Source organism: Bacillus sp. mrc49, assembly GCF_002803435.1.
The window spans coordinates 57,672-115,342 of record NZ_PHNG01000709.1 but is presented as its reverse complement, the minus strand read 5'-3'; the positions used below and the strand labels follow the sequence as shown (position 1 = coordinate 115,342).

The window sequence follows — 57,671 nt, the reverse complement described above, 5'->3', positions numbered from 1 at the left end:
TTCGAAAAAGGAAAGGAAAATGGCGGAGGATGCTACGACCCTATTGAAAAATGAAGAAAGAACCCTCCCCTTCAAACCAAGGAAAAATGATAAGGTTTTAGTTCTTGCCCCCTTTGATGATCAAGTTGAATCCTTGACAAGAAGCATCCGAGAATTGGCTGATAAAAAGAAGATGAAGAGAGTTCAGGTGACAAGCATGAGCTATTCGGGAAAGACATTTACGGATGAAGCGGTCCGACTCATCAATGAAGCGGATTATGTCATAATTGGTTCCTATATTGTCAAAAACGATCCGGTTGTCAAGGATGGAGCGATCGATGACAGCATTCAAGATGCAAAAAGGTGGGCAACGGCTTTCCCAAGAGCAGTGATGAATGATGCAAACAAAAAAGGTAAGGAATTGGTTGTGATGAGTTTGAGGAACCCTTACGATGTCGCTAACTTCGAAGAAGCGAAAGCGGTGCTTGCCGTCTACGGTTATAAAGGGTACTCCAACGGGCGATATAGGCAGCCTAATATTCCGGCAGGCATATCGGCAATTTTTGGAGCCTCAAAGCCTCGGGGCACATTGCCGGTCGATATACCATCAGTGATCAATCCATCTGAAAAGCTTTATGAATTTGGATATGGATTAGACGTGAATTCTGGCAAACCACTAAAAATGAAGGGGGTTGCAAATTGAAAAAGACGATGATCGTATTGGCCGTTTTCTTGTTGGCATTTTGCCTCTCTTCCTCAAAAAGTGTTACCGCTGTAAAGGAGGAGAAAAAACAAAAGGTCAGTCCTGGGATAGAAGTTCTTTTAAAAGAAGAAAAGAAGCTTTTAAAAGGAAAGAAGGTGGGATTGATAACGAATCCAACGGGCATTGATTCTCATTTAACCAGTGTCGTCGATTTGCTTCATGACGATCCGGATATACAATTGACTACCTTATTTGGTCCCGAGCATGGAGTGCGCGGAGATGCGCAAGCAGGTGCAAGTGTGGACTTTTATGTAGATGAAAAAACGGGATTGCCCGTTTATAGCTTATATGGAAAAACGAAAAAGCCAACTTCTGAAATGTTAAAAGATGTTGAGGTGTTAGTATTTGATATCCAGGATGTAGGAACGCGCTATTACACCTATATTTATACGATGGCTTATGCGATGGAAGCGGCGAAAGAGAACGATATCCCTTTTATCGTGCTGGATCGTCCAAACCCGCTAGGCGGTGAGGCTGTTGATGGACCCGTGCTCGAGCAGGAATTTTCATCGTTCGTGGGAATGTATCCGATTCCACTCAAGCATGGCATGACATTAGGCGAACTTGCCACGTTATTCAATAAGGAATTCAAAATTGGTGCCAATCTCCAGGTCATCAAGATGAAAGGCTGGAAGCGGGACATGGATTATGACGCGACAGGGCTCCCATTTGTCCTGCCATCGCCAAACATGCCCACAGTATCGACTGCATTCGTATATCCAGCTACAGGATTGATCGAGGGAACGAATGTCTCGGAAGGCAGGGGAACGACCAAACCATTCGAATTGATTGGTGCTCCTTATATAAACGGAGATGTACTTGCCGGGAAATTGAATGCTTTGCGCTTACCTGGCGTTCAATTCAGAGGAGCTTCATTTACACCGATGTTTTCCAAGCATGCAGGTCAGCTTAGCCATGGAGTGGAAATCTATGTTACCGATCGAAAGAAATTCAAGGCAGTACCAACAGGACTTCATCTCATCAAGACCATTCATGATCTATATCCGGATGACTTTGAGTTCCTGCAAGCCAACAATTTTAATTTATTGATCGGAAATGGCTGGGTAAAGGGGAAAATTGACGAAGGCTCGTCTGTAAATGAAATCATGCAAGAGTATCAGGATGATTTAGATGCATTTAAAAAGGTTCGTAAAAATTACTTGCTTTATAGATAACAGAAAATCTCGTATAAACTTATCTCAAGCTGCAGGCAAACCCTTTAGTATTAAGGAGTTTACCTGCAGTTTTTTTTATGGTGTTATACCTTGACCGTTACATTCGAATTAAGATATAACCCTGATTGCCCGCAGCTCGAAGGATGTGCTTGTGATATTTCAATCTCCAGCAAGGGGTTTCTTTCGGCGGCGGTCCCGGAGCCACGCACTTTTACCATGCGTGAACCCATCATTCTGAAGGCTTTATTCATTTCATGCGTGAAGTATAAATGGCTATTGCATTAGTCTGGAGTAACATTAATTCATTAAATCAAGTTCTAAAATGGAAGGAACGGTTGTCTAATAGAATATGGGTTTTACCCTAAATCGATAATTGTCAGGAGGAGAGTCGATGAAACAATACCTTCAGAAAATTGGTCGGTCCTTGATGCTTCCGGTAGCCGTCTTGCCAGCAGCAGCGATTTTGATGGGAATAGGCTATTGGATTGACCCGACAGGATGGGGGGCGGGAAGTCCGTTAGCGGCTTTTTTGATCAAGGCCGGTTCCTCGGTCATAACTAATATGTCGATCTTATTTGCTGTCGGGATTGCCTTGGGGATGTCGAAGGAAAAGGATGGTTCAGCCGCTTTGAGCGGGCTTGTAGCCTTTCTGGTCGTAACGACATTGCTTTCACCGGAGTCGGTAGCGATGCTGCAGGGTCTCGATGCAAATGAAGTGAATCCCGCTTTTGGGAACATTAATAATCAATTCATCGGAATTCTCTCTGGGCTTGTGGCTGCATCCATGTTCAACCGTTTTAGTAAGGTCGAGCTCCCAGATGCGTTCGCTTTCTTCAGTGGCAAAAGACTGGTGCCCATCGTCACGGCGGTTGCGATGCTGCTCGTTTCGCTTATCTTATTTTTCGTATGGCCGCTTATCTACTCCTGGTTAGTTGCTTTCGGGGAGGGGATCAGTGAATTAGGTGCGGCTGGTGCAGGGCTCTACGGCTTCTTCAACCGGCTGTTGATTCCAACTGGACTGCATCATGCGTTAAACTCCGTATTTTGGTTTGATGTGATCGGACTTAACGATATCGGAAATTTCTGGGCGGGGACAGGGACAAAGGGGACGACAGGCATGTACCAAGCCGGCTTCTTTCCCGTCATGATGTTCGGCTTGCCCGCAGCGGCGCTTGCGATGTACCATTCGGCTAAATCAAAGAAAAAGAAACAAGTGGCTTCATTAATGCTTGCCGCAGGATTCGCATCGTTTTTTACTGGAGTTACAGAACCATTGGAATTTGCCTTCATGTTCGTTGCTCCTGCGCTATTTGTGGTGCACGCCTTATTAACCGGAATTTCATTGGCGATTGCCGCAACGTTCCACTGGACAGCAGGATTTGGATTTAGCGCAGGATTTATTGATTTCGTTTTAAGCTCAAGATTGCCACTGGCAAATGAACCTTATATGCTGCTCCTTCAAGGCCTTGCTTTTGCTGTCATCTACTATTTCTTATTTCGCTTTTTAATCGCCAAGTTCAATTTAATGACCCCTGGCAGAGAAGATGACCGAGATGAACGGGATGGAGAAGAAGAGGCCCAAGCGGACAGTGGGGCGATCGAGCACAACGAGAATGAAAGGAAATTTTTCAGGATCGCTTCAGCTATTTACGAGGGACTGGGTGGGGACGTCAATGTAGTTTCTGTCGATAACTGCGTTACCCGGCTACGAGTTGAAGTGGAGGATATGGAAGCGGTCGATCAAAGCAAAATCAAATCGACTGGAATTGCGGGAATCAATGTTGTCGGTCCCCAAAGCATACAAGTCATTGTCGGGCCTCAGGTGCAATTCATAGCTGAAGAAATCGAAAAGATCCGAAAGAGATAGCCCTTGGAGTTGCCTGATGAAATTGCATGGATGAAGCTGGTGGTTTTTGGATGGCGCTAGGGTGGTTATTCTACGATCAGAATGAAGTGTACACAGATTTTCTGATCGTAGAGGTTTTATGAGGAATATATGGGGAAGAGGCAATTTTCAATCGTGAGGAAACCTGATTTGGGCTTTTTAGAGATTAGAATAAAAATAATAAATGTTCTATAATAGAGTAAGGGTCTGAAAAAAAGGAATTGCATGTAAGGGAGGAGAATTAGTAAGGAAGGGGTTTTATCATTATCATAACTTGATGTATAGAACCGTTTCCATTCATTTGCCTTGCATAGCATTCTGTCTTAACTTTAGCAGCATACATAAAATGTAAACTCGATCCCGCCATAGTTTTGGATTTTAAGATTGTCAGTATAAGGGAGGTACCGATCTTGTATCAACCGAAAACAAAAGAAACGGATTCCAGTGTCATTGAGTTCATCGAGAATGTCGATAATCCGAAAAAGCGTGAAGACGCATACGAACTATTAAATGTTTTTACGGAAACGACAGGTCTTGAAGCCAAGATGTGGGGACCGAGCATCATAGGATTCGGAAGCTATCATTACAAATATGAATCCGGTCACGAAGGAGATGCCCCCCTTGTCGGCTTTTCACCTCGAAAAGCAAAGATCAGTTTATACTTTTCCCTGGAAGAGAACCAAAGGGAGGAACTGTTGCGTTCATTTGGAAAGCACACTGCTGGAAAAGGCTGTGTGTACATCAATAAAGTAGCAGATATCGAGCTTGATGTATTGAAAGAATTCATAAATCAGTCTGTAAAGTTTTTGAGAGAAACATATCCGAATGAAGAAGTGAAATAATTCCGGGTCTGGTTTAACTCTTTTTAAGGATAAAGAAAGTGAGTGGATAGGTAATGGGAAAAATTAAAGTGGGAATCGTTGGGTATGGATTGTCAGGTGCAACATTTCACGCACCTTTATTAAGTGTTTTAGAGCAATTTCATATAGCGAAAGTGGTCAGCTCCCAAAAGGAAAAGGTCCGACAAGACTTGAAGGACGTGGAAGTGGTCGGCAGCTTGGAGGACATTCTCGAAGATGAATCGATCGATTTGGTGGTTATCACGACACCGAGCGGATTGCATTATGAAATGGCCAAACAAAGTTTATTAGCTGGAAAGCATGTCATCTTGGAAAAACCGATGGTAGTGAAAACTTGGGAGGCAGCGGACCTCATCAAGATTGCCGAGGAAGAACATCTGCTTTTAAGTGTCTACCATAACCGGAGATGGGATAATGATTTTTTGACGGTCAAAAAATTATTGGATGATGGCGTGCTTGGTGATATCAATACATACCAGGTTCATTATGATCGATTCAGGCCGGCTGTCAGGGATAGATGGAGGGAGAAGCCAGGCCCCGGATCAGGAACGCTTTATGATTTAGGCTCACATCTCATAGATCAAGCCCTGCATTTGTTCGGATTGCCACAATTCGTTTCTGCAGATGTATTTGCCCAAAAGGAGAATGCGGAAACGGATGATTATTTTCATGTCCTATTGGGATATGAAAAGCTGAGGGTCATCCTGCATTCTGGTTCGATCGTTCCGGTTAATGGACCGAGGTTTCAGGTACATGGCAATAAAGGGTCATTCATCAAATATGGTATTGATGGCCAGGAGCAGGCCTTAAGCGAGGGTAAAAAACCGCTGGATAGCTCCTGGGGGGCCGATGTTCCTGAAAACTATGGCCAGCTGGTTACGATCGAAGGCGAAAACGTGAAACATGAAACGATCCAAACCATACATGGCTCTTATTTAAACTTTTACAAGGAAATTGCCGACAGTATCCTGATTGGGAAAAAAGCTCCCGTCACGGCTCAAGAGGGACTGGCGGTTATTCGAATCATTGATGCGGCCTTTGAAAGCAGTAAAAGCAAGAAAGTCGTATATATTAATTGAGACATTTCGTCCACAACCGAGGCAAAAGAAGCGGATGATGGCTGTTCGTGTTTCCTTTCAATTTAGGAGATGCGGCCACTTTTTCCGGCTTCACGTTCAAAAAAACCCCGAATGCAAATTCGGGGTTTTAGGCATGAATCTTCAAATCTACGATAATGCTTTCGCATGATGAGAGCGTTTGTTCCAAGACATGGTGATCAATAATGTAATGATCAAGAGGAAAAGTCCCAACATGAACGGATAGGTAATATGGATATCATACATTAATCCGGCAAGAGTGGGTCCAAGGACATTACCAATGCTCATATACGCATTATTCATTCCCATCGCAAAGCCCTGTTCGTTTCCAGCCATTTTCGAAATCAATGTATTGAGTACAGGACGCAAGATGGATGTGGATAGGAAGATGATAAGTGAGATTAAAAAGAAAGTCAGGTAACTTGAAGCGAAAAGGGATAGAAGGAAACCGATGGCCGCTACACTGATAAAAATATTCAGCACATTGACTTCCCCGAAACGGCGAACAATCCGGTCGACGACAAATAGCTGGACGATTACACTGACGATACCGGTCGCTGTAACCATGACGGCGATATCCTTTGGACTGGAATCGAATTGATTGTCAAGATAAAGACCAATTACGGATTCGTATGCCATTAAACCAAAACTCATTACAAGTGTAATGATAAGAGGAATGAAATAGGGCATTTTTACAGATAAGGCAATCTTGCGAACCATTGAGTCATTGCTCTCCGGAGCAGAGGCAATCTGTGCCGTTTCACTTTCTTTTAAAACGAAAATCGAAAATACCACGGCTGAAAGTGATACAAGAGCAGAAATTAAAAAGGGAAACTTCAAGCCAAAGTCCGCTAAAAACCCTCCGATTCCTGGACCGATGACAATGCCCAGGGACATGGCTGCAGAAACTAAGCTATTGCCCTTTGCGCGTTGATCGAATGTGGTGATGTCCGCCACATAAGCGAAAATTGCGGGAATAAGCAAGGCTGCTCCGATCCCGCCGATGACACGGGAAGCATATAATAACCAAATCGAATTGACGGCGAAAAAAATGAACATCGATAATGTCAATCCAACCAGTCCGTATATGATCATTTTCCTGCGGCCGTATAGGTCGGTCCATTTTCCTGCAATTGGGGAAAAAATAAGCTGTGCCCCCGCGAAAATGGCAATCATAAGACCAGCGGCGGTTCCCCCTTGATCAATGGAAGCAAGGTACGCTGGTAAAATAGGAATGATGATGCCGAAACTTCCTATTGCTATAAACATATTGATCATAAGGATTATGATCTTTTTTCTTTGTTCTGCTGACATGGACAGCCTCTCTCTCTCTCTTTAAAATCAGTAACCATTTTAATTCGCATGGTTAATTTTTCGATACGTTAATTATGTTATAGTTTAAGATAGATAGTTGTCAATAAGAAAGGATTGTCAAACATGAATCCAAGTGAATTGTATGATTTGCATATAGAAATCAAGGAGTTAAGCAGACTCTCCCAGGAATTGATCGAACCGTCATTGGTGAAATACGATTTAACATCCGTCCAGTATCGCGCATTGCAGCTAATTGTCTTAAATGAATCCTTGGCTGTAAAATACATATCGAATCATTTAAACATCAAGCCTGCAGCCGGGACGGCGCTGATTGACAGGCTTGAACGGAAGAATTTGATTGAAAGATGCCACAGTGAGGATGATCGGCGAGTCGTTTACATCCAAGCCACCGAAATCGGGAAAGAAACCTATCATTCCATAAACCGGTGTTTCACCAAAATTTTTAACGACTTTTATGGCGTTTTGAATGAAGAGGAAACGGTGAGGCTAAAACAAATTGTCGGAAAGCTGACCGACCATGTGTCATCTTGTATAGAGGAACAGTAAAGGTCTTCCAATAAAGACAGCAGTGCTATGAAAAGTGGGTGCTGCTTTACAATGTTAATAATCTGAATATTGAATGTATTTAAATTGAAATTCCTTACAGTTTTCGTGAATTCTCCCTCGATCTAAGGAGGATATGCCAATCCGAAATAGAATATGAATCAGAAGATTCCATGTTTTTTACGTGACTCATGATGCGGCGAATCGGTCAGTGATACTATCGGATGAAGGAGCTGGTTTTAATGATTTCACCATTGACCCCAATGGATTGGAAGCGCAGGGCCGTGAAATATTATCCTCATAAAGTGGCTGTCATAGATGGAAAGAAAGAGTTTACCTACATGGAATTCGGGCAGCGTGTCGATCGGCTTTCCCTGGCACTTCACGTTTCAGGAATTGAAAAAGGAGATCATATTGCCGTGATGCTGCCGAATACGCATCATATGCTGGAATGTTTTTATGGGATCTGTCAATTGGGTGCGGTAATGGTGCCCCTGAATTACAGGCTTTCTGCTGACGATTTGGAGTATATCATCAAGCATAGTGATGCAAAAATGTTAATAGTCGATGCAGAATTTGCAGCACCGATCGAGACAATCGTTACGAACCTATCAATGGAGACGATCATTATTGTTCCTGTAGATGGCCATGAAACAGATTTGGCCGGAATAGACTATGAGGATTTCTTAAAGCATGTAAATGACGGAAATCGCCTGCCCGTGGCAGATATTGATGAAAATCAGCTATTGACGATAAATTACACGAGTGGCACGACCTCAAAACCAAAGGGAGTCATGTTGACCCATCGCGGCAATTACCTGAATGCGGCCAATTTCATTTATCACCTAACATTGAAGCATGATGATGTGTACCTCCATACCCTACCGATGTTTCATGCCAACGGCTGGGGAGGCGTATGGGCGATTACGGCCACTGGGGGGACCCATGTATGTTTAAGAAAAGTGGATCCCCCAAAAATTCTTGAATTATTCTCAGAATGCAAAATTACATTATTATGCGGCGCACCGACAGTCGTCAATATGCTGGTGAATGAACCTGGGGCAAAGGAAACCGATATCAAGGTGCGTCCGCGCATGGCAACGGCGGGAGCCCCGCCATCAGCCGCCCTCATACATAAAGCAGAGGAGATCCTTGGCTTGAATATGATCCACGTATATGGACTGACAGAAACATCCCCTTTCATCCTATATAATGAATGGAAGGGTGAATATGACGCCAAATCAGCGGACGAACAAGCGATGATAAAAGCAAGACAAGGCATTGAATTGGTTTTTAATGGGGAGACGATGGTCGTCAATCAAGAAGGGGCAGAAGTTGCCTGGGATGGAACGGAGTTAGGGGAAATCATTACACGTGGCAATGTCGTGATGGAAGGATATTATAAAGATTCGGAGAAGACGGCAGAAGCGATCAGGGACGGCTGGTTTTATACAGGTGATCTGGCCGTGACCCATCCTGACGGATATATTGAAATTCAGGACAGGGCTAAGGATTTGATCATATCCGGTGGTGAAAATATTTCCTCAACTGAAATTGAAGGGATTTTATATAAGCATCCTGATGTATTGGAGGCAGCGGTCATTGCCGTTCCTCATGATAAATGGGGTGAAACGCCAAAGGCAGTGATAGTCCTGAAAGATAACGCCCTTGTGACGGAAAGCGAGATCATTACCTTTTGCCGCTCGCGAATGGCTCATTTTAAAGCGCCTACAACCGTTGAATTCGTTGAAGACCTTCCGAAAACCGCAACAGGCAAACTGCAAAAGTACCGTCTGAGGGAAATCCATTGGAAAGGAACAAAAAAGGTGAATTAATGTCTAAAGTAAAACCAAGCATGCTATGGAAGCAGCATGTTTGGTTTTTTTCTTGCATTCTATTTGGGAGGAATGCTTGTATCAGTTTCCACGACAAATTGGGGCTTCTAAAGGAAAGGTTGGGTTCAGTGTAATAAATAAAAGGTTTTTTGATAAATCTGGCTTTTTACCACTCGCATAGACCGTAAGCGCGTTTTCTGGAATGATATGCTGCTATTTAACTATTAGGACTGGCGGTTAGTGCCGATGTAAGTGCTACAGTTGGGCCATCTGCAAACACAAGAGTACTTACAATGCTTGACCAGGTTGTTCCCTTTTGGTGTGTCGCTATCATTTTTCCTGAATGGGCATTAGTAGCCATGATTGCTAATACTTACTTCTTTATGTCCATATTTTATCACCAGGATGTAAAGATAGCTGATCGAAACGTATTTTCCATCTACAACATAGACCATTTCATTTTATTTATAGCAATGATTGGAATGATTATAGTGTCGTAAATAAAGAAGAAAGGATAAAAAAAGATGGATTGTTAATGTTCAAAGAGCCATGAAAAATCACTTAATAAAAGCAAAACTTAAGAAAGGGCGATTAAACATTATAACGTTATATTGATTAGTTCGGGGAAATATGTTAATCTATTTTTGTAAGAGAATATCATGAATTCTCATATTCCATTGTAACCGTTTACGAATTTTACTTACAATCAATAGGACGTTCTTAAAAAGGATGAGGGAAATGACAAGTAGGTTAATACTGAAAAATGTAAGGATGTTAGATGGTAACGGAGCAGATATCATCTTGGAAAATGGGGTGATTAAGGAAATCATTCTGCCAGGGACTGCAAGAGCAACTGGAGCTGAAATGATTGATTACGAGAATAAGGTTTTTGTTTCCAGCGGTTGGATTGATATGCATGTACATGCCTTTCCTGAATTAGACCCTTATGGTGATAATGTTGATGAGATTGGTTGTAAAACAGGTGTAACAACGATCGTTGATGCAGGAAGTACTGGGGCAGATAGGATATCTGATTTGGTTAACAGTTGTGAAAAATCCAAAACGAATGTTTTCGCCTTTCTGAATATTTCGCGGATTGGCTTGAAAAGGATCGATGAGTTATCGAATACTTCATGGCTTGATGAAACGGAATTAAAAAAGGCCATTTCACAGTATGGTAATTTTATCGTCGGACTTAAAGCGAGAATAAGTAAAAGCGTGGTCGGTCCCAATGGTATCGAACCATTAAAAATCGCTCGGAAATTCTCTGCTGATACTGGATTGCCTTTAATGGTCCATATCGGTTCAGGGCCGCCTGATATTAGAGAGGTCCTTAATTTACTAGAGCAAGAAGATATTATTACGCACTATTTAAATGGTAAAGCCAATAATTTATTTGATGAAAAAGGAGAGCCCCTACCTGAATTTAATAAAGCGATTGAACGGGGGGTTCATCTGGATGTTGGTCATGGAACAGCAAGTTTTTCTTTTCCAACTGCAGAAATGGCGAAAAAGAGCGATATTCGCTTCAATACGATCAGTACAGATATATATCGGGGAAATCGTTTAAATGGACCTGTGTATAGTATGGCAAATGTGCTTACTAAATTCTTGTATCTTGGATACCCCTTAAAAGAGGTAATAGATGCAGTTACGGTCAATGCAGCAGTGTGGCTGCATAAGCCAGAGCTAGGAAGGATTTCAGTTGGGGATATAGGGAATCTGACTCTATTTTCAATTGAGGATGAGTCTACCCTACTGCAGGATTCCGAAGGCGAAAAAAGGATGGCGCAAAAAAGAGTGGTCGTAAAAGGAGTGGTTATTAATGGAGAGTTCAATGAATGCTAAATATGGTTTGAAAAGAGTCATTAATGCTAGCGGAAGAATGAGTATACTTGGTGTATCTGCTCCAACTGACACAGTGATGGATGCGATGAAAACAGGTGGACAAAATTATGTTGAAATCTCTGAATTAGTCGATAAGTCAGGACAGCATATAGCGAATTTACTTCAATCTGAAGCAGCGGTCGTCGTAAACTCAGCTTCCAGCGGAATCGCCCTTTCAGTGGCGGCAATCGTCACTGAAGGAGACAGAAGGAAAAGTGAAAGACTTCATCAAGACCACATTCAAAAGAATGAAGTCATCATGCTGAAAGGACATAATGTTCAGTATGGAGCGCCGGTCGAAACGATGATATACCTTGGTGGCGGAAAATTGGTTGAAGTGGGATATGCAAACGAAGGCAAGGCAGAGCATATTGCCGACGCCATTAATGAAAATACGTCCGCGATCTTATACGTGAAATCCCATCATGCCGTTCAGAAGAATATGATTTCGATAGAAGAAGCATGGGAAGTGGCGAAAACTTACAATATTCCTTTGATTGTCGATGCTGCGGCGGAGGAAGACTTGAAGAAATATGTACAAGTCTCCGATTTAGCCATTTACAGTGGTTCAAAGGCGATTGAAGGGCCAACATCGGGTATTGTTGCTGGGAAACAAAAATATATCGAGTGGCTGAAGGTACAATTGCACTGTAGCGGCCGGAGTATGAAAGTTGGTAAAGAAACAACCTTTGGGTTGCTTCAGGCATTGGATGAGTATTTTCTCAAAGCGGACAATAGCGGACAAGAAAAAGCTAGTTTACAAGTTCTTGCATCACTAGAATCCATTGATGGCGTAAAAGTAACGATTGTTCAAGATGAGGCAGGTAGAGCCATCTTTAGAGCTCGTATCTCCATAGATCCTTTGATTACGGAAACAACGGCAAAGGAAGTGAACGAGCAGCTGAAAAATGGAAATATTGCCATTTACACGCGTGATTATGGTGTACGTCAAGGCTTTTTCGATATCGATCCGCGTCCATTGCAAGGTGATGACATTCATGTCATTGAAGCGCAGTTAAGAACCATTTTAGGAGGGAATCAAGGATGACTAACATAAACGCACGCTTTTTGAATGATCGAGTGGCGCTTAATGTACTTGCCGATAGTGTAGAAAATGCAGTGGAGGTATTCAACGCAGCGGAAGGCCATGTCTTGGTGGGGGTGCTTTCCAAGGATTATCCAACCGTTGAAGCGGGAGTGGCTGCAATGCAGGAGTATGGCGATGCCATAGATGGGGCCGTTTCAATCGGCCTTGGCGCTGGTGATAATAGGCAGGCGGCAGTTGTTGCAGAAATTGCAAAATTTTATCCTGGCAGCCATATTAATCAGGTTTTCCCGAGTGTAGGAGCGACAAGGGCGAATTTGGGCGAAAAGGATAGTTGGATAAATTCGTTGGTTTCTCCAACTGGCAAAGTAGGCTATGTGAATATTTCCACCGGCCCTGTTAGTGCAGGTGCAAGTGAAACTGCCATTGTACCGATCAAAGCGGCCATTGCCTTGGTCCGGGATATGGGAGGTAATGCATTGAAATACTTCCCGATGAAGGGCCTGAAGCATGAAGAGGAGTACCGTGCAGTTGCCAAAGCTTGCGGTGAAGAGGGCTTTGCTTTAGAACCGACTGGTGGAATCGACTTGGAGAATTTCGAAACCATTCTGGAAATAGCTTTGGAAGCGAAAGTGCCTAAAATCATTCCCCATGTTTATTCTTCCATCATTGATCAAGAAACCGGCAAAACGAATGAGGAGGATGTAAGGAAATTATTGGCCATGACAAAAAAATTGGTTGAAAAACATGCGTAAACGGATCGTGGCATTCGGGGAAGTGATGATGCGCTTGCAGGTACCGGGACATGCCCTATTATCACAAGCCAACACGCTGCAATACTCCTTTTCAGGCACTGGGGTAAACGTTGCTTCTGCGATGACCAAACTTGGGCATGATGGGTTTCTAGTGACAAAATTACCGGATAATCCCCTTGGGGATTCTGCGGTGGTTTCCTTGCAGCACTTAGGCATTGAACGGGACTTCATTTCCAGAGGCGGTAAGTATTTGGGGATGTACTTTCTGGAAAACGGCTTTGGGCAACGTGCAAGCCGGGTCACCTACTCAAATCGCCTCGAAAGCAGTTTCAATACTGCTTCGCTATCCGATTATGATTTGGGACTGATTGCAGAAAAGGCAGATATCATTCATTTTTGCGGGATCACACTTGCCATGGCGGATAATGTACGGGAAAGCATGAAGGTGCTGGCGAGAAAAGTAAAAGAAAAAGGCGGTACGGTCTGTTTCGATTGCAATTACCGCCCTTCCTTATGGGAGGGAGGGTATGCAGTGGCCAAGCCTCATTATGAAGAAATGCTTTCTTTGGCGGATATTGTCATGATGAATGAAAAAGACGCCATGTATATTTTAGGGATGAAGTCCAAATCCCCACATCGGGATGGACAGCTTAGGGAGTTGGTGCCTGAAGTGGCCAAAAAATACAATATCCAGTCAATAGCGGGGACACATCGTTCAATCAATAGTGATAATACCCATACTTTACGTGGATACCTGTACAAGGAGCAAACATTTCACTTTTCAGATAACCTATCATTTTCGGTTTATGATAGAATAGGTTCAGGCGATGCATATACGAGCGGAATCCTCCATGGAGAATTGACAGGCTTTTCCCCGGAAAAGACAGTTCTGTTTGCAGCTGTTTCAGGAATGCTGGCGTGTACGGTCGTTGGTGATACTCCTTTGGCAACTGAAATGGAGATCCTATCAGCCATGGAAGGTAAAATGGAAGATATAATGAGATAAAAGGCAGGAGATGCGGGATGAGAGTGAACAGGAAAAATGGACCTATGTATTTACAAATTAAAGAAATATTGAAGGATCGTATTTTACATGGTGTTTATGCCATTGACACGAACATCCCCTCCGAGCCTCTGCTGGAAGAAGAATTTAAGGTAAGTAAGGTTACTGTCCGCAATGCGATTAAAGAACTTGTGCAAGAGGGATATGTCGAAAAGAAAAGCGGAAAGGGCACTAGAGTCATAGCGAATGGTTCGATTGTGAAGCTTTCCAAAGGTAAGCGTTTCACGGAATTATTGGTGGAGGAAGGGCATTTCATTTTCAAAAAAATGTTGAACATCAGTCATGTTGAACTTCCTTCTGATTCTAACCTGCATTCTTTATTCGGCGATCATTGCATAAACATTGAACGAATCTATTTGTTGGACAATGAGCCTTATATTTACTTTACGCATTACGTTTCCCTGGATTTGGACCAAGATGAGTTGGACGAGGTCCAAATCAATTCCTTGTACCGTTTTTTAGAGGATCATAACGTCCAACTTGAAACTTTCAGGGACGAATTTGGTGTTACCATCCCACCGGACCATATATGTGAAGCACTGAAAATCGAACCCAATAGTGCTGTTCTAAAAAGGATTCGGATTTCAAGTGACGGGGACGGAAAGGTCATGGAATATAGTGAAGGATTTTACAACACGGCGAAACAGAATTATATCGTTACATATAATGAGCCGGTACAATAATTCGTTTTTTGATTTATTGTATCGCTTTGAATGTAAGCGATTTCTTAAGGGCGGGTAGAGCATATGGAGCTATATTTATTAGGAATTACGCTGATAGCGATCGTCATTGTTATTTTGGGGGTATCATGGTGGAAATGGCATGCATTCATAAGTTTGACTGTAGCCAGTTTATTTTTAGCTGTTTTTTCCGGTCTTCCTATGGACAAGATTGTAGGCGCTTACGAAACGGGCGTCGGTGCAGTCCTGGGACATCTTATAGGCATTTTGGCTTTAGGGACGATTCTAGGGAAGATGATGTCCGACTCAGGAGCTGGCATGCAGGTAGCCGACTTCTTCATACATAAATTTGGTGTGAAGAATTTGCCATGGGCGATGCTGTTGTCAGGCTTCATCATCGGGATACCGGTATTTTTCGAAGTGGGCTTGGTCATATTGCTCCCTTTGGTCATTTCCATACGGAAATCGACTAAAGTGAATATACTATTAATCGGAATTCCAGTCCTTGCTGGTTTATCGATCGTACATGGGCTTGTACCCCCGCATCCGGGTGCCATGACGGCAATCGGGATTTATAATGCTAATATGGGGCACGTACTTCTTTACTCATTGATCATAGCATTCCCGACAGCTGTACTTGCCGGCCCTTTGTTTGCGAAATGGATTCAAAAACGGGTAGTTCCAGTTGGGGAACCGGAATTGATCCGGGTGGAAACGAAGGCAAATGCCTTGCCTGGCACAGGAGTTTCGTTCTTTATCATCCTCTTGCCTGTATTGCTTATGGTCTTGACGGTGTTGGCTCCTTATCTGCCAATACCGGCTTCCATTGAAAAATTCTTGTTGTTTATCGGAAGTCCGGTCATTGCCCTATTAATCTCTTGTTTTGCAGCTTACTATTTCTTGGGCTTTAGGCAGGGAATGGATAAATCGCTCATAAAAAAATTAACGGAAGAATGCCTATTGCCTTTGGCTTCCATTATTTTAATAATTGGAGCGGGGGGCGGCTTCAAGCAGATCTTAATCGATAGTGGCGTGGGAACCGCCATTGCATCCATGTCTGAACAAATATCATTATCACCAATCGTGCTTGCATTTCTAGTGGCTGGATTGATCCGGATTGCCACAGGCTCTGCAACGGTCGCTTTGACCACAGCAGCAGGAATCGTTTCACCAGTCGTTGCCAATATGACGGGTGTCAATTTGGAATTACTCGTCATTGCCACGGGCGCAGGTTCACTTATGTTTTCCCATGTCAATGATGCAGGCTTCTGGTTGGTCAAGGAATATATGGGGTTAACCGTAAAAGAAACGTTCAAAACATGGACAGTCATGGAAACCTTACTTTCCTTTGTGGCTTTCGGTCTTGTATTGATCTTGGATCTATTTGTTTAGGTAACATGAGGGGCAAATGTAGTGGATAGATAACAATTCTTTACCCCCCGTGATGTGTCAAGGGGTGACATATCACCGGGGGTTTTCATTTTGTATTAAGGATCCAAAGGCTAAGTGAAGGAAACGAATGAATATCGCCGGCTAGGATGACATAGGAGATTGGAATAAAATTCTTTCCGAACTTTCTTCGTTTCACCCAGAGGTTGTTGGGTTTGCTCCTCTAAGGTATAAATCCTGACAGAGACTTCGATATTGTAAGATAGACAGCTTACCGTTGACATATTCATTTTGAATATAGTCTAACAATTCATTGGCATGATTGGGCTTCCGGCGTTTTTCCTGAATGTAATGGAGAATTAAAACTTCTATAGTCACACACTCACCTTACTTGACAAGTATTTTTTTCATTAACAATATAACACGGTAATTCAAGTAATTATCATTTTTTGAATATTTTAACTATCGACATTTTTATACAAACATAAGAGCGGTTAAATTCGAACTTTGCCGATAGAAGCCATGGCAGTTGAAAAATAAGCATTTACCAGTAGTTATTAAGGATTTGCACTGAGATTGCTTCTTCCTCCTCTCCAAGTTATTGACCGTTTCATTTCACTGCAGTCACCCGCCGATTAGGGGCAGTCCGCCCTCGGATCCCGGCGCTTCTTTTTGAATCCACTTTGTAATAGGTTGATGGGAAATGATTTTGCATATGTAAGAGTGAGAGGATGAGGGAATTGGAGTCCTTTATCGTTCGTAAGGAAACATTGCCTTGAAGAAGAAATACATAAGGAAGGATATAAAGGTTTCGGAATGAGATCATCCCGAAACCTTTTTGTTTATGAACGGCAATCATTGAGATGTAAGGGGTAATAACTAAATGAACTTCATGCCTGGACTTTTTGAACGGAAAATGGCGCTCCCTGAAGTTCGGCTGCCTCTCTCTTAATGGAGAATATATAAGCGGCCAGGCCTAAGAGGGCTGCAAAAATCAGCATGGCAATCGATGTACTGAAGTCCCCGCCGGAAAGATCGCGCAGCCAGCCCATGATATAACTGGAGAAGCCGCCCATGATATTGGTGAATCCAAGCAAGCCAGCGGCACGCCCGGCCGTTTCTGGCGTTGAATATTTAACCATGAGCATATTGCTCAGATGGAACACTCCGCCTTGGGCACCCATTGCCAGTCCCATGCATAGCCCTGCCAGAATTGGATTTCCAATGAAGACGGCCACTGTCAAAAAGATAGCCGTCATCGCAAATAGAAGCGAGGCCATCAAGCTGGGACGCCGCGTCTTGTCTGCAAGAAATCCGCATGCCAGGACAAAACCAAGCGCAAATAACCAGGAAAGGGAAGTGATGCTCGACATTCCTTCCTTTTCGAAGCCTTTTGCTTCTATAAGATAAGTAGGAAGCCAAATGCTTATTCCGAAAAACAGGAATGAACAGACAAGCATGCCGAACCAGACGATCCAGAAGCGATGATCTTTAGCAAAATTTTTGGCCTCGGATCGTTCGCCGTTCTTGTCTTCCTCATCCGGCTGGCGAATGAAAGCCAATTCTTCCTTACTTAACCGGGGGTGCTCCTCCGGGGTATTTCTCGTCATGAAGATGAACATCGGGATATTGATGAATAAGTTGAATGCTGCGAGCATGAAGAAAGCAGCTTGCCAGTGAAGTAAAGAAATAACAAGCACCAATAAAATTGCCCCTATCGCTGGCCCTAAATAGTTGCCAGTAAGCCAGGAGGACTGGGCCCTTCCTAATTCACGTTTATGGAACCAGTTGGAAATGAATTTCCCCGATACGGGAATCATCATGCCTTCCCCGAATCCGAGTATGATCCTGCTAATCAGGAACACTTCATACGAATTGGCAAGGCCTGACGTGATCATGGTAAGTGTCCATATGAATAAACCGGCAATGGCGGTTTTTCGGGCCCCCAGTTTATCGATGATGAATCCCCAAAAAAGGTTTGAAACTCCATAGGCAATCGTGAATACGAAAGAAAGAAGACCGATTTTTGCATTTTTATCATCACCTGTCATACCGAGTGCATTCAAGAATTCTGGATCTGTTTGAATGATGGAAATGCCAACCTTATCTATTTGTCCGAAAAACCAAAAGAAGAAAATTGGAACGGCAATGTACAACCATCTTTTTTTCCCATTTAACACAACACCATCTCCTTGTCGATTTTAGCATGACTTAAAACACTTACCATCAATAATAAGTGAATGTCGGATCTTGGTTTGGATTGTCCCCCTTATCCGCCGCATCCCGCCTTTCTTTAATGAAACTAAAGGTGACTTTCCTGGGTGATGTTTCGTAAGCAAAACAACGTTTCACTTTCTTAACGATAAAATAAATAGAATTGATTGTCAATTTAATATTTTGATAATTTTATATTTTTAGAAAATTAATTCCAACCTGTCAGTGAGAATGACAGTAAAAAACATCTAATCAAGCCGGGAAAAAGAGGGATAAGCAAAATGATTGGGAAAATGCAATTGGCAATGCTGAAGATTTTGGCTCTCACTTACTTAAGAGGTTTCCGCTTTTAGAAACCCGCTTCTCTAACGAATTATGAAATTTTACGTTTGTTTTTATTTTTAAAGTTAGATATATTTGGAAGGTGATAAATCTTGAGCAAGCAAGGCTTTGGTCATTGCAAAATGCCGAAGGGGCTGAATCACCCAAATAGTTTTATATCCGTAAATATGCTTTAATTAACAAATAAGCAATTAATCTATTCATTCGTGATAATAAAAGGATGGGGAGGTTTAAGGATGTCTATCATGCACTTGGAAAAACACTCGATTCACTATCTGGAATCGGGAGATGGAAAGGCGCTCGTCATTTTGCATGGTTTAGGAAACAATTCACAGTCATGGAAGCAACAGCTCGGTCAGTTGAAGGAAGATTTCAGGGTAATTGCCTGGGATGCGCCAGGTTACGGTGAAAGTTCTGATCCAGAGGAAGAATTTCAGGATTTTTCGCAGTTTGCGGATGTGTTGAAGGAATTTCTTGAGAGTCTTGGTTTGCCATCGGTATACCTGCTCGGCCATTCGATGGGATCGGCCATTGCGCTCGATTTTACAAGCAGGTTTCCGAAGATGGTTGAGGCGCTGATTATAGCGGATGCGACGCGGGGAGCGGCGGGGGTAAGCCCTGAAGAAAATAAACGGAAACTTCAGAATAGATTATATTCGATTAATACGTTAAGGCCGGAAGAACTTGCGAGGAAAAGAGTGAAGGCGCTCTTATCGCCAAATGCTTCTTCCGGGGTAGTGAAGGAAGCGGAACGGATCATGTCGCAAGTACGCCCAGCTGGATACCGGTCCGTATCGTACGCTTTATCGAATGTAAACCAAATGGAATTGCTTTCATCCATATCCGTTCCGACCTTGGTCATTTGTGGTGAATTGGATCTGGTTACGCCTGTTAGTGAATCAAAGGTTTTTCATGAGTTGATTCCCGATTCCGAATTGGCCATCGTCCCGAATACCGGCCATTTATGCTATCAGGAAGATCCGGTAACCTTTAATGCAATTGTTACCGATTTTTTGAAGCGGCACTAGGCAGACCATACATAATAAATGACTTGCAGATTGTGGTTTTATTGGGAAAACGAGAAATGAGATGAATATACAACTGGAGGAATACGCGAATGGTAAGCGAAGAAAAAGAAAAAGAGAAATATAGTGCTAATTCATTGGTTAGAGGGCTGGAGATCATAAAGCTATTCAATGAATCACAGCCGAATTTGTCTCTTTCGGAAATTGCAAAACAACTGGGTGTGAGCAGAACGGTTCCATACCGGTTATTATTTACGTTACAAAATATTGGCTACCTATCACAGGACGAACATACAAAACGGTATAGTTTAACTCCAAAAGTGCTGGAATTGGGATTCAGTTATTTGAATAGCCTTAAATTCCAGGAAATCGTCCAACCATATATGGAGGCACTACGTGATGAAATAGGAGCCTCCTGCCATCTTTCCATTTTGGATGGACAGGAAGTCGTTTATGTTGGCAGTGCTCCGATCAGAGGCGTTTCCGCTGTCAATGTGAACATCGGCTTGCGGCTGCCTGCACATGCGGTGGCGAATGGGAAATTACTTTTGGCTTATCAACCGAAAGAAATGCTTATGCAAATGATCAAAATATCGAACCTCACACCTTATACGGACAAAACACTTACTACTCCTGGGGAATTCATGAAGCAACTGGAGTCGATTCGCCAAAATGGTTACTCGATGACAAGCGGGGAATTCCACCCCGGCATCCGTTCTGTAGCTGCACCTATTTTTGATAGGAATGGTAAGGTACTGGCTGCCTTGAATGTCGTGGCGACAGAATCGGCTTATCAGGCAGACTTCATCGATAAAATCGCCCTGCCGAAACTGCTGGAAATTTCCCGGCAGTTATCCGTGTACATGGGATATAGTGGAGCAAAGCCATTTCAACATGAAGATGTCTGAAGAGATGTATACGATCAAAAATGTATCAACCATTATAAAAATGTGGATTCCTAAAACTTGGGTGTCCACATTTTTTTTGTGTGGAAAAAAGACAGATTATGTCCTAGTAAGCAAAAAAAATGCCAATCGCGCAGGGAATATAAATGTTTTAAATATTCTAAAAATTAATTGACAATGAATGGGATTCGTTTTAGTATTAATTTATAAATGAAACATTGTTTTGCTAATGAAACACAAACGCATAAAAGGAGGATTTTAAAATGACAAAAGAGATTTTTTCAGTGAAGGATTTCGAAAAAAAATATGTTGCAAGGCTGAAGGACCGGACGCTAGATTGGAACGTCCTGAAGTTCCAGGAAGAAATCGATCCAGCATATAAGCGTGCACAGATGAGATATATCGGACGTGGTGCCACTGCGAATAATGACACAAATGTCATTGCAGGTGAACACTTCACTCTCAGTACGATGGTGCTTCCACCGGGTTGCATCGGGCCTTTGCACCTTCACGATGATGTTGAAGAAGTATTCTTCATCCTTGAGGGGGAAGTTACGGCCTTGATCCAGGAAGATAGTTACAGTGAAGTGCATGAGATTAAGTTAAATGCCAGAGATTGCATAAGCAGTCCTCCAGGAGTTTATCGGGGAATCAGGAATGACGGGGATGTTGAGGCTCGGATGCTTGTCATGCTTGGGGCGGTGAAGCCTAACCTGCCGACATACCCTGAGGGAAGCGAGCTTGAGGAACTTCGGAAACAACGCTCGAAAGAAAGAGAGGCCATCATTAAAGACTGATCATTTACACGAAAAGGGCACCTGCATTATGTAAATTAATCGGGCGCCCTTTTCGATTATCTTGTTATGTGTGGTCCATGCATTCTGTTAAAAAAGCAATCTATTTTTATGGGAGGGAGAAAAAGATGCTTGGAATTACTCATTTACGCCATATTGGCATGATCACGCCGAACTTTGATGAACAAGCAGCGTTTTATGAAAAGGTTTGGGGCTTGGACAGGGTGCCGGCCCCTGAAGAGAAAACCGTTTATTTCCGTGGTGCTGGCCCAGAACATCATATTTTAAGTCTTCATAAGGGAGAAAAGCGTGGCCTGCACCACATTTCATTCGGGATGGTTGATAAAAATGCCGTGGATCGGGCAGCGGAAATTTTACAATCGAAGGGTGTTCGAATCATCGATCAACCGGGATATTTGGATGAAGCGGGTGCAGGTTATGGCTTACGCTTCGTTGATCCGGAAAACCGGGTGATCGAGCTTTCAGCTTGGGTCGAGGTTCAAACCTCGATTTGGAACAAGAAGAATGTGGATCCAGTGAAACTGAATCATGTTGTCATGAACACGAGGGATTTGGATATGATTGTAAAGTTTTATACGGAAATCCTAGGTTTTAAAGTTACCGATTGGAGCGAGCATCAAATGTCTTTTCTAAGGTGCAACAGGAAGCATCATTCCATTGCTTTCAATCAAGAAGGCCATGCTTCCGTAAATCATATTGCCTATGAGGTTGATTCCGTGGATGAGCTGATGCGTGGAATTAGCAATGTTCGGAAAGCCGGACTTTCCGAGCTTTGGGGGCCTGGCCGTCACGGACCCGGTGACAATATTTTCTGTTACTTTCAGGACCCGGGCGGTTTTGTCATGGAGTATACATGCTACCTGGAAACGATTGAGGATGAGGCGGAATGGCGAGCTCGAGTTTGGAAACGTGTCCCGCATTTAATGGATCAATGGGGCATTGCAGGTCCGCCGAAACCTGAAGCGCGCAAGGCGATGGGCGGAGAACCTGATTTGGGCTGGGTGGATGCTTCCACAAGTGAATCAATCATGTCGGAAAAATGAGAGGGATTTTTAATATCCTCCCGTATCCTTAAGGCACAAGACGATTAGGGCAGGGCAATATCTAAAGAAGAGGGTTTCGAAAAGGAGTGACAAGATGGATTTGGGCTTGCAAGGAAAAGTGGCTGTCATCATGGGCGGCACATCGGGCGTTGGTTTGAAAACAGCAGAAATGTTTTTAGCTGAAGGCGCGAAGGTGGCTATATGCGGCAGAAGCAAGGAGCGTATGGATGATGCTCAACGTCATTTGTGCTCACTAGCTGATGAAGAAGATATTTTTGCATCAATTTGTGATGTCACCTCAAGAGCGGAAGTGGATTCCTTCATTGATGGAACGGCAAAAAGGTTCGGCGGGATCGATATATTGGTGAATGCCGCCGGTCAAAGCGTGATGGGTCATTTTTTTGACATAACGGATGAACAGTGGGATGAACAGATTCAATTAAAGTTTTTTGCAATCATATATGCCGTTCGCGCCTCGCACCCGCACCTTGTCAAAAGAGGTGGAGGACGGATCATCAATATTAATGCAACGCTAGCCAAAGAACCGGAGCGTCACATGGTGGCGACTGCAGCGGCAAGGGCTGGTCTCTTGAATTTAAGCAAAACGCTGTCCCAGGAACTGGCCTTTGACAATATATTGGTGAATTCTGTAAGCCTCGGATTGATTCGGACCGATCAGTGGGAGCGGAGAAGAATGAAAAATGCACCGCATATGGGTGCGGACGAGTATTACAAAGATCTTGCGAATAAGAGGAATATTCCGCTCGGACGTGTAGGTGAAGCGGAGGAAGTCGCCAGTGTCATCGTTTTCCTTGCTTCGGAAAAAGCAAGTTATGTGGCGGGTTCAACGATTGAAACGGCAGGAGCGATTGGAAAGGCACTTTAAATATGACTGAAAAGGTAGGATAACGAGATGAATATAATAGAAGAACTGGAGTTTACGACATCCGATTCCATCGTAAAGGAGCTGGTTCATGCAGGTGTTGAGGTAGCCTTTGGTATCGTCAGCATTCACAATATGCCGATTTATGATGCGATTCTTAGAGATGGAACGATTAAGCTCATTTGTTCACGCGGAGAGAGCGGAGCGGTCAACATGGCCGATGGATATGCTCGTGCCACGGGGAAATTGGGCGTCGTGATTACCAGTACAGGTACAGGAGCTGGAAATGCCGCGGGTTCATTGGTGGAGGCATGGGCGGCTGGGGTACCGCTTCTTCACCTTACGGGCGAGGTCGCTTCCGCCTATCTTGGAACAGGCAAAGGATACATACATGAGTGCAAGGACCAGCTAGCCATGATGGGCGGTGCCTGCAAAAATGCAGTAAGGCTTAGGAACCCCTCCCAAGCTGCAGCAGTCGTAAGGCAGGCAATAACCGAAGCATTGACGGCTCCAGCCGGACCGGTTACATTGGAAATCCCCATCGATTACCAATCGGCCATCATCGATGATCTTTCAGCCGATAAGCTTCAGGCTTCAGAGTTAGAAACGAAAACGGCAGCCATTATTCCTGAACGGGTTGTGGAACAAATCGCAAAAGCACGGCGGCCGGTGATATGGGCCGGAGGCGGGGTCATAAGCGCCAACGCTTCGCAAGAACTGCAAAAATTAGCCGAGCTTTTGGGCGCAGCAGTCATAACCAGTCAATCGGGAAAAGGTTCGATCCCTGAAAACCATGAACAGTGCATAGGGCATTTTGCTGCCTATGAACAAACGAAAGAGTTTTTGAGGAATGCCGATCTATTGATCAGCGTAGGCGTAAGATTCAGGGGAAATGAAACCTCCAACTGGAAGGTGCCGGTCCCCAAAGCGCATATAGCGATTGATGCAGATTGGCAGGCAATCAACCGAAACTATAAAGCTACGCTAGGTTTGGTTGGTGATGCAAAAGATATGCTGGCAGCAATCATTCCTAGGCTTGAGGAGAAATCAATGCACCCGGCTCCTTCTTATTTACAAGAAGTCCGTTCTCTTCGTGATGAAGTGCGCGCTCAGCTCCGTCTCACCCTTGGCCCTTATGAGCAATTTGTCGTCGGGATGAGGGAAATATTGCCTCAAGACACCATTTTGGTCCGTGATGTAACGGTTCAGGCAAACGTGTGGGGCAGCCGGCTGTTTGAAATCCATGAACCGAGGACATCCATTCATGCATCAGGGGGCGGAATCGGTCAAGGGCTTCCAACGGCGATTGGGGCACAAATGGGCTGTCAAGATAAAACCGTCGTTCTCATGGCAGGAGACGGGGGGATCATGGTCAATATCGGGGAAATGGTTACGGCAGCGGAAGAAAATTTGCCAATCATCATCGTATTGTTTGATGACTCTGGTTATGGAGTACTTCGCAATATTCAATCTGCTGCTTATGGTAGACAGGTAGCTGTGGATTTATTGAGCCCTGATTTTGTGCAACTGGCTGAAGCGATGCATTTTGCTGCGGTTCGAATCGGCTCAGGAGATGAATTCGTATCCGAATTGAAAAAAGCGAAAGAAAGACGCAAGCCGTCCATGATCGTCGTTGATATGGAAGCCGTGGGGCCAATGGCCAAGCCTTTTGGCGGTCCTCCTGGAGCTGCCGAAGCCTTTAAACCAAAAAAATTATGATGGGGGACCTAAGAATGATTTCGACATACCCATTTGTATCAGGTAAATGCCTAATTGCTGGAGAATGGATAGAACAGGGGGAAAAAGTGGGGGTATTCAATCCTGCAAACACTTCTGAAGTTGTAGGGCAAGTGGCAAAATGCTCTGGGGAAACCGTGAATGAAGCAATTGAAGTGGCAGAAAAGGCCTTTGATACATGGTCACGCTCGGATGTGAGCGACCGGGCTGACCGGATGAATGCTGCTGCAATTGAATTGGAAAAAATTATCGAGGAAAATGTTACAATGTTTGTACGGGAAAATGGCAAAACACTTGTTGAAGCTAAAAAAGACTTGGTGCGGTGTGTGGAAGTCATGAGGGGCTGTGCAGCAGAGCTGCTGGATTGGTGGAAGCCAGCAGAGCTTGCAGGTAAACAAAAAGTCCAAATCAGAAGAAGAGCGAGAGGGGTCACGGCCATTATCACGCCGTGGAATTCCCCGATGATATTAACCTTCAAACGGGTGATACCTGCTGTTTTGGCAGGCAATGCCGTTATCGTGAAACCTGCCACGAATTGCCCGCTGACGATCATGTCCTGCTTAAAGGTCGTGGCTGAACATTTTCCCCCGGGAGTCATCAATATAGTGACGGGTTCTGGAAAAGTGATTGGGGATTTGGTTTGTTCCGATTCCCGTGTCCGGACAGTGGCATTCGTAGGGAGTACAGAAACCGGAAAGGAAATCATGAAGAAATCGGCGGGGAAGCTGCAGAACGTATATATGGAACTCGGAGGCAATGATCCGGCTTTAATCATGGAAGATGCCAATTTGGATGAAGCGGCGATCCAACGTTTGAGAATGGGGATTTTACGGGCTTCCGGCCAAGTATGTTCTGCGGTTAAGCGAGTGTATGTCCATTCATCACGACATGATGAGGTTGTTGAAAAGCTAACCAAAGAGTTTAGCAGGATGGTGGTCGGTGATGGCATTCAGCCTGACGTAACGATGGGACCGTTGAATAACAAGGCACAATTCGATTTCGTGCAAGGCTTGATCGAGCGTACGGCCAATGCAGGCGGAAACATCATCACGACTGGCATTCAACTCAACCCGGAAACGTGGGATGCTGGCTACTATATGCTCCCGTCGCTGGTAACAGGCGTCAATCAGCAGAGCGAATTGGTACGGGTCGAGCAATTCGGACCGATCATCCCCATCATCCCCTTCCATGAAGAGGAAGAAGCCATAAGGCTTGCGAATGACAGTGAGTTTGGCCTGCGTGCATCCGTTTGGACTGAGAACGTGGAAGTAGCCATTAAATTGGCAGATCGCCTGGAAGCTGGAGCGGTCTTTCATAACAATCATACCGTTTTCAGTGATTTGGCCCTTGATTTCCCTGGCTTAAAAGAAAGCGGTGTCTCCCGGGAAACAAAACATTGCGGACTTGAATTCTTTGCAGACTCTTACGGGTTTGCTGATTGAGGAAGGATGAAATGACATGAGATTGGGTTTAATTGGATGTGGTAATATCGGGAAATTTCTGCTTCAAGCAATTAATGCAAACGGACTTCTTCCCGGCAGCAAAATCGTGGCAATCTATGCACGCCGTGAAGAAATCGCTGCCCAACTATCTGATGAATTCAAGGCAAAGGCGTGTGGGGATGTCGATGCGATCCTGAAATCGGATGTCGATTTAATCATTGAAGCAGCGACGGTTGAAGCTGCGAAGGAATACGGATTGAATGTGCTGAAAAGCGGCAAGGATCTTTTGCTAAGCAGTATAGGGGCGATGGCTGATCCTGATTTTGCCGAAAACGCGAACAAGCTTTGCCAAATGAATAACGTTCAGCTTTACCTTCCGTCAGGTGCGATCGGAGGTCTTGATATCCTTAAATCGGCAAATGCCATGAATGGACTTGAAACCGTCTCCATCACCACGAGAAAACCGCCAAGCGCGTTGCCGGCATGTTCATCATTGGCAAACGAAACAGTGTTATTTGTTGGGTCTGCAGCAGAGGCCATCAAGCAGTTTCCGAGAAATATCAATGTTGCGATCGTTTTGTCTTTGGCCGGACTTGGATCAGAGCATACGAAAGTGAAAATCATTGCCGATCCCACTGTGGTGAAAAACATTCATTTGATTGAAGCGACCGGCTCGTTCGGGAAACTGAAGCTTGAAGTGGAAAACGAACCGTTGCCCAATAATCCGAAAACGAGTTATCTTGCGGCACTAAGTGTATTGGCAACGCTGCAAAACAACGGAAAATGCGTTCAAATCGGATAATGCAAAATGGACTGAAAGCCTATCGAAGGGAGAGAAAAAGGATGATTAAAACGGATAAACCATTGGAAGAAATGTCCAAGAGGCAAGTAGTAGACCATCTATACGATACGGTCAAACCAGAGGAAGGAGTTATACCTGCCTATCTCCTTGGCGATCCAAAGGTGTATGAAATCGAACACGAAAAAGTGTTTTTGAAAACCTGGGTTTTTGTCGGCCATGAATCTGAAGTTCCTAACAAAGGAGACTTCATGACCCGTGAACTTGCTGGTTACTCACTGATCATCACTCGTGATGGTGAAGGGGAAATACGGGCATTTTATAATATGTGCACGCACCGTGGAATGAAGCTTTGCCGTGCTGATAAAGGGAACAAGTCGATGTTCACATGTCCTTATCATGGATTTAATTTCAAGAACACAGGTGAGCTTGTGGGGGTTCCGCTGCAAAAGGACATTTACGGCGGGACGCTTGACCGCACAACGATGGGTCTGCACAAAGTCAAACTTGAATCCTACAAGGGCCTTTTGTTCGGGACCTGGAATGAGGATGCTGAGCCGCTTGAAGATTTTCTCGGGGATATCAGATGGTATTTGGATATCCTTGTCGGCCGGGCAGAAATGGAAGTGATCGGAGTCCCTCAACGATTTGTCGTGAGTTCCAATTGGAAGGTGGGTTCCGATAATTTCGTTGGTGATTCCTATCATACGATGGTTACACACGGTTCAATAGCAAAACTGGGGATGGTGCCGAGTGCAACTTATTCGAAGCGCGGTTTCCAAATCCATACCGAAAATGGACATGGCCTTAACTTGGGAACGCCCAATCCGGAATTTGCATTCCCTGAAGAATTGAAGGCAGAATTTAAAAGTAATTTGTCTGTAGAACAATACGGAGTATTATCGAACTTGAAAAACATGATTGGAAACGTTTTCCCGAACCTGTCTTTTTTAATTTCCCATACAAAAATCAAAGACCAGTTCATCTCAAACACCTCTGTCCGAATGTGGCGGCCGATCGGTCACAATAAGATGGAAGTGATCGCTTGGATGCTCGTTGAAAAAAACGCCTCACAAGATTGGAAGGACCGTTCAAGGGATTCCTTTATCCTGACGTTCAGCCCCTCCGGTATTTTTGAACAAGATGATACGGAGGTGTTTACGGATATTACGGAAGCCGCCCAAGGCCCGATGCCTTTCCTTAAGAATCTTACTTATAACTATACAATGGGCCTTCACCGGGAACCTGTTGAATTCGTAGGACCCGGGGTTGCTTATGATGATAAATTCACGGAAGCGAGCCAGCGGAATTTCTACAAATACTGGCTGGAATTGATGACGAAATGATAAGAGGGAGGGGGAAGGGAAATGAACATGGAAGAAATGCTGGTTAAGTGCCAATTTGAGCAATGGTTATATGATGAAGCACAATTGCTGGATGATATAGAATTTGATCATTGGTTCGACCTTATGCACCGCAGCCTTCGCTATCAAATGCCTGTACGTATCAACAAGGAAGGAGTGGAACGTCCGGATTATTCCACTGACATGTTCACATTCAATGATGACATCGAGCTGTTGAAACTGCGTGTGGATCGCTTGAAAACGGATTATGCCTGGGCTGAGATACCGCCATCGAGAACACGGCGTTTTGTCTCCAATGTGCGTGTAAAAGACTATGTAGAAGGTGAAAAAGCTGTCGTGAAAAGCTATCTGCTCATCTATCGCAGCCGCAGCACCGATATTAAACATGATTTGATTTCTGGGGAACGCAACGATGAATTCATCTTCGAAGAAGGTAAATGGAAGCTTTCCGAGCGGATTTTCATTGTTGACCAAACAACGATAAATACCAGGAATCTTGCAATTTTCATATAACTGATTGGAGGGGGCTTCATAATGGCAATGACGTTAAAGGATAAAGTGGTGCTGATTACCGGGGGCAATTCGGGCATAGGCGAAGCTGTCACGCGACGATTCATACAAGAAGGGGCAAAGGTCAGCATCATTGGACGCTCCGTGGAAACGCTGAAGAAAATGAAAGAGGAATTTGGGGAAGACATTCTCATCAACCAAGGAGATGTAAGTAAATACGATGACAATGAAAAAGCGGTGCAAGCCACCGTCGAGCAATTTGGCAAGCTTGATGTTTTCATTGCGAATGCAGGTGTCTTCGATGGGTTTGCGAAATTTGCGGATGTCACTCCGGATGCATTGGCGGAAGCTTATGATTTTTTGCTTGATATAAATGTCAAAGGCTCTTTCTTCGGAGCGAAGGCTGCACTTGCGGAACTGCAAAAAACGAATGGCAACATCATCTTCACCGTTTCTGGTGCAAGCTTCTATCCTGATGGCGGCGGTGTTTGGTACACAGCAAGCAAGCACGCCCAAATCGGTTTGATGCGCCAGCTTGCATTCGAACTCGCTCCGAATATCCGGGTAAATGCAGTGGCCCCTGGTGGCACACTGACAGCATTGTCGGTCATTCCGCCACTGCGTCCATTCGTGAAAATCGTTGACAATGATACGAAAGCCAGCAGCATTAAAAAAAGAAACCCGCTTCAGCTGGCCCAGATGCCCGAAGATCATGTAGCAGCTTATGTCCTCCTGGCATCGGACGAAGCGCGAGCGATTACTGGTGAGGTCATTTCCAGTGATGGTGGATTGTCAGTTCGTGGACTAGGCTGAGTTCATGATCGAATAACGTTTAAGAGAAGGGCTATCAAAAGCCTGAAGCACGGCCCTTAATCCAGTTTGAATTGATCGAGTCCGACGAAACGGCCAGCACATGGAGTGAACATCTTGACACATTAGGAGAGGGAGTCCACCATATCGGTTTTGTCGTGGACGACATGGATGGGAAACTGGCGATGCTTGTGGAAATGGGGTATCCGGTAATCCGGTAATACAGAGAGAAAATTTTTTTAATGGAAAAGGCCGATATGCTTAATGTAACATCCACATACAAATGTTTATTGCATTACCGGAACGGTATGAAGGGCGAAGGGAATCCTGTATTCATAAAACCGTTCAGGACCGGGGCGGTTTGTACATACATAATGAAGAATAGCCAAACGTAAGGTGAAAGGTGTCATTCACCATTCACCGTTTACGTAATCAGCCTATAAAAGGCCATGGAAGGAATGCTCCTGCCATGGCCTTTTATAGAGTTAGGGAGAATGAAGGAATGATGCTACTAATCAATCGATCTCGTTTTCAAAGGCCATTTTCGTTTTAATTCCCTTATAAAGGTCTTCACATTCTTTTTATCTTCCATTATGGGAGAATAAACATAGGAAAGCGTCCTGTTAAAGGATTCATTCTTCAAGGGTATAGTGGAAAGGATTTTGGTTTGGACATCGCGCTCTATGACACTTCGGGAGAGGAGGGCAAGACCTCCTCCATGTTTGATTAATGTTTCCTTGATTCCTTGATTGCTGCTGATGGTAAGCATCGATTTAATTTTCAGGCCATTTGAACGTATCACATGGTTAAGGTATTCCCGCGTGCCGGATCCGACTTCCCTTGTTACCCATGCTTGGTCATGCAGGTCGGCAATTTCCACCTCAGTTTTGCATGCGAGTTCATGGTCGTTCGATGAAACGACGAATAACTCATCTTGCATAAAGGGGTGTACGGAGAGCTCTTTTTCATTGGTTTGACCTTCGATCAAACCAATATCGACTTTATATAACCGAACGGCCTTAACGATTTCTTCCGTGTTTCCAATGACAACTTGAAGCTCAAGTTCAGGATAATCCTTTTGAAGGTCAATGAGCAGTGAAGGCAATATGTATTCTCCAATCGTAAAACTTGCGCCAATTTTTAACTCTCCTTTGATCGACCTATCATGTTCCTGAATGTCTTGGATGGTCTGTTCATAGATGGTAATCATTTGTTTAGCACGTTCGTAGAGAATTTCGCCCGTTAAGGTGACTTTCAAAAATTTAGGTGAGCGGAGAAATAATTTCGTTTGGAACTCTTCTTCCAATTTCTTTACATGCAAACTAACACTTGGTTGTGACATAAGGAGAATTTCTGCAGTTTTTGTAAAATTCTTGACTTCCACAAGCGTCACAAAAGTTTTTAAAGCATCATAATACATCGGAATACTCCCTCTATTATTAATATTCTTAATAGTAGCAATAAATTATATATATTTTACTAATGATGAGCACTCAGGTAAAGTATTATGAAGAACTTATTTTAACAATAGTATAGGTAAAGCAAGCTATTTTCCTTTTTTACGTCAATTGTTCATTTGGCAGCAACCTATCGATTCCAGTTCCTCCATGTATGAACTGAACTTTCTAAATTTTTTTGCATTTAAAACCTACTTGATCGATAGGAGTAAGAGAGTTAAATCATTTCATGGAGTGAAAGAAAATAAGAATCTACTAAAATAAGTTTATATTCCTTTGTGAGGTGGAAATCGTGCAACTTCAGGTAAGTAACAGTCCTTTTAATCAGGAACAGGCAGAGCTTCTTAACAATCTCCTGCCTGGCTTGACAGTAAACCAAAAAGTTTGGCTGAGCGGTTATTTGGCTGCGTCTCTGTCAGTTTCCATTCCAGATACAGTCGCTGAAACGGTGATGGCAGCTCAAACCGATGCCCAGAAAATATCAAAAGAAGTTACCATCCTATTTGGTTCACAGACCGGCAATGCACAAGGGGTGGCCGAGAATGCCGCAAGAACGCTCAAGGGTAAAGACTTTCAAGTAACGGTTTCATCCATGAGTGACTATAAGGTGAATAATTTAAAAAAAGTCGAGAATCTTCTAATAATCGTTAGCACACATGGTGAGGGTGATCCGCCAGATAACACGATATCCTTCCACGAGTTCCTTCATGGCAGACGGGCATCAAGGCTTGATGATCTCCGCTTTTCTGTATTGGCGCTTGGTGACAGCTCGTATGAATTTTTTTGTGAAACGGGAAAACAATTCGATAAGCGATTGGAAGAGCTTGGCGGCACAAGGATACTTCCGCGGGTGGACTGCGATCTTGATTATGATGAGCCGGCTGCCGAATGGCTCGAAGGCGTCATTTCCAGTTTAAGCAAGGTTTCAGGCAATACTGTTGCACCCGTAATTGAACCGTTGGCACAAACGGCTGAAACTACATATTCGAGGACGAATCCGTTCAAGGCGGAGGTGCTGGAAAATATCAACTTGAATGGCCGAGGCTCCAATAAGGAGACGCGTCATGTCGAGTTGTCGCTTGAAGGCTCGGGAATTACATTTCAACCTGGCGACAGTCTTGGTATATATCCGCAGAATGATTCAGCTTTAGTGGATATGCTCCTTCATGAACTCGATTGGGATCCAGAAGAAATGGTGAAGGTCAACAAGCAGGGAGACCTCCAGCCGTTCAGGGAAGCTCTCATCTCCAACTTTGAAATAACCGTTTTAACTAAGTCACTGCTTGAGCAGGCGGCTGCGATTTCAGGTAGTGAGGAGTTAAAGGCGCTTGTATCACCTGAAAATGAAGCAAAACTTAAGGAATATCGCAAAGGCAGAGATTTGCTTGATGTTATCCGTGATTTTGGCTCATGGGGCGGGTCGGCGCAAGAATTCGTATCCATACTCAGAAAAATGCCAGCCCGCCTTTATTCCATTGCAAATAGCTTGTCAGCCTATCCGGATGAAGTGCATTTGACAATCGGAGCTGTCCGCTATGAAAGTCATGAGCGGGAAAGAAAGGGCGTTTGCTCCATTTTATGTGCCGAGCGATTACAGCCAGGAGATAAGCTGCCCGTATATATTCAGCATAATCAAAACTTCAAGCAGCCCGTTGATGGGAATACACCAATAATCATGATTGGACCGGGTACGGGCGTTGCCCCCTTCAGATCGTTCATTCAGGAGCGCGAAGAAACGGAAGCAAGCGGGAAAACATGGCTCTTTTTCGGTGATCAGCATTTCGTGACGGATTTCCTTTATCAGACGGAATGGCAAAAATGGTTGGAAACAGGAGCATTGACAAAGATGGATGTGGCTTTTTCGAGGGATACGGATGAAAAAGTGTATGTACAAAACCGGATGCTCGAGCATAGCGATGAATTATTTCGTTGGCTGCAGGAGGGTGCGGCGATATACATATGCGGCGATGAGAAAAACATGGCACATGACGTCCACCATACGTTGATTGAAATCATTGAAAAAGAAGGTCGGATGAGTCATGCCGATGCGCAGGCCTACCTGGATGACATGCAGCAGAATAAACGCTATCAACGTGATGTGTACTGAAACTATTGATGAAAAGGAGATAACAACATGGTGAACCGACTATTGAAAGCACCTGAAGGACTGCCGAGTGATGTTGAGCAAATAAAAGAAAGAAGCAACTATTTGCGCGGTACACTCGAAGAGGTGATGCAAGATCGCATTAGCGCCGGCATTCCGGATGATGATAATCGCCTGATGAAACATCATGGCAGCTATTTGCAGGATGACCGCGATCTGCGGAATGAACGCCAAAAGCAAAAGCTTGAGCCAGCCTATCAGTTCATGTTGCGAGTGCGCATGCCGGGCGGGGTCGCGTTGCCTTCACAATGGCTGGTCATGGATGATCTTGCCCACAAATATGGAAACGGTACCTTGAAATTGACGACAAGACAGACCTTTCAGATGCATGGCATATTGAAGTGGAACATGAAAAAAACGATTCAGGAGATTCATGCGTCCATGCTCGACACCATCGCCGCATGCGGTGATGTCAATCGGAACGTCATGTGCAATTCGATCCCCTTCCAATCTGAAATCCATTCCGAAGTATATGAATGGTCGAAACAATTGAGTGATTATTTATTGCCACGGACAAGGGCGTACCATGAAATATGGCTGGATGAAGAAAAAGTTGTTGGCACCCCTGAAGTGGAAGATATCGAACCGATGTACGGACCGCTTTATTTGCCAAGGAAATTTAAAATAGGCATTGCTGTTCCTCCATCGAATGATATAGATGTATACTCCCAGGATCTGGGCTTCATAGCAATTGTTGAAAACGGAAAACTCGTTGGATTCAATGTGGCGATCGGGGGCGGTATGGGAATGACCCACGGTGACAAATCGACATATCCCCAGCTAGCTAAAGTAATTGGCTTTTGTAAACCTGATCAGATCCTTGATGTGGCGGAAAAAGTCATTACGATTCAGCGTGATTACGGAAACCGTTCCGTAAGGAAAAATGCTCGTTTCAAATATACCGTTGACCGCCTTGGGCTTGAGACGGTAAAGAATGAACTGGAAAATCGCCTGGGATGGCAATTGGACAAGGCGAGGACTTATCATTTTGATAATAATGGCGATCGTTACGGCTGGGTGAAAGGCTTACGAGGTAAGTGGCATTTTACCTTGTTTGTCGAAGGTGGCCGCATCGCGGATCGGAATGAGTACAAACTGATGACAGGTTTACGTGAAATCGCTAAAATTCATACAGGTGACTTTCGGCTGACTTCCAACCAAAACCTGATCATTGCCAATGTATCAAGTCAAGAAAAGAAAAAAATCAATGGTTTGCTTGCCGCATATGGATTGACGGATGGGGCAAACCATTCAGCTCTCCGCCGAAGCGCGATAGCTTGTGTATCACTTCCGACATGCGGACTGGCAATGGCGGAAGCGGAGCGTTATTTGCCGGTTTTGCTTGATAAAGTGGAGTCCATCATTGATGAAAACGGATTGAGGGAAGAGGAAATCACGATACGCATGACCGGCTGCCCGAATGGCTGTGCCCGTCATGCACTTGGAGAAATCGGTTTTATCGGAAAAGCGCCTGGCAAGTACAATATGTATCTCGGTGCCGCATTCGATGGGAGCCGGCTAAGCAAGATGTACCGTGAAAATATCGGGGAAGCAGAAATTTTGAACGAGCTGCAGGTCCTGCTTTCACGATTTGCAAAAGAACGGACCGAAGGAGAGCATTTCGGTGACTTTGTCATCCGTGCCGGAATCGTTAAAGAAGTGACGGATGGTACGAATTTTCATGATTGATCCTTACAACAAAAACGAGACGGGAATGGCTTCCTGTCTCGTTTTTGCGCTTGTCTTCATTCCGAAACCCCGGTTTGGAGGATGTCAGCTTTCGATTCTATATGAATGTCCATATTCGGATAAATGCTTTTCCATCGCTCATACGTCATTTTTTTATTTTTGGCGTGGAATTTTTCCTTTAGGCCAATCGGATCGATGTTGCGTTCCTGAAAATCTTTAATAAGCCTGGTGGCCTGCTTCGTTAAGTCAGCTTCCATATCCTGTTCGATTTTTTTAATCATTTTTCGATTGGTAAGATTGTCACTTCTCATTGACTCTTTAATTTGCCCTTTTATTTTTAGTTTTATCGTCATCGATGGATGGCTCTCTGAGTCTGATATATGATAACTCGTGCCGCTCCTGATGCTTTCCACTACAATATCGCTCTTATTCTTATCATCTAATTTGAATTTGTATATTCCTCTTCGATGGGATTGAACTAAAGTTTTGAAGACGAACATATCTCTTGAATGCACTTTACTGACAATCTTATTTTCATGAAACAGGGCGACACCGGAAACAGACAAGTCATTTCCACGTTTTTTTATGATGGGGAGATAGGCATCACCGCCATTTTCCAAGGAATTCCCCAAGAAAAGGTGGAGATTGGTGTCCGGTCCGTTACCTGTTTCATTTTGCTGATTGATAAGGTTCGATAAAAAAATTCCGATATTCACATTTGAATTCGATGGTTTTGTATGGATGACATCCTTGACCTTGCCTTCGACGATGACGAGAAGTACCCTGTTACCGAGCTGGGGCTCACGGTAAAGATAATCCGTCAGTTCTGTCATCCCGATTTTATGAACGATTTTTTCACTGAATAAAACGATGCGAGTCTGTCCGAGCAGCACCGTTTTATCTGCTTTTTTTGAAACGGCAGCCTGCACATCACTTGTCGTTGTTGAAGTACCGGATAAGATTTGGTATTTACCCATTTTATCTTGTTGAAAGATAGGGATGACGAACATTCCTTCAACCTTATCATTCTTGATCATATCGTACCCGATGGCCTGGGCCATATTCACCTCGTCAACCACTCGTGGCTGGGCGCAGCTGCATAGAATGACAAAAGCCAAAATGACAGGAAGTAATTTTCTCATAAAGAATTCCTCTTTTTCTTAATATAGATGATGACCAAAAGAAGAGGCAGGTAGGAAACAAGGAAGATCACGCCGTAGGGATTGATGATCCGCGCCAATATATTAAGCGAATCAATATCAAAAAAGAAAATGTTGATCATCAGGATAATAAGCGACATCCCCCATAATGGATACTTTTGCTGGACATTGAATAATCGCTTGAACCCCCTGCTGGCAGCCCATAAGGAGATGGTCATATTAGGTATGATGACGATGGCCCACCAAGAAACATCTATATATTCAAAACGTTGAATAAAGGACAATTCAACGATGCTTGTCATGGAGAGGGTCGGCCATATGGTCATGACTAACTGCTTCTGCGAATAAAAAACGAGCGAAACCAGATAAATGAACAGGGTGGTCAACGTTGTCGACAATGCGCCTCCATGAGCGTATTTTTGAGAAGACTTGGCGTCCTTGATGAAAGGGTAGAACATCAGGATCAGTTCAAATCCAATCATGGTTAAGGAAACATTTCTCGTTCCTTTCCATATATCCAAAATCGAGTGATCGAAAATGGGCAGTAAATTGGTGAATTCAGAGTATTTCATGGCATAGAAGAGAAAGAATAAAAGCCCAAAGGTCATGGTGGCACTTAAAAAGGCTATGCCCGTAATCGTTCGGAAGCCTCCAGTATTTATATAGTAAATCAAGACCAGGAAGACCAACGAAAAAGACCAGGCAGGAACCTCTTCAAACATCCATACATGTATGACCTGAATATAGCTGATCATGACCGTCAAGCTGAGAATCAAAAAATAAAGGATGAAAAGCAGGCTGAAGAAGTTTCCCATCCATTTCCCGAATGCCTGATAATTGACAGTCAGGATATCTCCTGGCACAATGCTGAAAATCTTATAAATCACCCATATCAGCAAATGGACAATCAATCCCGCCAGTATTATCGATATCCAGCCATCCGTACCAGTGGATTTTGCTAAAACTCGTTGGAAGCTGAGCACACCAATTCCGGTTTGCATGGCATGCACTAAAAAAAATACATAAAAAGGCTGCACCTTGTCTTTTTCATTAACACCAGCTGGGTTCATATAGGTTCCTCATTACAATCATTCATTAAAATCATTTTTTTTGATGATTTTCTTTTTCGGCTTTGGTTGCCTCGCTGTATTTTCTGTTCGTAAATTGATGGGTCGCGATTTAAAAAGATTAAAGGGGAGCCGCACGAAGCTATCTTTCCAATCCTTTAAGTGGAACGGATAGATAGGCTCAAGGTACGGGTGCCCCATCGATGTCAGCTTAATAAGATGTGTCATTAAGAACACGGCCGAAATGGTAATTCCGAGCAGCCCCCAGATCTGGGCCCCGATCAAAAAGGGAAACCGCAGTAACCGGATGGCGTTGCCCATTTTATAAATGGGGGTGACAAACGATGCCAGAGCGGACAAGGCAACGATGATCAACAAGATATTACTCGTCAGCCCCGCTACAACAGCAGCCTGTCCGATTACGATACCGCCGACGATACCCAATGTCTGACCAACCTTTGTCGGAAGCCTGGCAGCGGCCTCCCGCAGTAACTCAATCGAGACCTCCAAGAATAACGCTTCAATCAAAGGCTGGAAGGGAATCAAATTTCTTGAAGTGACGATCGTTTCCAAAAGATCTTTAGGAATCAGTTCATAATGGTAAGTCAGGACCGCTACATATAGCGGCGTTGCGAATATCGAAAAAATGACCGCGAAAATCCTTAATAAACGAAATGCCGATGCAGGCACCCATGGCATGTTATAATCTTCCATCGTAATGAAGTACTCCAACAAAATGGTTGGGGCAATCAAGGCGGAAGATGACCGATCAACGATCATGGCCACTTTTCCTTCAGCCAAAGCACTGGCGATGCGGTCCGGCCTTTCCGTATATAGAAAAAGGGGGAATAATGTACTTGTATCATCATAAAGCATTTGCGCCAGATGGGAGCCATCCAAGATTTCATCAAAATCTATTTCATTGATGCGCTGGATGACGGTTTCGACATTTTCATTGTCAACGATGCCATCAATCGACAAGACAGCCACTTTTGTTTTAGATAAGCTGCCCACGGTCAATTCAGTCACCTGCAAGCTTGGTACGGGAAGCCTTTTCCTTACAAGATTCAAATTGATATCGATATCCTCGACAAAAGCTTCCTGGGGACTTATGATCCCAAATTCAAGTTCCGGTTTATCAACTTGCCGCCCATGTTGGGCAACCACATTTATTAACAAACACTCATCAAGGTTTGAATCTAGCCTAATCGCGATATGCCCTCTCATGATTCGCTCTTCTACCACAATCTTCGTACTGGTGATGAGCGTGTCCTCGATTGGAATACTATCTCTCAATTTCTCCAAACTGATTTGTTCCAAGGTTGGTATCACTGACAGTACACTTTTGTGAAGCTCCTGTGCATCAATTAATGAACGGTAATACGATACCCAATAACCTACCTCATTATATGAGCCTTGATGGTTTATAAAATCATAGGATGTAGAAAAGGAATTAAATAGTTCGCGTATTTCGGAAATTTTATTGATGCCGTCATCGTTATCCTTTTGTTGTGAGCTGCTTTGTCTGGATTTCCTGCGGTTAAACAATGTTCTCACCTCTTAACTCAAGCTTATGATGGTTAGCATTTGCAATTAAATGACAGATTAACCATTTTAGATTGTCGTTCAATCATTTTCACGAAAGAGAAAACGGGACTGGCAAGGAATAGGAAGCATCTAACCCGCCCCTCACGAAAGTCATTCTCCAGTCGAATAAAAAATTGTAAAAAGAGGAAACTAAAAAAAATATACTCACTTTACAAAGGAGTTCACAATGAAAAGTAAATCCTTGCATATAAAATTGGATCAAACCCAGGAAAAATTGAAATCCATATTGGATATGCAGGATGATGTGGTTTTTAAAGAATTGTACATTCCAGGTTATGATCGCTCCGGAATATTCGTATTTGTCAATGGGACGATGGATTATCCAGCCTTCAATGAAATTGTCCTTGATTTATCATCTGCCCAGATAGAAAAGAGCTATCCCGTTTCAGTCGAGCAATTGGTCATTTCCAAGATCTGTTCGGTAAAGGACGATGAAATTGAAACCTATGAAAAAGCCAAGGAGCATATTTTTGATGGGAAAACGCTCTTATTTATAGATGGAATAGCAAAGGGCTATGTCTTGAACCTCGAAAGAGAAAAAACACGCAATTTCACGGAACCTTCAACAGAGAGGGTTGTACGGGGCCCGAAGATGGGCTTTATCGAAAGCCTAAAGGAAAATATCGGATTGATCAGGCAATATTCAAGCCATCCCAATCTCGTTATCAAGCAACAAAAGGTAGGGACGTTGGAAAAACGTGAATTGGCGCTGATATATTATGAGGGAAAAGCAAGCGATAGATTAATAAAAGAAGTGAATAAACGGATAGATGGCGTGAAGGAAACGGACCTTCAGGATTCAGGGATGCTGGAGGAATTAATCGAAGATACATCGTTTACCCCATTCCCGCAGATCCAAAATACTGAACGCCCAGATAAAGTTTTATCGGCCTTACAAGAGGGGAGAGTGGTGATCATGATCGACGGTTCCCCGTTTGCGCTAATGGCACCAACGACGATTACGATGCTGCTGCAATCTCCCGATGATTATTATGAAAGATGGGTAGCGGGCACTTTCTTGCGGATTCTTCGGTATTTTTCGCTTTTTGTTACCGTTTTTCTATCTGGGATTTATATATCTTTGGTATCGTTCAACCCGGGATTGCTGCCGACAGAACTGGCGATGACCATCGCAGGAACAAGGGAGAATGTCCCATTCCCCCCTTTTGTCGAAGCCATCATCATGGAATTGACGATTGAACTGCTTCGAGAAGCGGGCATCCGTCTCCCCGCTCCGATCGGTCAGACAGTTGGATTGGTTGGAGGAGTCATCATCGGACAGGCAGCCGTGCAAGCGAATATCGTGAGTTCACTCATGGTCATCATCGTTGCAATCACGACAATCACTTCATTTACAGTCCCGCAATACAGCTTTGGGCTTGCGTTCAGGGCATTAAGATTCGGTGCGATGATTTTCTCTGCCGTCCTTGGTCTATATGGAACCACTTTATTCTTTATCCTCGTCATCAACCATTTGTCCAAATTGACAAGCTTTCAAGAACCTTATTTTCAACCGCTGGATTTCATTGGGAAAAAGACTTGGAAGGATGCTTTCATCAGATTACCGAAACGAAAAAAAGGGGGGCGACTCTCTTGAACCAATTGGATGGCAAAATCATTAGTTCAGAATTGGCAGCAATCATTTCATGCAGCATGCTGGGAATTGGGATGCTGACGCTTCCAAGGACAATAACGGAAAAAGTTCACTCGTCCGATGGATGGATCGTCTTGATCCTTAACGGACTGCTAATTGGGTTGTTCATTTGCGTACTTGTTGCCATGCTAAAAAAACATCAGGTTACTAATTATTATACATATATGGAAGAGGCATACGGAAGGCTGCTCTCCAAAGTTATCGGTTTGCTCGTCGTATTGTACTTTGTAGGTGTGGCCAGTTTCGAAGTGCTTGCCATGAGTGAGATGGTCCGATTTTATCTGTTGGAGGATACCCCGGAAGAGATCGTGATTCTTACCTTGATTCTAGCAAGTGTGCACCTCTTGACAGGAAAAATTAAAGCGATTGCCAAAGTGTGTGTCTTCTTTCTGCCGTTGACTATTGTCATCGTCTTGTTCATTTACTTACTAAGTATTAGGATTGTCGATTTAAAAAACATACAGCCTGTCCTTGGCAAAGGCTTCCTGCCCGTGATGAAAGGGATGGGCACCGGTACCTTGTCCTTTTTTGGAATTGAGCTTTTCATCTTCCTGTTTGGTTTAGTGAAAAATCAAAAAAAGGTAAGGAGCGGGGTTTTACTCGGTTTTTTCATTCCCGTAATCTTATATGTGATTACATATGTTCTGGTTGTGGCCGCCTTGACTGTACCGGAAGTGAAGGCCGTCACCTGGCCAACGATTTCATTTATACAATCGTTTGAGGTGAAGGGGATATTCATCGAGCGTTTGGAGCTATTTCTTTTGATCACCTGGATCCTCCAGTTTTTTTGTACACATGCAATTTACTCTTATTTTGCAGCAGAAGGCATGACGAAAATCTTCAACAATTCGTATACAACGAACCTGATCGTTCTCGTTCCCGTCATGTTCATCCTGGCGGAGATTCCGAAAAATACAATCCAGATTTTTAAAATGAGCGATATGCTGGGCTATGTTTTCCCCGTTATTTTGATTGGCTTGCCCATTGTAACATTCGTGATCGTTCAAGTGAAAAGGAGTAGAATAAGCCGATGAAAAGGTTATGGGTGCTCTTGCTTATACCATTGCTTTCAGGCTGCTGGGACAGTGAAAACATCGAGGATTTATCCCTTGTGGTGGGAGTGGGAATCGATTTAAGTAAGAACAAAAACGAAATTAAGTTAACTCAGCAAATTCTCGTACCTCCTGGCTACAGCTTGCAGGAAAATCAAGCTAAATTAAAATATAAAAATGTTACCGTCAGTGCGAAAACGCTTCATGAGGCAATACGGGATTCCTTGCTCCTAACCAATACAGTCTTGACAAATCATCAACGAATTTTGCTCATCAATGAAGAAGTATTAAGGGAAATCCGCATGGAAGCCATCATCAATCAGTCGATACGTGACAACAATACAAGAAGAAGCTGCTTTGTTTTTTTAACGAAAAGACCGACGAGGGAAATATTGGAGAGAGCGGACGACGGAGAGATTCCTTCTAATGTGATCTATGAATTGAAAGATAATGATAAGCGAACGAATAAGATCCTCCCCACTTTAACATTGGGACAGGCATCCTCCAGTTTACAATCAGATGGAAGCTTCGCCATCCAGGCTGTTGATATCAAAGGGGGAAAATTAATTTTGCAGGGAGCTGGGGTGATCAACGATTCAAAGTTGGTCGGGCTCATGAATAATAAGGATATCGAATCATTAAATTGGTTGAATGGATCAGTGAAGGGCGGAATAATCGAAACGGCCCATCATGGTAAACCTTTCAGCGTTGAAGTGGACAAGAGGAGAAGCCGGAAAATCACGACGGATTTGGACGGAGATCATTTGACGATCAATATTTCTGTAGCATACACAGCAAGACTTTCGGAAGATTGGTATGGCAAGGAAAATTCCTTCAAAGAAAGCTATTTAAAAGAAGCCGAGCGTGATGCGGAGGAGAAGGTGACACGAGACGTCGAAAAGGTTGTCTGGAAATTGCAGCATCAATATAAAACGGGGGTAGCGGGGTTGTTCCGTTATGTTGAAAATCAGCATCCAGAGTATTGGGAGAAAAATAAGAAGAACTGGGACAAAATTTTCAGTGATGCCGATATCAATTACCAAATCGACTTAGATATCATCGACTTTGGCTCAAAAGGTGGGATTAAGTGATTGTTCATAAATAAGCCTTCCTAAAAGGGAAGGTTCCAGATTGTAGATAAAAGGGGTTCGGAATGGGAAAATTCCGAACCCCTTTTTGAAATCCCCTTTTGATTTTCGGCTAAGGTCAAGTGATAGGGCTACTAAGAGCCCATGATAATAGTACATTTTTGGACCTTGCCATCTTGGCCATCGCTTTTAAGAGGCACCCATCGTTCTAAAGAAGTCATTTCAAGTCATGCATGGAAAGCATCCTCTTCACCTCAAATTTTAAAACAAAAAAGCCCTAAGGCAAAAGAGTTGTTTTAAAAAATAAAAGCCAATTTGATTGGAGCGTGTGTACGCAGCTGCTGCAGGAAAAGAGCGTCTACTTGAGCCCTAGCGACGCCTGCGGCATCCGCAATCTTCCAAATTCATAGGTTATATGTTCTTGGCAGGTTCGTAACTTCATGTGCAACCCGTATCCCCGATTGGATTCCTCCTTCGATCCAGGCTGGGAACGTTGAGGTATGCTCCCCTGCGAAGTGGACCCTGCCTTCAGGGGTGGGGATGTAGGGGAACAGGTCTGTTTCCTGACCAGGCTTAAACATGGAGAAAGCCCCATATGCATACTGGTTCATAGTCCAGCTATAGGAAGCGCCGGTTAAAAACTGATCGTATACTTGTTTTCCATGCACCTTTTCCAGATTCTTTAACGCATTTTGGATCCGGTCTTGTTCAGGAAGAATATCCCATAATGTTGCGTCATCTTCCCACGTATAACTGGCCAAGAGAAGGCCGGATTCACTTCGATTAAACATGCTGTTAGGGTAATAAGCAAACCTGATGGGAAGGTCGGTCGACAATTTACCGCCGAAGATCCCTTCCCGCTCCCAAAACCGCTGCCTGAATTGAAGGCCGATTTTTGTCGATGCAGCATAATGGAGTTCCCTGATAGCCTTCCACTTATTATGCGAAAAGGAATTCCGGGGCTCAATTTCGATAAAGGACAATAATTGAAGAGGAATCGTCACGATGGCAAGATCTCCGGTGACCGTTAAAGGCCTGTTGCTTTGAGTGTGTTTAGAATCAATGGTGACCTGATTATTTTGTTGGATTATTTTTGTCACCTGATAATTAAAATTCAGATTTTCCTTCAATTCCGGTAGAAATGCATAGGGGAGCCGATCGTTGCCGCCCTCGATTGCATAGAAATTGATATCCGGATTAAAGAGCGGCATTAACTCACGAAGGATGGCAGGAAAAGAAAGCTCGGGGAAGCCCTCCAAGCCTAAAAGAACCTTTATGCTTTCAATCGCCCCTGTGGAAAGGCTGATCCCTACTGGATTGTACTGCAAAAAGAAACTCATGGAGTATTTATCGAAGTCTCTAATGACGATGCTCCAATTATTTACAGGGTCTTGATTGATGAAGTCAGTTACCGGCTTAATCGCCATATTAAGCAATTCTTCAGCTGTTTTCCCTTTTTCACGTGGTGCTACCGGATATTTCAGTATATCTGGGTCTTGTTGGTATATGGCAGCCGTTGTCTTGATGCCATTCACATAAATGGGGTCATTTGGAGTCGAATTGGCAAAAGAGAGGGTTCGTAATTGGTATTTTTTAATATATTCAGCGACTAAATAGTGATAATTCGGGATGCGCATGGCACCAGCCTCAAGATAGGCATCATCTAGAAATGGCGCCCTCATAGTCAATATGCGCCCGCCGAGCCTTCCGCTTGCTTCCAATATTATTACTTCATGTCCTGCTTCCTTTAAAAGGGAAGCGGCAACTAATCCAGAAATGCCGGCTCCAATGATGATGATCTTTTTTGGAGTAAAGGAAGGTCCCAGTCCATTTTTGATGACAGCGAGCATCTGATCGGGTGAAAGCGGGTCATTGGAAAAGGCCAAAAAAAACTCTCCTCTCTGATTAAAGATTCCTAATCGGGGATTTACGCTATCATATTCTAAAAGGTTCACCATTTATGAAGATTATTGATTAATTGGTTCATTAATCAATAAAAATTAGCAAGGATTGCTTATCAAAACGAAAAGGTATTCAAGTAGTCAATAAAAAGGGTCCGTAAAGATATTGTATATATATCAACAGTAACCTCGCCAGAATATTCATTCGTAATTTTCTCAAAAAACCTTTCAGCTAAGCATCTTTATTAATGAATCCCATGAAAACTTAGTTTGTGGGATTTTATTAAATATTTTCCTTTCCTGCGGAGATACTACCAAGAGACAAAGGTTAGAAAGGAAGAAAGTATGGATCATTTACAAATGGCCCGTGCAATGTTCGGGACGAATATGGCAGTACATATCATATTTGCGACGATAGGTGTCGGGTTGCCGATGATGATGTTGGCCGCGGAATTGATGTATCAAAAAACTAAGGACCTACAGTACGTTGTCATGGCCAAACGCTGGACGAAAACATTGGGGGTGCTGCTTGGGGTCGGAATCCCCACAGGTACGATTGCTGGTGTGCAGCTATCCCTTTTATGGCCAGGATTCATGGAAGTGATTGGCCGAGTGATGGCGCTTCCGTTCCAAATCGAGATTTATGCATTCATGGTTGAGGCATTGTTCATGTCCATTTATGTGTATGCAGCTGAAAAAATCAAGCCATGGGCACGAATCGTGAGTTTGTTTTTTGTCGCATTCGGAGCACTGGCATCGGCTGTATTGATTTCAAATGTGCATGCATTTGAGGGGACGCCCGCCGGGTTCCGGTTTGAAAATGGGGAAATAGTCGATGTGGATCCTTGGGCGGCTTTTTTCAATCCAAGCTTCTTGGTGACAGCAGGGCATACTGCGCTTACGGCATATACAACAGGTGCTTTTGTCGTAGCGGCAGTTGCTGCGTATAAAATGTTGAAGAACAAATTCGGAACCACAGAATTTAATTTTCACCAAAAAGCGCTGAAGCTTAGCATCGTCTTGGGTTTGGTTTTTTCTTTTTTGACAGCTCTCAACGGACATGCGACCACACAGCATTTGTACCGCGAGCAGCCAGAGAAATTAGCAGCTGCCGAAGGCTTGTTCGAAACCACGGACCACGCTGGCCTTACCTTATTCGGTTATACCGATCGGGAAGCCCAGGAAGTGAAATATGGGATTGAATTTCCTTGGCTCTTAAGCTTTTTATCAGGCAATAGTTTCGATACGGTCGTAAGGGGCTTGAACGATTTTCCTGAGGAGTATTGGCCGCCTCTTTATGTCCATATTTTATTCAATGCGATGGTGCTCATTGGTTCAGGTTTAATCGCTTTATCTCTGTTTGCTTTGGTATGGAGTAAGTGGTTGAAAAAGGAAACCTATCCAAAGTGGATTCTCTGGTTATTTGTGGCGGCCGGTCCGTTTTCGGTGATTTCTATCGAATGTGGTTGGATTTATGCATGTACAGGCAGGCAGCCCTGGACGATATACAGGATGCTTACCACTGCGGACTCCGTTACAACCTATGAGAATCTTGGATTTTTATTCACGATGTTCATAATCGTATATATCGTGTTGTGCGTGTCAGTCGTGTTTACATTGCTGTACTATTTCAAACGAAATTCAATAAGTGATGATATATATAAAGCCGAACAAAAAGATGTGAGGCTCTTTGATTCCAATTCATGAAAGGAGGAAGGCAAATGAGCGATGCTCTTCTTGCAATTACGTTGGTTTGGGGCTTTATTTTTCTTTATGCCATCATGGCCTCGATGGATTTTGGTGCTGGTTTCTGGGCGATGACTTACATTAAAAAGGAAGAAACGAACGCTACGAAGATAGCGAACAGCTATTTATCGCCAACTTGGGAAGTGACCAATACATTTGTGGTCGGACTTGTCATTGCAATTTACAGCTTATTCCCAGGTGCGGTTTTCCCAATTGGAGTGGCCTTAATCGTTCCAGCAAGCCTGATATTGGTTTTGCTTTGTATCAGGAGTGCTTTCTTGGTTTTCTCCCATAGCGTAGACAAATATGAAAAAGTTCTGACGTATATTTCAGGGATTACGGGCTTGATCATCCCAGGCCTTTTGATCAGTGTCTTGCCTATCACACATCTAGGCTTTGTCGAAGGGGTGAAGGGGAATGAAGAGCTGAATTTAACGAAACTTTTCACGAGCCCCAATGAATATGCCTTCTTGTTGTTCGGGGTATTCAGTACACTTTTTTTATCTTCCTTACTCCTATCCGACTACTCAAAGCAAGCGGATGAAATGAAAGCTTACAAAATCTATCGCAGGGATGCGATGATAACCGGACCGCTAATGCTAGTCATGGCCTTGCTGGTAATGTTTACATTAAAAAACGAAGCGAACTGGATTTATGTAGAAATGATGAAAAAATCATCATTATTACTCGTTTCGTTAGTCTTTTTTGTCTTAGCGGGGGTAGCGCTTTATCTTCCCTATTTTTCTAAACGTGAGGTCAAAGGGATGCCGCGCCTCGCCGTCATTGCGATCATCATTCAATATTTGATCGGCAGCTATGTTTATGGCCTTGCCCATTTACCTTACATCATATATCCAAATGTCACGATCCATTCAGGCTTTACCGACCCTGCATCCTTCAGGGCGGTGTTTGCCACATACATCGTAGGCTTTGCGATATTGGTTCCAGGTTTCTACTATTTCTGGTCGATCTTCATGAAGGACCAGCGCCGTAAGTTCAAACGACGACAAATGACCAATTAGTCCATCCTTTGAAAAGAGAGGTTATCACGATGAAAAAGTTAGATTTGCTAAAATATGCGGTTTTAGTTCTTTCACTCTTTGTGAGCTATCAGGCGGTCGAAGCACATGATAAGAATTTTCAGGTTGATGGCACTTACATATCCACAAAAAGGGATGTAACAGGGGACCAGAAAATAGACATCATCCAGGTTCAAGGGCTGCCTTATAAATCGGGAAGCAAGTTCCTGAAGAGAATCGAGTTGATTGTCGAAAGCGATCGCCGTACGATCAGCGTTCCGTTAGAAGCTGGGTATGATCCTGAACTAAAGGTAGCGGACTTGAATAATGATGGACTGCAGGACATATTGGTCACGGTATTGATGGAAGGCAAGGATCGTTTGATAACAAGCCATGCCTATACATTCAAGGATGGAAAAGTACATGAACTGGACATGCCTCCATCGGTGCCTGTAACGGCACAATTTTTGGACGGATATAAGGCGAAAATCAGTATTGAAGGACAAAATCCTGTAGTGATGGATATCCGTTCAAGAAAAAAAGAATACGATGATTTGGGCATTTATCAGGACGGAAAGCTGAATGAACCGACAGAGCTTTTGGTGAATCCATACACGACGCTTGACATCAAATCAGTCTTTGGAAAAAGGAAGCGACTTATCGGAATCCAAAAAGTGAACGGGGCCGATGAACGTGATCCGTTATTGGAAATCCAGTCGGTATGGACGTACGAAAATGACTGGAAGCTTGTAAAAGCCAAGGTAAAAGAAATCAAGGCAAACAAGCAAACAAGGAGATAGAAAACATTTGAAATAGAATGAGGGAAGATGACAGCTCTTAATCTTGAGGGCTGTTTTTCAATTATATTTAAAAATTGACAATTTTTAAATATTTGGTAAAATCTAAATGAATCCAGTTTTATACATAACGGGTTATTGTCCACTGGATTAAATGTAAGCGGATACAAAGGTGGAGGTGCAGACCTACGGAGTTAAGGGAAAAAATAATAGAAACATCGTTGACTCTCTTCGAACAGCATGGCTACCATGGTGTCTCCGTTAACGAAATCGTTAAAGCATGCGGAACAAGCAAGGGTGGTTTTTATCACCATTTCTCTTCCAAAGATGAGCTTTTATTTGTCATTCATGATTATTTTATTTCATATGTATTAACAAATGCACAGGAAGCCATATCAGCAAGTACACATCCAGCCGAAAAAATGAAAAAGATCATTCAATCATTCGTAAAAGTGTTTGACCTGTATCAACCGCACATTTCAGTATTCTATCAAGAAAGCATTTACTTAAAACCGCCATATGTGGAAGCCATTATGAAAAAGCGAAAGATGTATAAAGAAATTATATTTTCCGTCATCGAGGAAGGAATTGAAAAAGGCGTGTTCCGCAGCGAATTGCCGGTAGAAATCACCGGTATGTCGATCCTGGGGATGGTTAACTGGTCCTACAAGTGGTACAAAAGGGACGGCGGAAAAACGATCGATGAAATCGGAGAGATATATATCGATTTAATCCTTCATGCATTATTGACGGATAAGTAAATGGAAAAGGAAAGCTCCCAGCCATCTTTACCCCATATCTCATAGCTTATGGAATAAAGCGGAAAAGTGATTTGCACAGACCAACTAGTCGGTCTTAAATAGGAAGGGGAAGTGACAAATGGATTTCTCACTTACGAAAGAACAGCAAATGATTAAGGAAATGGTTCGGGAATTTGCCGAAAAGGAAATCAAGCCAATTGCCATTGAATTGGACGCCAAGTCAATGTTCGCAGAGGATGTTTTCAAAAAAATGGGTAAACTCGGGTTACTTGGCATTCCTTTTCCTGAAGAATATGGCGGTTCGGGCGGCGATACGATTTCCTATGCCATCGCAGTTGAAGAAATCGGCAAGGCTTGCGGTGGAACCGGATTAAGCTATGCAGCTGCCGTTTCACTCGGAGCAAGTCCGCTTTATTATTTCGGTACCGAGGAACAGAAGCAAAAATATCTCGTTCCAATCACGACCGGCGAGACTCTGGCAGCCTTTGGATTGACAGAGCCGAATGCAGGCTCCGATGCAGGCGGTACGAGAACGACTGCCAAATTGGATGGTGATGAATATGTAATAAATGGTGAGAAAACGTGGATCACAAATGCTAGCTATTCAAGAACCATCACCGTTACTGCAGTATCGGGCAAGGATGCAAGGGGCAAGAACATCATCTCGGCATTCATCGTGCCAACCGATACGAAAGGGCTTACGATCAATAGCAATTATGAAAAAATGGGTGTTCGTGCTTCCAATACATGTGAAATCATCCTTGATAATGTCCGCGTTCCGAAGAAGAACTTATTGGGTGATCCAGAGAAAGGGTTCAAACAGTTTTTATTCACGCTGGATGGCGGGAGGATATCGATTGCAGCTTTGGCAGTTGGCATTGCCCAGGCAGCCTTCGATAAGGCTTTGGCTTTTTCGAAGGAGCGCATTCAATTTGGGAAATCGATTTCAAGTTTCCAAGCGATTCAATTCAAGCTTGCAGACATGGCCATGGAAATTGAATTGGCAAGGAATATGGTCCATAAGGCAGCTTGGTTAAAAGACATGAAAAAACCGTTTGCAAAGGAAGCGGCCTACGCCAAGCTGTTTGCAAGTGAAACCGCATTCAGGGCCAGTAATCAAGCGATTCAAATCCATGGCGGTTCAGGTTATATGAGGGAGTACGAAGTGGAACGTTATTTAAGGGATGCCAAGTTGTTGGAAATCGGTGAGGGCACATCTGAAATTCAAAGAATCGTGATCGCCAGGCAGTTAGGGTGCTGATATAAGTGACGCAGATGAACCATGATGGTTGGATTCATTTTGGGTGAAGGCAGATATTATCTATACAGCAAAGAGCGTTCATTCTTACCTTTATTCGATAGGAGGAATATGATGTCTGATTTGCTAGATGTTACGATCGGAAAACTGCTTGAAATGACCGCAGGGCGATATGGTGAGAATGAAGCTGTGGTGTACCATGAACTAGGCCTTCGCCATACGTACAGCGAATTTGAAAAAATTTGCAGGAAGGCGGCCAGGGGGTTTATGTCACTCGATATTCAAAAAGGGGAGCATATCGCCATCTGGGCGACCAACAAGCCGGAATGGCTCATTTCTCAATTTTCCACAGCGAAAATGGGCGGGGTATTGGTTACGGTCAATACGAATTACCGTACGAGTGAACTGGAGTATCTGCTAAAGCAATCTGATTCGACGACGATGATCCTGATGGAGCAGTACAAGGACCATTCGTATATGGATACGCTTTATGAAATTGTACCTGAATTGAAAACTGCAAAACCAGGAAAGTTGCAATCTAAGAAACTGCCAAAATTGAAAAACATCATCGTTCTAGGGGAAACACGGTACCCGGGCACATTTTCATGGGATGAAGTCATGGACGGAAGCCGCTCCATTTCGGAGGAGGCCCTCGACGGAAGGATGGGGGAATTGACTCCCGATGATGTTATCAATATGCAATACACATCAGGGACGACAGGATTTCCAAAAGGCGTGATGTTAACGCATTCAAACCTGGTCAACAATGGATTGAATGTTGCTGCATGCATGAAGCTTACAAAGGATGACAGGCTTTGCATCCCTGTCCCGCTGTTTCACTGTTTCGGCTGTTCCCTCGGCTCGATGGCTTCCGTTTCTGTTGGGGCGACGATGGTTCCCCTTGTGGAATTCAATCCCCGAACGGTCCTGCAGACGGTGGAGGCAGAAAAATGCACGGGGCTTCACGGCGTTCCGACCATGTTCATATCGGAACTTAATCTTGATGACTTCGACCAATACAATTTACGTTCTTTACGGACGGGTATCATGGCAGGCTCGACCTGTCCGATCGAGGTCATGAAAAGCGTGGTCAACAAGATGGGGATTTCCGAAATTACGATCACTTATGGGCAAACGGAATCGTCTCCTGGGATTACCATGACCAGAACGGATGACCCGATTGAACTTCGTGTTTCTTCAGTGGGAAGGGCCCTGCCGAAAGTGGAAGTGAAGATAGTCGATCCGGCCACAGGAGAAGAGGTCCAAACGGGTATGCAAGGAGAACTTTGTTCAAGGGGATATCATGTAATGAAGGGATATTATAACAACCCTGAAGCTACGGAGCTCGCAATAGACGGGGAAGGCTGGCTTCATACGGGAGACTTAGCGGTCATGGATGAAAATGGCTACTGCAAGATAACAGGCAGGCTGAAAGACATGATCATTCGCGGCGGTGAAAATATATATCCGCGTGAAATTGAGGAATTCCTCTATCAGCATCCTGCCATAGTCGATGTCCAGGTGCTTGGCGTCCCTGACCAAAAGTATGGGGAAGAAGTGGCGGCATGGATCATCTTGAAGCCGGGGGAAACTTTGACGGAGCAGGAAGTGGCAGATTATTGCAAAGGGAAAATATCGTTTCATAAAATTCCGCGGCACATACATTTCACGGATGCTTATCCAATGACCGCATCAGGAAAAATTCAAAAGTATAGGCTGCGTCAACAAACGCTTGATCTGCTAACGGGACGCACTAATTAAGGAGATGATATGATGATTGGAAAAATTCTTATCGCAAACAGAGGGGAAATTGCATCACGCATTATTCGTACATGCAAGAAAATGGGCATAAGCACGGTTGCGGTCCATTCGGAAGCTGATGCCGATGCACCATTTGTAGGCTTAGCGGATGAATCTCATTCATTGGGCGGCTCGAGAGTTCAGGAAAGCTATTTAAACGTCAAAAAGATTTTGGAAATCGCTAAAAATACCGGAGTGGAGGCGATTCATCCGGGATATGGATTTCTGAGTGAAAATGCAGATTTCGCGCGTTCATGTGAAGATGCTGGTTTGATATTCATTGGTCCGAAACCGGAAGTGATCCAGCAAATGGGTAATAAAGTCGAGGCTCGGAAAAAGATGGAGCAAGCGGGCCTTCCGTTGGTTCCGGGATTTTCCCGACCATTGATCGATGCCGCCGAAGCGTCAGCAGTTGCCGAAAGGATTGGTTATCCCGTCATGTTGAAGGCGGCAGCGGGTGGCGGAGGAATCGGCATGCAGGCCGTTTCCAATGAAGATGAGCTTTCGAAAGCATTTGAAGGAAATCAAAAACGTGCCCAATTGTTTTTTGGCAATGGAGATATGTTCATTGAAAAATTAATCGAAAGGCCACGTCATATCGAAATTCAAGTTTTGGCGGATACCTTTGGCAATGCCGTTTACTTATGGGAAAGGGAATGTTCCGTTCAAAGGCGCCACCAAAAGGTCGTGGAGGAGGCACCTTCATCTTTCCTAGACGAAGAGACAAGGAACAAAATGGGGTTGGCTGCCGTTAAGGCGGTAAAGTCGATCGGCTATAGCAATGCAGGCACTCTTGAATTTTTGGTTGATGGAGATAAAAATTTCTATTTTCTAGAAATGAATACGCGCCTTCAGGTTGAGCATCCTGTCACTGAAGAAATTACCGGATTGGATTTGGTTGAACAGCAAATTAACATTGCATCCGGCAAAAAACTGGATTTCACGCAAGCTGACATTAAAAAGCATGGACATTCCATTGAAGTGCGCATATATGCCGAAGATCCGAAAACGTTTTATCCGGCACCCGGGACCATTACAAGCCTGAACCTTCCTGAAGGCGATGGAATCCGTCATGAAATGGCGGTTCACGGTACCTCCGTCGTGTCGCATTTTTATGACCCGATGATTGCCAAATTGGTCGTGAGCGGTGATTCGAGGGATAAAGCCATCGAGAGGTTAAGAGAAGCATTGGATACTTATAAAATAGAAGGCATTAAATCGAACCTTCCGCTGCTTTTGCAAATCATCTCTCATGACGCTTTTGCCAAAGGAGATACGACTACCGATTTCATAGATAAATATATTAAAAAACTAACAGTATAAAACGTGACATAAAAACATATATGATCAGGAGGAATGAAGGATGGCAGAATTAAAAGCGAGCATGGCAGGAAGCGTATGGAAAATAGTAGCGAATGAGGGGCAAAGTGTAACGGACGGGGAGGATATCGTCATTTTGGAATCAATGAAAATGGAAATCCCGATTGCGGCAGAGGGAGCGGGCACCATTAAAGAACTTAAAGTGAATGAGGGGGATTTCGTTAATGAGGGTGACGTATTGGCCGTCATCGAATAAAGGAGGAATAAAATGAATTGGCCTGAAAAAGTGACGATTAAGGAAGTCGGTCCGCGGGACGGTCTGCAAAATGAACATGTCATCATACCGACGCAAAACAAAATTGATTGGATCGATCAGCTCTCTGAGACAGGTCTTTCTTATATAGAAGTGACATCCTTTGTACACCCGAAGTGGATTCCCCAATTGAGCGATGCCGTCCAGGTGGCAAAGGGTATAAAGCGCAATCCTGATATCACCTATGCAGCACTCGTCCCGAATGAAAGGGGGCTTGAGGCGGCACTTGAGGGGGATATTGATGAAATTTCAGTTTTCATGTCATCAAGTGAAACCCATAATCTTAAAAACATCAATAAATCGATTTTCGATACCCTTCCAATATTGAAGAAGGTCATCGATGGAGCAGCAAATAGCGGAAAAACGGTCAGAGGCTATGTGTCAACCGTATTCGGCTGTCCATATGAAGGGGAGGTATCGATGGATCAAGTCTTCCGGGTGTGTGACCAATTGTTTGACTACGGAATCAGTGAAGTGTCACTGGGGGATACGATTGGGGTTGCCTCGCCAAGACAGGTTGCCTCGTTCCTCGAAAGTGCCGTGAAAAGATATGATCTCAGCCGAATTGCGCTTCATTTCCATGATACAAGGGGCATGGCATTGGCCAATGTCCTCCAAGCACTGGAGTATGGAGTCGACACCTTCGATTCTGCACTCGGTGGTTTGGGCGGCTGTCCATATGCACCAGGTGCGAGCGGCAATGTCGCTACGGATGACCTGGTTCATATGCTACATAAAATGGGGATCCAAACAGGAATAAATCAAGAAAAACTAATCAAGGCTGCCTTGATGATGCAAAGCTGTTTGGAGAAACCTTTGCCTAGCCATCAGATGGCTGTATATAACGCGCAATAAGACGATAGGAGGGTAACGGATGACTTCGTTGATTGACATAAGCCGTGATGATAAGGGTATCGCCATCGTCACATTAAATCGGCCTGATGCTGCCAATGCATTATCGACGGAATTGCTTCATAATCTGCTTGAGGGGCTGAATGAATTGAAATCGGCAGCCGATTTACGAACCGTCATAGTAACGGGATCCGGTGAAAAGGCATTTTGTGCAGGTGCGGATTTAAAGGAACGGGCCGGGATGAATGAAGATGAAGTCAAGGAGACGGTGAAGCTGATTGGCGATACGATCACAGCCTTGGAGAACCTGCCGGTCCCGGTCCTTGCAGCCATTAACGGCTCGGCCTTTGGCGGAGGATTGGAGCTTGCGCTGGCTTGTGACATACGCCTTGCCTCGGAAACGGCAAAGATGGGACTGACGGAAACGTCATTAGGTATCATTCCTGGGGGAGGCGGTACTCAGCGCCTGCCCCGAATAGTCGGAATGGCGACGGCAAAAGAGCTTATATATACGGCAAGGCGTCTTGATGCAAAAAAGGCTCATGAACTGAAAATCATCAGTCATCTATATCCTGCCCAACAATTAATGGATGAAGCGAAAAAGCTGGCAGCCGAAATTGCCCGCAATGCTCCATTAGCGCTCAGGGCGGCAAAAGCGGCGTTGAATCAAGGGGTGGATACAACCCTCGAAAACGGACTGCAGATTGAAAAAGACTGCTATCAGACAACTCTAAAAAGCCGTGACCGACTGGAGGGCCTGGCAGCATTCAAGGAAAAACGCAAACCGGTATTTACGGGGCAATGAGCTCGAATGAAGGAGGAAAATCGATGGTGACGACTGATAGATTAACGGAAACGGTAGAAACGATCAAAAAAGGCGGTTTAGAAAAATATCACCAAAAAAATGCTGAAAAAGGAAAGCTTTTCGTACGTGAACGTCTGGAGCTCTTATTTGATGAAGGGGTTGAAATAGAGGATGCCTTCTTTGCCAATTGTGCCAATGATGGCCTTCCAGCGGATGGGGTCGTTACAGGAATCGGAAAAATAAATGGTCAGAGGGTTTGTGTTATGGCCAATGATTCGACCGTTAAAGCCGGTTCTTGGGGAGCAAGGACAGTAGAGAAAATCATCCGCATCCAAGAAACCGCAGAAAAACTGCAGCTGCCGCTACTATACTTGGTCGACTCTGCAGGGGCAAGGATTACCGATCAAGTGGAAATGTTTCCGGGACGCCGCGGTGCAGGACGCATTTTTTATAACCAAGTGAAGTTATCCGGAAAAATCCCGCAAATCTGTCTATTGTTCGGCCCTTCAGCAGCAGGAGGGGCATATATCCCAGCTTTTTGTGATATAGTCGTGATGGTCGAGGGGAATGCTTCAATGTATTTAGGTTCACCGAGAATGGCGGAAATGGTCATTGGCGAAAAGGTGACCGAAGAGGAGATGGGCGGGGCTAAAATGCATTGCTCCGTTTCAGGATGCGGAGATGTGCTGGTGAAATCGGAAGAAGAGTCGATCGCGTTTGCCCGTAAATACTTAAGCTATTTTCCAGGAAATTATCAGGAAAAGCCTGCACCTGTGAAGCCTGAACTTCCAGAGCAATTTGACAAGACGTTGGAGGAATTGATTCCGAAAAATCAGAACGCCCCCTTCAATATGTATGATTTGATCGACCGGGTCATAGACAAGGAGTCGTTTTGTGAAATCAAGAAGCTTTTCGCCCCCGAATTAATTACCGGGCTGGCCAGGCTGAATGGGCAGTCCATTGGGATCATTGCCAATCAGCCGCGTGTCAAAGGCGGGGTATTGTTTCATGATTCAGCAGACAAGGCAGCGAAATTCATCAATTTATGTGATGCCTTCCATATACCGTTATTGTTCCTTGTGGATATTCCTGGATTCATGATCGGGACGAAGGTCGAGCAGGCAGGCATCATTCGCCATGGTGCGAAAATGATTTCGGCCATGAGTGAAGCCACGGTGCCTAAGATTTCTGTTATTGTCCGTAAGGCTTATGGCGCCGGGCTATATGCGATGGCCGGCCCCGCTTTTGAACCGGATTGCGTTCTTGCCCTGCCAACGGCGCTGATCGCCGTCATGGGGGCGGAAGCTGCAGTCAATGCCGTTTATGCCAATAAAATCAATGCAATGGAAGCGGAAGAAAGGCCTGCCTTCATCGCCCAGAAGCGAACTGAATACAATGAAGACATTGATATTTATCGTTTAGCATCCGAGATGATCGTAGATGGCATCATCCAGCCCAATGACCTGAGAGCTGAGTTGAGTGTCAGGTTTGAGGCGTATGGAAGCAAACAATTGACATTTACGGAGCGCAAGCACGGAGTCTATCCCGTCTAGATAGGCATGGAAAAAGTCCGGTCATCATCATGATCGGGCTTTTTTTGTGGGTTAAAGCCAAAATGAAAGATTTTTCGAACAATAAGGAAATTTCTTTTCGTTTGAAGTTGCTAAATGATCGCTGAAGGAGTACTATAATTAGTAATTAATGATTTACTAATTACTTAGTCCCATACTTAGTGAAAGAAAGTGAGAGTTGCCATGGTCCAGCATGAAAAAAAGAAGTATATTACTCCGGACGGATACACCGCGGATATTGCGATCTTTACGATTACGACCAAGAAAACGGCGGAAAAGGCACCACCTGAAATGTTTTTGAAGCTATTATTGATCAAACGTGCCACAAATGACAAAGAAGGAAATCCGAATATTGAGGGAGATAAATGGGCGTTGCCCGGCGGCTTTGTGAATGCCAAGGAGACGGCCT

50 protein-coding genes (2 of these 50 cut by a window edge) are annotated in these 57,671 nt (G+C 44.0%); 42 read left to right on the top strand and 8 right to left on the bottom strand.

Going from position 1 to position 57,671, the window contains the following annotated elements; all coding sequences use genetic code 11:
• From CVN76_RS17640 to CVN76_RS17615, 5 genes are all read left to right on the top strand, one after another.
• On the top strand, positions 1-682 hold the 3' end of the coding sequence (locus tag CVN76_RS17640) for a glycoside hydrolase family 3 protein (protein ID WP_100532350.1). It extends 1,280 nt beyond the left edge of the window; the window shows 682 of its 1,962 coding nt (coding positions 1,281-1,962); its start codon lies off the left edge, out of view; it ends in the stop codon at positions 680-682.
• Complete coding sequence (locus tag CVN76_RS17635; protein WP_232732312.1) at positions 679-1,917, top strand: exo-beta-N-acetylmuramidase NamZ family protein; 1,239 nt, start codon at positions 679-681, stop codon at positions 1,915-1,917. Before CVN76_RS17640 ends, CVN76_RS17635 begins: the two co-directional genes overlap by 4 nt.
• 391 nt (positions 1,918-2,308) lie before the next feature.
• Positions 2,309-3,784, top strand: coding sequence for an N-acetylglucosamine-specific PTS transporter subunit IIBC (nagE, locus tag CVN76_RS17625; protein ID WP_100532348.1), 1,476 nt, complete (start codon positions 2,309-2,311; stop codon positions 3,782-3,784).
• A 428-nt stretch (positions 3,785-4,212) separates the two neighbouring features.
• Positions 4,213-4,644, top strand: a complete 432-nt coding sequence (locus CVN76_RS17620; protein WP_100532347.1) for a DUF1801 domain-containing protein — start codon at positions 4,213-4,215, stop codon at positions 4,642-4,644.
• Between the two features lie 53 nt (positions 4,645-4,697).
• Complete coding sequence (locus CVN76_RS17615; RefSeq protein ID WP_100532346.1) at positions 4,698-5,741, top strand: oxidoreductase; 1,044 nt, start codon at positions 4,698-4,700, stop codon at positions 5,739-5,741.
• 147 nt (positions 5,742-5,888) lie between these two features.
• Here the strand turns inward: CVN76_RS17615 and CVN76_RS17610 are convergent, their stop codons facing one another.
• Complete coding sequence (locus CVN76_RS17610) at positions 5,889-7,073, bottom strand: MFS transporter (protein WP_100532345.1); 1,185 nt, start codon at positions 7,071-7,073, stop codon at positions 5,889-5,891.
• 123 nt (positions 7,074-7,196) lie between these two features.
• On the opposite strand from CVN76_RS17610, the gene CVN76_RS17605 reads away from it, so the two are divergent.
• The 8 genes from CVN76_RS17605 (at position 7,197) to CVN76_RS17565 (ending at position 16,294) form a co-directional block, all read left to right on the top strand.
• Positions 7,197-7,640: a MarR family winged helix-turn-helix transcriptional regulator gene (locus tag CVN76_RS17605; RefSeq protein ID WP_061141490.1), complete on the top strand. Its 444-nt coding sequence runs from the start codon at positions 7,197-7,199 to the stop codon at positions 7,638-7,640.
• A gap of 239 nt (positions 7,641-7,879) precedes the next feature.
• Positions 7,880-9,472 (top strand): long-chain-fatty-acid--CoA ligase, encoded by a 1,593-nt coding sequence (locus CVN76_RS17600; protein WP_100532344.1) that lies wholly within the window; start codon positions 7,880-7,882, stop codon positions 9,470-9,472.
• Positions 9,473-10,210: 738 nt separating this feature from the next.
• Positions 10,211-11,320: an amidohydrolase/deacetylase family metallohydrolase gene (locus CVN76_RS17590; protein ID WP_100532342.1), complete on the top strand. Its 1,110-nt coding sequence runs from the start codon at positions 10,211-10,213 to the stop codon at positions 11,318-11,320.
• A complete protein-coding gene (locus CVN76_RS17585; protein ID WP_100532341.1) occupies positions 11,298-12,407 on the top strand; it encodes a DgaE family pyridoxal phosphate-dependent ammonia lyase in 1,110 nt (369 codons plus the stop codon). Before CVN76_RS17590 ends, CVN76_RS17585 begins: the two co-directional genes overlap by 23 nt.
• Positions 12,404-13,159 (top strand): 2-dehydro-3-deoxy-phosphogluconate aldolase, encoded by a 756-nt coding sequence (gene dagF / locus CVN76_RS17580; protein ID WP_100532340.1) that lies wholly within the window; start codon positions 12,404-12,406, stop codon positions 13,157-13,159. Before CVN76_RS17585 ends, dagF begins: the two co-directional genes overlap by 4 nt.
• Entirely contained in the window at positions 13,152-14,165 is a 1,014-nt protein-coding gene (locus CVN76_RS17575; RefSeq protein WP_100532339.1) for a sugar kinase, read from the top strand. The genes dagF and CVN76_RS17575 overlap by 8 nt, the downstream gene beginning before the upstream one ends.
• Positions 14,166-14,182: 17 nt before the next feature.
• Positions 14,183-14,905, top strand: coding sequence for a GntR family transcriptional regulator (locus tag CVN76_RS17570; RefSeq protein WP_100532338.1), 723 nt, complete (start codon positions 14,183-14,185; stop codon positions 14,903-14,905).
• 63 nt (positions 14,906-14,968) lie between these two features.
• Positions 14,969-16,294: a GntT/GntP/DsdX family permease gene (locus CVN76_RS17565; RefSeq protein WP_100532337.1), complete on the top strand. Its 1,326-nt coding sequence runs from the start codon at positions 14,969-14,971 to the stop codon at positions 16,292-16,294.
• 192 nt (positions 16,295-16,486) lie between these two features.
• On the opposite strand, the gene yppF is transcribed toward CVN76_RS17565, so the two are convergent.
• Together yppF and CVN76_RS17550 are read right to left on the bottom strand one after the other, a co-directional pair.
• Entirely contained in the window at positions 16,487-16,669 is a 183-nt protein-coding gene (yppF, locus tag CVN76_RS17560; protein WP_083232036.1) for a YppF family protein, read from the bottom strand.
• 512 nt (positions 16,670-17,181) lie between these two features.
• A complete protein-coding gene (locus tag CVN76_RS17550; RefSeq protein WP_100532335.1) occupies positions 17,182-18,471 on the bottom strand; it encodes an MFS transporter in 1,290 nt (429 codons plus the stop codon).
• Positions 18,472-19,083: 612 nt separating this feature from the next.
• Between CVN76_RS17550 and CVN76_RS17545 the strand changes: the two genes are divergently transcribed.
• From CVN76_RS17545 to CVN76_RS17485, 12 genes are all read left to right on the top strand, one after another.
• Complete coding sequence (locus tag CVN76_RS17545; RefSeq protein ID WP_100532334.1) at positions 19,084-19,875, top strand: alpha/beta fold hydrolase; 792 nt, start codon at positions 19,084-19,086, stop codon at positions 19,873-19,875.
• A gap of 89 nt (positions 19,876-19,964) precedes the next feature.
• A complete protein-coding gene (locus CVN76_RS17540) occupies positions 19,965-20,780 on the top strand; it encodes an IclR family transcriptional regulator (RefSeq protein WP_100532333.1) in 816 nt (271 codons plus the stop codon).
• Between the two features lie 260 nt (positions 20,781-21,040).
• The gene (locus CVN76_RS17530; protein ID WP_100532331.1) at positions 21,041-21,574 is read left to right on the top strand and encodes a cupin domain-containing protein; all 534 of its coding nucleotides are present in this window, start codon (positions 21,041-21,043) and stop codon (positions 21,572-21,574) included.
• A 125-nt stretch (positions 21,575-21,699) separates the two neighbouring features.
• Entirely contained in the window at positions 21,700-22,635 is a 936-nt protein-coding gene (locus tag CVN76_RS17525; RefSeq protein ID WP_100532330.1) for a VOC family protein, read from the top strand.
• A gap of 94 nt (positions 22,636-22,729) precedes the next feature.
• Positions 22,730-23,521, top strand: coding sequence for an SDR family oxidoreductase (locus CVN76_RS17520; protein ID WP_100532329.1), 792 nt, complete (start codon positions 22,730-22,732; stop codon positions 23,519-23,521).
• Positions 23,522-23,548: 27 nt separating this feature from the next.
• A complete protein-coding gene (locus CVN76_RS17515; RefSeq protein WP_100532328.1) occupies positions 23,549-25,237 on the top strand; it encodes a thiamine pyrophosphate-binding protein in 1,689 nt (562 codons plus the stop codon).
• 14 nt (positions 25,238-25,251) lie between these two features.
• The gene (locus tag CVN76_RS17510; protein WP_100532327.1) at positions 25,252-26,697 is read left to right on the top strand and encodes an aldehyde dehydrogenase family protein; all 1,446 of its coding nucleotides are present in this window, start codon (positions 25,252-25,254) and stop codon (positions 26,695-26,697) included.
• Between the two features lie 16 nt (positions 26,698-26,713).
• The gene (gene nadX, locus CVN76_RS17505; RefSeq protein ID WP_100532326.1) at positions 26,714-27,499 is read left to right on the top strand and encodes an aspartate dehydrogenase; all 786 of its coding nucleotides are present in this window, start codon (positions 26,714-26,716) and stop codon (positions 27,497-27,499) included.
• A 41-nt stretch (positions 27,500-27,540) separates the two neighbouring features.
• On the top strand, positions 27,541-28,842 hold the full coding sequence (locus CVN76_RS17500) for an aromatic ring-hydroxylating oxygenase subunit alpha (RefSeq protein ID WP_100532325.1): 1,302 nt from the start codon (positions 27,541-27,543) through the stop codon (positions 28,840-28,842).
• A 21-nt stretch (positions 28,843-28,863) separates the two neighbouring features.
• Positions 28,864-29,373, top strand: a complete 510-nt coding sequence (locus CVN76_RS17495; protein WP_100532324.1) for an aromatic-ring-hydroxylating dioxygenase subunit beta — start codon at positions 28,864-28,866, stop codon at positions 29,371-29,373.
• A 21-nt stretch (positions 29,374-29,394) separates the two neighbouring features.
• Complete coding sequence (locus CVN76_RS17490; protein WP_100532323.1) at positions 29,395-30,183, top strand: SDR family NAD(P)-dependent oxidoreductase; 789 nt, start codon at positions 29,395-29,397, stop codon at positions 30,181-30,183.
• Positions 30,184-30,254: 71 nt separating this feature from the next.
• A complete protein-coding gene (locus CVN76_RS17485; protein WP_232732311.1) occupies positions 30,255-30,401 on the top strand; it encodes a VOC family protein in 147 nt (48 codons plus the stop codon).
• A gap of 290 nt (positions 30,402-30,691) precedes the next feature.
• Here the strand turns inward: CVN76_RS17485 and CVN76_RS17480 are convergent, their stop codons facing one another.
• Positions 30,692-31,600, bottom strand: coding sequence for a LysR family transcriptional regulator (locus CVN76_RS17480; protein WP_100532321.1), 909 nt, complete (start codon positions 31,598-31,600; stop codon positions 30,692-30,694).
• Positions 31,601-31,929: 329 nt separating this feature from the next.
• Between CVN76_RS17480 and CVN76_RS17475 the strand changes: the two genes are divergently transcribed.
• Both CVN76_RS17475 and cysI read left to right on the top strand, forming a co-directional pair.
• Positions 31,930-33,744, top strand: a complete 1,815-nt coding sequence (locus tag CVN76_RS17475) for an assimilatory sulfite reductase (NADPH) flavoprotein subunit (RefSeq protein WP_100532320.1) — start codon at positions 31,930-31,932, stop codon at positions 33,742-33,744.
• 27 nt (positions 33,745-33,771) lie between these two features.
• On the top strand, positions 33,772-35,490 hold the full coding sequence (cysI, locus tag CVN76_RS17470; RefSeq protein WP_100532319.1) for an assimilatory sulfite reductase (NADPH) hemoprotein subunit: 1,719 nt from the start codon (positions 33,772-33,774) through the stop codon (positions 35,488-35,490).
• A 56-nt stretch (positions 35,491-35,546) separates the two neighbouring features.
• Here cysI and CVN76_RS17465 read toward each other — a convergent pair whose 3' ends face one another.
• From CVN76_RS17465 to CVN76_RS17455, 3 genes are read right to left on the bottom strand one after another with little or no spacing between them, the layout of a single operon-like run.
• Positions 35,547-36,632, bottom strand: coding sequence for a Ger(x)C family spore germination protein (locus CVN76_RS17465; RefSeq protein WP_100532318.1), 1,086 nt, complete (start codon positions 36,630-36,632; stop codon positions 35,547-35,549).
• Positions 36,629-37,720 carry a GerAB/ArcD/ProY family transporter gene (locus CVN76_RS17460; protein ID WP_100532317.1) on the bottom strand — a complete coding sequence of 364 codons (1,092 nt, stop codon included), beginning with the start codon at positions 37,718-37,720 and terminating at the stop codon, positions 36,629-36,631. The genes CVN76_RS17465 and CVN76_RS17460 overlap by 4 nt, the downstream gene beginning before the upstream one ends.
• An 18-nt stretch (positions 37,721-37,738) precedes the next feature.
• Complete coding sequence (locus tag CVN76_RS17455; RefSeq protein ID WP_100532617.1) at positions 37,739-39,205, bottom strand: spore germination protein; 1,467 nt, start codon at positions 39,203-39,205, stop codon at positions 37,739-37,741.
• Positions 39,206-39,491: 286 nt separating this feature from the next.
• Here CVN76_RS17455 and CVN76_RS17450 point away from each other — a divergent pair, with 286 nt between their 5' ends.
• Genes CVN76_RS17450 through CVN76_RS17440 form a run of 3 tightly spaced genes read left to right on the top strand, consistent with a single transcriptional unit; the run spans position 39,492 to position 43,122 of the window.
• Positions 39,492-40,922, top strand: a complete 1,431-nt coding sequence (locus tag CVN76_RS17450; protein WP_100532316.1) for a spore germination protein — start codon at positions 39,492-39,494, stop codon at positions 40,920-40,922.
• The gene (locus tag CVN76_RS17445; RefSeq protein ID WP_100532315.1) at positions 40,919-42,013 is read left to right on the top strand and encodes a GerAB/ArcD/ProY family transporter; all 1,095 of its coding nucleotides are present in this window, start codon (positions 40,919-40,921) and stop codon (positions 42,011-42,013) included. The genes CVN76_RS17450 and CVN76_RS17445 overlap by 4 nt, the downstream gene beginning before the upstream one ends.
• Positions 42,010-43,122, top strand: coding sequence for a Ger(x)C family spore germination protein (locus CVN76_RS17440; RefSeq protein ID WP_100532314.1), 1,113 nt, complete (start codon positions 42,010-42,012; stop codon positions 43,120-43,122). The genes CVN76_RS17445 and CVN76_RS17440 overlap by 4 nt, the downstream gene beginning before the upstream one ends.
• Positions 43,123-43,523: 401 nt before the next feature.
• Here the strand turns inward: CVN76_RS17440 and CVN76_RS17435 are convergent, their stop codons facing one another.
• Positions 43,524-44,969 carry a flavin monoamine oxidase family protein gene (locus CVN76_RS17435; RefSeq protein WP_198512597.1) on the bottom strand — a complete coding sequence of 482 codons (1,446 nt, stop codon included), beginning with the start codon at positions 44,967-44,969 and terminating at the stop codon, positions 43,524-43,526.
• Between the two features lie 396 nt (positions 44,970-45,365).
• Between CVN76_RS17435 and CVN76_RS17430 the strand changes: the two genes are divergently transcribed.
• The 12 genes from CVN76_RS17430 to CVN76_RS17375 all read left to right on the top strand — a co-directional run.
• A complete protein-coding gene (locus CVN76_RS17430; RefSeq protein WP_100532312.1) occupies positions 45,366-46,727 on the top strand; it encodes a cytochrome ubiquinol oxidase subunit I in 1,362 nt (453 codons plus the stop codon).
• Between the two features lie 14 nt (positions 46,728-46,741).
• On the top strand, positions 46,742-47,788 hold the full coding sequence (locus tag CVN76_RS17425) for a cytochrome d ubiquinol oxidase subunit II (protein ID WP_100532311.1): 1,047 nt from the start codon (positions 46,742-46,744) through the stop codon (positions 47,786-47,788).
• 29 nt (positions 47,789-47,817) lie between these two features.
• On the top strand, positions 47,818-48,585 hold the full coding sequence (locus tag CVN76_RS17420) for a hypothetical protein (RefSeq protein WP_100532310.1): 768 nt from the start codon (positions 47,818-47,820) through the stop codon (positions 48,583-48,585).
• Between the two features lie 161 nt (positions 48,586-48,746).
• Positions 48,747-49,343, top strand: a complete 597-nt coding sequence (locus tag CVN76_RS17415; RefSeq protein WP_100532309.1) for a TetR/AcrR family transcriptional regulator — start codon at positions 48,747-48,749, stop codon at positions 49,341-49,343.
• Between the two features lie 118 nt (positions 49,344-49,461).
• The gene (locus CVN76_RS17410; protein WP_061141459.1) at positions 49,462-50,604 is read left to right on the top strand and encodes an acyl-CoA dehydrogenase family protein; all 1,143 of its coding nucleotides are present in this window, start codon (positions 49,462-49,464) and stop codon (positions 50,602-50,604) included.
• Positions 50,605-50,715: 111 nt separating this feature from the next.
• Positions 50,716-52,362 (top strand): AMP-binding protein, encoded by a 1,647-nt coding sequence (locus tag CVN76_RS17405; RefSeq protein WP_232732308.1) that lies wholly within the window; start codon positions 50,716-50,718, stop codon positions 52,360-52,362.
• A 12-nt stretch (positions 52,363-52,374) separates the two neighbouring features.
• Positions 52,375-53,724, top strand: a complete 1,350-nt coding sequence (locus CVN76_RS17400; RefSeq protein ID WP_100532308.1) for an acetyl-CoA carboxylase biotin carboxylase subunit — start codon at positions 52,375-52,377, stop codon at positions 53,722-53,724.
• Between the two features lie 40 nt (positions 53,725-53,764).
• Positions 53,765-53,977 carry an acetyl-CoA carboxylase biotin carboxyl carrier protein subunit gene (locus CVN76_RS17395; RefSeq protein WP_061141457.1) on the top strand — a complete coding sequence of 71 codons (213 nt, stop codon included), beginning with the start codon at positions 53,765-53,767 and terminating at the stop codon, positions 53,975-53,977.
• Between the two features lie 12 nt (positions 53,978-53,989).
• Positions 53,990-54,889, top strand: coding sequence for a hydroxymethylglutaryl-CoA lyase (locus CVN76_RS17390; protein ID WP_100532307.1), 900 nt, complete (start codon positions 53,990-53,992; stop codon positions 54,887-54,889).
• Positions 54,890-54,908: 19 nt separating this feature from the next.
• Positions 54,909-55,691: an enoyl-CoA hydratase gene (locus CVN76_RS17385; RefSeq protein WP_100532306.1), complete on the top strand. Its 783-nt coding sequence runs from the start codon at positions 54,909-54,911 to the stop codon at positions 55,689-55,691.
• A 23-nt stretch (positions 55,692-55,714) separates the two neighbouring features.
• Complete coding sequence (locus tag CVN76_RS17380; protein ID WP_198512592.1) at positions 55,715-57,244, top strand: acyl-CoA carboxylase subunit beta; 1,530 nt, start codon at positions 55,715-55,717, stop codon at positions 57,242-57,244.
• A 201-nt stretch (positions 57,245-57,445) separates the two neighbouring features.
• Positions 57,446-57,671: the beginning of an NUDIX domain-containing protein gene (locus tag CVN76_RS17375; protein ID WP_100532304.1), read on the top strand. 539 nt of this gene lie beyond the right edge of the window; 226 of the gene's 765 nt are visible here — the first part of the coding sequence; it begins with the start codon at positions 57,446-57,448; its stop codon lies beyond the right edge, outside the window.

Coding starts and splice junctions, on each gene's coding strand:
- nagE (WP_100532348.1), top strand. CDS start 2,309: ATGAAACAATACCTTCAGAAAATTGGTCGGTCCTTGATGCTTCCGGTA.
- CVN76_RS17615 (WP_100532346.1), top strand. CDS start 4,698: ATGGGAAAAATTAAAGTGGGAATCGTTGGGTATGGATTGTCAGGTGCA.
- CVN76_RS17610 (WP_100532345.1), bottom strand. CDS start 7,073: ATGTCAGCAGAACAAAGAAAAAAGATCATAATCCTTATGATCAATATG.
- CVN76_RS17605 (WP_061141490.1), top strand. CDS start 7,197: ATGAATCCAAGTGAATTGTATGATTTGCATATAGAAATCAAGGAGTTA.
- CVN76_RS17600 (WP_100532344.1), top strand. CDS start 7,880: ATGATTTCACCATTGACCCCAATGGATTGGAAGCGCAGGGCCGTGAAA.
- CVN76_RS17590 (WP_100532342.1), top strand. CDS start 10,211: ATGACAAGTAGGTTAATACTGAAAAATGTAAGGATGTTAGATGGTAAC.
- CVN76_RS17585 (WP_100532341.1), top strand. CDS start 11,298: ATGGAGAGTTCAATGAATGCTAAATATGGTTTGAAAAGAGTCATTAAT.
- dagF (WP_100532340.1), top strand. CDS start 12,404: ATGACTAACATAAACGCACGCTTTTTGAATGATCGAGTGGCGCTTAAT.
- CVN76_RS17575 (WP_100532339.1), top strand. CDS start 13,152: ATGCGTAAACGGATCGTGGCATTCGGGGAAGTGATGATGCGCTTGCAG.
- CVN76_RS17570 (WP_100532338.1), top strand. CDS start 14,183: ATGAGAGTGAACAGGAAAAATGGACCTATGTATTTACAAATTAAAGAA.
- CVN76_RS17565 (WP_100532337.1), top strand. CDS start 14,969: ATGGAGCTATATTTATTAGGAATTACGCTGATAGCGATCGTCATTGTT.
- CVN76_RS17545 (WP_100532334.1), top strand. CDS start 19,084: ATGTCTATCATGCACTTGGAAAAACACTCGATTCACTATCTGGAATCG.
- CVN76_RS17540 (WP_100532333.1), top strand. CDS start 19,965: ATGGTAAGCGAAGAAAAAGAAAAAGAGAAATATAGTGCTAATTCATTG.
- CVN76_RS17530 (WP_100532331.1), top strand. CDS start 21,041: ATGACAAAAGAGATTTTTTCAGTGAAGGATTTCGAAAAAAAATATGTT.
- CVN76_RS17525 (WP_100532330.1), top strand. CDS start 21,700: ATGCTTGGAATTACTCATTTACGCCATATTGGCATGATCACGCCGAAC.
- CVN76_RS17520 (WP_100532329.1), top strand. CDS start 22,730: ATGGATTTGGGCTTGCAAGGAAAAGTGGCTGTCATCATGGGCGGCACA.
- CVN76_RS17515 (WP_100532328.1), top strand. CDS start 23,549: ATGAATATAATAGAAGAACTGGAGTTTACGACATCCGATTCCATCGTA.
- CVN76_RS17510 (WP_100532327.1), top strand. CDS start 25,252: ATGATTTCGACATACCCATTTGTATCAGGTAAATGCCTAATTGCTGGA.
- nadX (WP_100532326.1), top strand. CDS start 26,714: ATGAGATTGGGTTTAATTGGATGTGGTAATATCGGGAAATTTCTGCTT.
- CVN76_RS17500 (WP_100532325.1), top strand. CDS start 27,541: ATGATTAAAACGGATAAACCATTGGAAGAAATGTCCAAGAGGCAAGTA.
- CVN76_RS17495 (WP_100532324.1), top strand. CDS start 28,864: ATGAACATGGAAGAAATGCTGGTTAAGTGCCAATTTGAGCAATGGTTA.
- CVN76_RS17490 (WP_100532323.1), top strand. CDS start 29,395: ATGGCAATGACGTTAAAGGATAAAGTGGTGCTGATTACCGGGGGCAAT.
- CVN76_RS17480 (WP_100532321.1), bottom strand. CDS start 31,600: ATGTATTATGATGCTTTAAAAACTTTTGTGACGCTTGTGGAAGTCAAG.
- cysI (WP_100532319.1), top strand. CDS start 33,772: ATGGTGAACCGACTATTGAAAGCACCTGAAGGACTGCCGAGTGATGTT.
- CVN76_RS17465 (WP_100532318.1), bottom strand. CDS start 36,632: ATGAGAAAATTACTTCCTGTCATTTTGGCTTTTGTCATTCTATGCAGC.
- CVN76_RS17460 (WP_100532317.1), bottom strand. CDS start 37,720: ATGAACCCAGCTGGTGTTAATGAAAAAGACAAGGTGCAGCCTTTTTAT.
- CVN76_RS17450 (WP_100532316.1), top strand. CDS start 39,492: ATGAAAAGTAAATCCTTGCATATAAAATTGGATCAAACCCAGGAAAAA.
- CVN76_RS17440 (WP_100532314.1), top strand. CDS start 42,010: ATGAAAAGGTTATGGGTGCTCTTGCTTATACCATTGCTTTCAGGCTGC.
- CVN76_RS17435 (WP_198512597.1), bottom strand. CDS start 44,969: ATGCTCGCTGTCATCAAAAATGGACTGGGACCTTCCTTTACTCCAAAA.
- CVN76_RS17430 (WP_100532312.1), top strand. CDS start 45,366: ATGGATCATTTACAAATGGCCCGTGCAATGTTCGGGACGAATATGGCA.
- CVN76_RS17425 (WP_100532311.1), top strand. CDS start 46,742: ATGAGCGATGCTCTTCTTGCAATTACGTTGGTTTGGGGCTTTATTTTT.
- CVN76_RS17420 (WP_100532310.1), top strand. CDS start 47,818: ATGAAAAAGTTAGATTTGCTAAAATATGCGGTTTTAGTTCTTTCACTC.
- CVN76_RS17410 (WP_061141459.1), top strand. CDS start 49,462: ATGGATTTCTCACTTACGAAAGAACAGCAAATGATTAAGGAAATGGTT.
- CVN76_RS17405 (WP_232732308.1), top strand. CDS start 50,716: ATGTCTGATTTGCTAGATGTTACGATCGGAAAACTGCTTGAAATGACC.
- CVN76_RS17400 (WP_100532308.1), top strand. CDS start 52,375: ATGATTGGAAAAATTCTTATCGCAAACAGAGGGGAAATTGCATCACGC.
- CVN76_RS17395 (WP_061141457.1), top strand. CDS start 53,765: ATGGCAGAATTAAAAGCGAGCATGGCAGGAAGCGTATGGAAAATAGTA.
- CVN76_RS17390 (WP_100532307.1), top strand. CDS start 53,990: ATGAATTGGCCTGAAAAAGTGACGATTAAGGAAGTCGGTCCGCGGGAC.
- CVN76_RS17385 (WP_100532306.1), top strand. CDS start 54,909: ATGACTTCGTTGATTGACATAAGCCGTGATGATAAGGGTATCGCCATC.
- CVN76_RS17380 (WP_198512592.1), top strand. CDS start 55,715: ATGGTGACGACTGATAGATTAACGGAAACGGTAGAAACGATCAAAAAA.